The sequence below is a fragment of the Halomonas qaidamensis genome (assembly GCF_025917315.1).
Taxonomy (GTDB): Bacteria; Pseudomonadota; Gammaproteobacteria; order Pseudomonadales; family Halomonadaceae; genus Vreelandella; species Vreelandella qaidamensis.
In genome coordinates this window covers 3169024-3226694 of sequence record NZ_CP080627.1, presented here as the reverse complement: position 1 = coordinate 3226694, position 57671 = coordinate 3169024, and the positions used below count along the sequence as shown (strand labels likewise).

The following is a 57671-nucleotide window of genomic DNA, read 5'->3' as shown; positions in this document are numbered from 1 at the left end:
TATGCTACTGAGCTTTGGACTCAATATGGTACGCCCGCTGGAGAACGCGATAGTGCCAGCCTCGATTATGATTCTGGCATTTTTCATTTCCGCACGGCTATTTCGTAAAATTCCCCCTCTGATCGTGGCCATGCTCGCAGGTATTCTTTACCTGATAGCGACAGGCGTTGACCTATCAGGTATCGAAGCGACGATCCGTTTTCCGGAGTTTATTGTTCCCCACTTCACCCTAAGTGCTTTTCTCACTTATGGCCTGCCGTTGGCGATTATTCTAGTCGGTATGGAAACCCCTGCGGGCGTGGGCTTGGTGAAAGGAATGGGCTACAAAGAGGTGCCTGCCAACGGCATTACTGCCGTGGGTGGCTTTGGCACCATGGTATCGGCGTTTTTTAACCTGCACAGTACCTGCATTGCCGCACCAATGACCGGAATCTGCTCGTCCCCCGAGGCAGGTACCCATGATAAGCGCTGGGTCGCGGCAGTGGTGGCGGCGGCTATCTTTGTGGTGGCAGCGCCCTTTTACGGCTATGTCGTCAGCCTGCTGGAAGCGACACCGCGCTATTTTATCGCGATTATTGCTGGGCTTGCGCTGATGCGCGTCATTACCTCCTCAATGTCGATTGCCTTTGCTGGTAAAAAGCATGAAATAGGCGCGCTGTTCGCCTTTCTGATTGCGGCTTCTGGCCTGCAAATTCTGGGCATTGGCGCCACGTTCTGGGCGCTGGTGTTAGGTGTCATTGTTTCAGCGATTTTTGAAACAAAAGACTTTGAATTTATCTTCGCTCGCAACGTGTTGGAAAAGACAGGCTAAAACTCGGTCACTTCTTATTTGTTATTCTTTTTTAGCCCTTTTACTCGATATTCTCCTTGTCCCGTTATTGCTTTCGCAAAGCGGGATTTTTTTACACATTGGGTTTGCAGGGCGAGATTCAATCTACCTCTTTATTTAATGAGGGTTATCTAATGAGGTTTGTTTAATGAGGTTTAGTCCGTTAGGGGTAACGCCCTGAGCGACGATTGTCCACAAGCACCTTTAGAATTGCGTTTGCCTCTTCCATGATGGGTGATGGTTTGTCGCCCCGTCGACGGCTACATACCACAGGCGTCGTGATGCTCTTATCGGCAAGCGTTACGTAGGAAACACCTTCACGTTGAACCCGTTTAACTTGTTCAGGCACCAGGGTAATACCAATCCCCGAAGCCACAAGGCTCAGCGCCGTTTGCAGCTCATTGGCTTCTTGCACCACATCGATTTTTAACCGCTGACGACGAAAGATACCCAGCACCACGTCTGCCATGCTAGGGCGTGGTTTAGCAGGAAAAATAATCAGTGGGTTGCTGGCGAGCTCTTCACAAGTAGGTGACGTGCCCTCTAACGGGTGGCCTGTTGGGAGTGCTGCTATTAAAGGCTCGTTAAACAGGATCTCTTGCTCAACATCAGGATCATCAATGCGTAGCCTTCCAAAGCCAATATCAATACGCCCTGCTTTAAGTGCTTGGATTTGCTGGACCGTTGTCATCTCTGCCAGCGATAGCTCGATATTTTCCCGTTTTCTTAGGTCACGGACTAGCATCGGCAGTTGGCCATAAAAGACAGAAGGAACAAAGCCCACACCGAAGAGTGTTCTTTGGCTGCGCGCCATACGCCGAGTGGCGTCGATAGTAACTTCTACTTTTTCTAATATTTGCAGTGCATGTTGCTGGAAAAAAGTACCGGCGGGCGTTAGGCGTAAGCCCCGAGAGCTACGTTCAAACAGCACAGTGCCAACTTCTTGTTCCAACTGTTTAATTTGGCGAGATAAAGGAGGTTGCGACATATGCAGGCGTTCAGCGGCACAGGTGAGGTTCAGCTCTTCAGCAACGACGCAAAAGTAGCGTAAGTGGCGCAGTTCCATGATACCTCCTGGGTATGGGCAATAACTTAATCAATAGTCGTTTTGTTGTGGTTTGACGACCAGAATGAGCCTTAGTACCGAAACAGTGGTGGGCAAAATGGGGTGTTGCTATCTCTAGTTGAGCGATATCGGCACGCTGAAAGCAGGGGGCGTTAATGCGGTCTATTAGCCAAATATACTACCACATGATGCGTGGCTTCCCGACAGGCATTGGCTGACCGCTGCTGTTTTAAAACCTGTATCTATTTATAAAAAATAAAGGAGTGTGAGGTCATGTTTGATTCAATTCTAGTGCCGGTCGATGGCTCTGAACATGCCAAGCAAGCGGTTGACGTTGCTTGTCATTTGCTGAAAAAAGAAGGGTTGTCAAAAGTATATTTGCTGCATGTGCCTGAAGTGCTCGGCTACAAAACTACGATGGTCTGGGGATTAGGCGTGGTAAATCCTGAGTCGACCTTAGCAGAGCGCGAACAAGCAGGTGAAACACTGTTAGAAAAAGCCTCTGTCTTTGCCACTCAAGCAGGTGCGCCCCAGGTTGAACGGCTATTGGTTAGCGGTGATCCCGCCAGAGTAATTTTAGACGTAGCCAAGGCCAATAGCGTTGATGCGATCGTGATGGGCAGTCGAGGGCTTAGTGACCTAGGGAGTGTCATGATCGGCAGTGTTTCACACAAAGTTAGCCATGCCGCCAAGTGCTCAGTGATTACCGTGAGAAATTAACCGTTTGCTTGGCGCCTAAGCGCCACGCATTAATAAGAACGGCTCTGGCGACCCCCAGACTAAACGATATTGGCCTTCAGTGTGTCGCTTGTTTAGGATCAAGGATGCACCTTCATCAACTAGCGAGCCGTTCTTATGAAGCCTGAAACCATTGCTCTTCACCATGGCTATGCGCCTGATTCACAAAATGCTGTTGCTGTGCCGATCCATCAGACCACGTCATTCTCATTTGATAACGCCCAGCACGCAGCGGATCTGTTTGATCTAAAAGTGGAAGGAAATATTTACTCGCGCATTATGAACCCAACCTGCGCCGTACTGGAGCAGCGGGTGGCCGCATTGGAAGGCGGCATTGCGGGGTTGGCAGTGGCCTCTGGGATGGCTGCGATTACCTATGCGATCCAAACCATTGCTGAAGCGGGCGATAATATTGTCTCGATTAGTGAGCTGTATGGCGGCACGTACAACTTGTTTGCCCACACCTTGCCACGCCAAGGCATTCAAGTCAGGTTTGCCGATAAAGATGATATCGACGGCCTTGAAGCGCTGATTGACGAGCGTACCAAAGCAGTGTTTTGCGAGAGTATCGGTAACCCATCTGGTGGCGTGGTAGACCTGCAAAAGTTGGCTGACGCAGCCCACCGTCATGGGGTGCCGGTGATTGTGGATAACACCACCGCAACGCCGTTTCTATGTCGCCCCATCGAACACGGAGCAGATATTGTCGTTCACTCGGCCACCAAATATATTGGTGGCCACGGCACTACTGTCGGTGGTGTGATTGTCGACTCAGGTAAGTTCCCTTGGGCGGAAAATGCCAGCCGTTTCCCGCTACTAAACGAGCCGGATATCTCCTATCACGGCGTTAGCTATACTCGCGATGTGGGCGACGCCGCCTTTATTGCCCGTGCTCGCGTGGTACCGCTACGCAACATGGGCGCGGCGCTTTCGGCTCAAGCGGCCTGGAACCTGCTGCAGGGGCTGGAAACGCTGTCGCTGCGGATTGAACGCATTTGTGCCAATGCGTTAGCCGTTGCCAAGCATTTGGAAAGCCATCCGTTAGTCACCTGGGTGCACTACGCAGGTTTGGAAAACCACCCTGACCATGCATTAGCTAAGCGCTATATGAACGGCCATGCCTCGGGGATTCTTAGCTTTGGCATTGAAGGCGGCCAGGCCGCAGGTGAGCGCTTCTACGATGCTCTGGCGCTGATTCTGCGTTTGGTTAATATCGGCGACGCCAAGAGCTGCTCTTCGATTCCAGCATCTACCACCCACCGCCAATTAAACGAGCAGGAGTTAAAGGCTGCTGGCGTCACGCCGGATATGGTGCGCTTATCGATTGGCATTGAGCATATCGATGATTTGCTGGCAGACATTGACCAAGCGCTAGCGGCTTCTCAGGGCTAAGCTAATTTCTCAGGGCTAAGCTAATAGAGGTGCAGGGAAGCACCTCTACGGTTAGCGAGCGAAACGTATGGGGGAGCTAAAATGACAAAACAACAACGCTTGGGAATGAGCTCACTACTCCTGGGTGGGCTTATGTGGGGGGCCGGACACGTCGTTGCGGACGAGATCAGCGGTACGTTGGATGGCGAGCCTAAAGAGTGGCACATTGTTACTCACTCAGAAGGCTCAACAGCTAATTTTTCTGAGCTGATGCCGGGCATGGTGAATGTCACTGTCCAAGGGCATAGAGAACCGCGATTTGAAACCCAAGGCACGCTGAGCATTAGCTTTATAGTGATGAATGGTGACACGGGTGATGCCTCAGTGAGCTACTTTCCAGAAAGCGGAATGTTGCCCCACTATGGCACTGAACAAGACGTGCCTATTGAGATAGCGCTGCTGGAAATCGATGGTGACACCGGTCGGGTAAAAGGGCGTGTTGCAACGTCGCTTGCCTATGTGGCGTCGATGACAGAAGAGCATGATCACAGCAATACCATGGGTATTGATGTGTCTTTTGATGCGACGCTGGTGCGTGAAGAGTATTAGCCTTCACTCACATTATAAATGGTGTCACCGGCGGTTTTGACTCAGCCCACGTACGCGTGGGCTGAGTCACATTGGAATGCTCAATCTGTACGCCGATCACTGATTAAATAGCTCAAAGGGTGTAAGACTATCAAGGCAACAATAAAGGTTGCGATTGCGGCGCTTGTCAACGCCACCCAGTCAACCACTGTCGCGACGTAATCCAGCGTAGAGTGAGTAAACCAGGGCACCCAAACAAAGGCTGTTAGCCCGACCAGTCCGGCCAATAGTAGAGCAAGCACGCTACGGTGATGGGTGATTTGGTAGCCACGCAGATAAGCGAAAAGGTGTAGGCCAACGATAATCACAGCGGCTGCTAACATTAGCCAAATGAAGGGGGCGAGCGCGTACATTAAAATCGTAATGATGCCGGTAAGGGTCATAATGGTGCTCCTTAAGCTTGGCCTTCAAGAACGGCGTAATAAGCGGGTTGAAGCATGCGATCTTTCATTACCCAGGTAACCCAAGACTCGTCAGTAGGATCAATAAACGGGAAAGACGGCATAAAGGCGAAGTTGTCTTCATAACCAAACTCCACCAGCATAGCCTTGCCAATGCCGGTAATCATGGGGCATGAGGTGTAGCCGGTATGACGGGCGGGTAGCGGGTTTCCTTGCATGACAGCAATCAGGTTGGCTTCTACTACAGGCGCTTGGGCCTTAACGCTAGCAGCCGTTTTATTAATCGGTGCGCCGATGACATCGCCAATACCAAACACTTCGGGATAGCGGTTGTGCTGCATGGTGTAGATGTCGACATCTAACCATTCGCCTCTGAATGGGCCGTCTTGAGCGATAAGCGCACTCTGCTTGACGAAGTCGTGAGCACTCATCGGCGGCACTACGTGAATAAAATCATAGTCCGCAATCACCGTGGGTTGGTTATCGCGTCTGAACTCAGCTTCGCGAAGCTGGTGATGCGAGGTGAATTCGCTGTCAGGGCCAACAAAGGTGAACTCAGCCTGCTTGGCCTGAGGATCAATGGCGGAAAGGCGATAGTGATGCCGCCTATTGACACCTTGCTCGTCAAAGCGCTGTTTAACGAATTCATTAACCCAAGGCTGAGAAAACAGGGCGTCGCCAGGTGCCATAAAGTCTACCTCAAAGGCGTCGCGCCGCCCCGAAGCTTCCAAGCGACTTAACGTCGTAAAGGTCATTTTAAGCGGTGCGCCAGCACACTTAACCGGCGTGGGGGCCGCGGTAAAAATGCCTTTGCCCTGGCCGCTATCTAACCATGTCTGAATAGCTTGATTGGTGCGCGTAGCACCCTCAATGCTGGCGTAGACACTGCCAATTCCATGTTGACCTACTAACGATGGCGACATGCCTTCGATCAGGTGATAGTTGAGTTGAATGCCCGTAGCCACCACTAGGTATTCGTAGTCTAGTGTTGCACCATTGGCAAGGCCGACTCGTTTATTATCGGCATCAATGCTGGCTGCGTATTCGCGCACCCACTTCACTCCTCGCGGCACAAACTGAGCATTAGGGCGCATGGTTTTATCAGGCTGCCAAACGCCCGAGGCAACCAGTGTCCAGCCTGGTTGATAATGGTGTGTGCTGCGCGGTTCAACCAGTGTAATGGTTCCTCCTTCGAGCCGTGTGGCTAGTCGATTAGCCATTGCCATGCCCGCCGCGCCGCCGCCAAGAATGACGATGTGAGCCTGGGTTTGTAGGGTATTAGCAGAGACTGCGCTAAAAGGAAGAAGGCTGCTGATCCCTAGTCCAGTACCTACTTTCAGTAGCTCTCGACGGTTCAGCAATAGTGGCTTATGCATGGTTAACTCCTGAAGAGAAGTCTAATATATATTTTTTAGTTATATTGTTATTCTATATATTATGCGCTGCGCAGAAAATCGCCATTATCACTTTGGTCATTAACACTTCGTCGCAAGGCGTAACCAAAACGTTACGCCTTGCTGGGATAGTTACGCCTTGCTGGGATAGCTACGTTTTGCTCAGTAGTGGGCGGGTACTTGCAGGGGCTAAAAGGCTATTTAGACGCGGCCAGCGTATATAAAAACTCTAGCCCCAGGGTGGCTGCAGCGAGTGACGTGATATCGCCATGGTCGTAAGCGGGGTTTACTTCAACCACATCCATGCCAATTAACTCCATGCCGACCATGCCGCGGATCACTTTTAGCATTAGGTCGGTAGACATGCCGCCACATACCGGTGTCCCGGTTCCTGGCGCGTAGGCAGGGTCTAAGCCATCAATGTCCAGGCTGATATAAGCCGGATGATAGCCAACACGGGCACGGATGCGTTCCAGGACAGCGGCAGGGCCGTGTTCATTTACCCAGCCAGCATCTAGCACTTCATAAGGGTGGTTATGGCGGTCGTAGCTGGTGCGAATACCAATTTGTAGCGAGTGCTCCGGCACTACTAACCCCTCTTTTAAGGCATGGTGAAAAATAGTGCCATGGTCAAAACGCGTGCCTTGCTCATAGGTGTCGGTATGGGCATCAAAATGGATCAGTGCCAGTGGGCCATGCACCCGAGCATGAGCGCGTAGCAGGGGTAGGCTGATATAGTGGTCACCGCCCAATGTGAGCATTTTTTTACCGGCCTTTAGCCAACGCATCGCATGGGTTTCAAGGTTATCGACTAGGCTTTCCGGCTCGCCGTAGGCGTAGTCTAAGTTGCCCGCGTCGCATACCCCTAGCCGATCTTCCAAAGCGAAGTCCCAGGGCCAGCGTTTGCCCTCCCAGATCAGGTTAGCAGTGCTTTGACGAATGGCGTTTGGCCCCATGCGGGTGCCTGATCGTCCAGAGCACGCCAGATCAAAGGGCACGCCGCTAACCACTACCTCAGCATCGGTCGTTTTAGGATCGGTGGCCTTCGGCACGCCCATAAAGGTAGAAATAACATCACCAAACAGGCTTGGCATGATCTGAGATGGGGTCACCTAGCGTTTACTCCTATGGTGTGCAGTAACAATAAATCGGGGGGATTAGGCGAGAAGAAGCGCGACGATAAGGAATTTTTAGCGATGAATGAAATGAATGTTTAGAATGAAACTATTCGTTAAATAAATAGTGAGGCGCTATGCGTTCGCTTCGTCATTTTGATTTAAATCTTCTGTTGGTATTTGAAGCGCTAATGCGTGAACGCCATGTCACTCGGGCGGCGGAAAAACTGCATTTAAGCCAGCCAGCGCTTAGCCATGCGTTAAAAAGGTTGCGGGATGCGCTGGAAGATCCATTATTAATACGGACAAACACGGGGCTGCAGCCAACGCCTCGTGCGCTGGCGCTATTGCCCGTGGTGCAGCAGGCGCTGGCCATGTTGCAAGAAGGACTCACCCCGCCGACCAACTTTTTACCAGCCACCAGTGCGCGGCATTTTACCCTGGCTACCACGGATTATTTTGAAGAGGTCATGTACCCGACTTTTCTTAGCCAATTGCTGACTTACGCGCCGGATATCAGCTTTTCCATTGAGCTGATTACTCCTAACGTACTGAGTGAGGGCCTGGAGCAGCGACAAGTGGATATGGTGGTCGGGCTGGATAGCCAAAGCGCGCTGCCCAGTGGGGTCATCCAGCATGCTTGGATGGATGAGGCATTGGTTTGTTTAGCGGCAACGGATAATAACCAGGTAGGCGATGCACTGGAGCTTCACCAGTTTGCCCGTGAACCGCATGTAGCACTGACGGATATCACCGGTTTAAGGCCAAGTAATATCGATAGTTGCTTAGTGCAGCACGGCTTAACACGGCGGGTGATTTCAAAGAACTTAAATTATATTGCGGCAGCGCGGGTCGTTGCGCTCACTAATGCGATCATGACGCTGCCACGCCAAATGGCTAAGCGATTTGTCACGATGCTGCCAGTGCGTATTGTCGTGCCACCTAAAGAGTTACCTGCACTTAATATGACGCTGATTCAACACGGGCTGTATGCCAACGACCCCGCCCTCGTTTGGTTGACTCAATCGCTGATCGAATTCGCTAGCACCTTTAAGCAGAAAGGCGTCGAATAATAGCCTAACTCCGCTTGGTGGTGGGAAGTTGCTTCAAGCAAGGTGGATGACCCAGTAGAGATGACTCGGTAGTGATGACTCGGTAGTGATGACTCGGTAGTGATGACTTAGCAGGGATGACTTAGTAGAGTGTCATAAAGGACATAGTAAGCGGGATTTAGCTAAACCATAGGCAACCATAATAATGACAGCGACGTATAAATTTTTGATTGCCGACGATCATCCCCTGGTACGCGATGCGATAGCACGGGTGATCCGCGAAGCTTACCCAGATGCTGAGGTTATCGAGGTAGAAGACTTTGATACGGCCCTCGCACATGCTCAGCAAGATGCGGATATTGATTTAATACTGCTAGATTTAAATATGCCTGGCATGAATGGGTTAACGGGGCTTTTGCAGCTGCGTAATGAGCAACCGACGATTCCGGTAGTGATTGTCTCTGCGGAAGAGGATAAACAGATTATTCTGCAGGCGGTTTCCTGCGGTGCGGCGGGGTTTATTACCAAATCATTGCCCCGTGACCAGATGCGTCACGCCATTGCCCAGGTGCTGGAAGGCAATATCTTTCTACCTGCTGATGCCATGCGCGCGCCGGACAGTATTCGTAAACGTCGCCATCAGGATCAAGGCTTTACCGCAGAACAACTGCGCCTGTTGACCCGCAAGCAGCTACAAGTGTTAGAGCACATGACCCGCGGTGAATCTAACAAGATGATTGCTTATCATCTCAATATTGCGGAAACCACGGTGAAAGCCCACGTGTCGGCGATTTTACGCAAGCTGGGGGTAACCAGTCGTGTACAAGCGATTTTATCCGCCAACGATATCGATTTTTCCCAGTTCCTCAATCGCTGACTCGTTAAATTGATAGTGACCAGCGCTATCCAGCCAGTGGGTTTGCCAGCGGCCAACGTTGTTTATTTGGGTAAGTAAGTCGCCAAGCGCCTGTGAATGGAGGCTTTGCTGCCCAAGCCGATGCAGTGGTTGATTAGTACCTGCCAAGAGGCTTTGCCACTGGAGAATCAGCGCAGCCAGTGGCGTTTCAGGCGGTGTTAGCGTTGGCAGGTACGTCTGCAGAACGCCATTAGACGTTTTCCAGAGGGCATCGGTGATTGCTATTAGTCTTTCCTCTATCTGTTTCATCCCTGCCGAGCCAGCATCTTTGCTGGTTTGTACGACATAGCCAAGTGAGCAAGGCGCGCCGTCGCCCCTGCGAACTGCCGCCACATAGCCCAAGTGATGGTTGTAGCGTGCCTGCTGAAAAAAAGCCGCGCTGTGATGCTGCTCTGCAAGTGCCAATAGCAATCGCTGGCTGGAAGTGCCCGGTAGGCTCAGTGTCCGCATGATGGCGGTGCTGGATGGTAAGTCGGCGAGAGAAGCCTGCACCGTGTGTTTTTCAATGCGGCTCGCCAAATTCGCTAGTGCGTTGCAAACGACAGCGACCTCTGTGCCATGGGAAACCCATAGCGCAGGCGTGGCTGGCAGCGGCGCTAAGCGCTGAACCAATTGCTGGGCCAGCAGCCCTTCATGAGCGTTGGGGGCGGCTAATGTGGCTTTTTCTAATAGCGCCACCATAGCGTGATTGGCTTGACTACCGATCACTATTACCCAACTACCATGGGGCGAGCTCTCTTGCTTGAAGACAATGCCCTGAAGCGCCAGACTCTGAGCGGTGAGCGGGCTGGGTACAATCATTGCCCCCGGCACAAAGCAGGCCGCCCAGGCGTTATCGGCAAGTGCACCGAAATCCTCATCAACAGCGTACTGACCGCACCAACACTGCACGGTGGGTAAAGGCGTTGGGGAAGCATCAACAGCGCGAGGTGAAGCCGGTGAAGCCGGTGTAGGCGCGTTACCGATTAGCCAACGGGCGTTGCCAGCGGCGAATGGGCTTGGGGCAGCTTGATGTTCAGAGGGCGGCGTAGCGAAACGACGAGCAAGCGCTTGGCGGCGGGCGTGGGTAAACCAAGCAGGGGCTAACTGCACCGTATCAGCGGGTGGCTGCCAAATAGTGTCGTGATCGTTAGGTGTTGTCCCGGGCAGGGTTGTGAAGAAGGTTGCTAAGCGCTCACTTAGAGCAGCCGCAAGGGCTTTCACCTGCTCCTGTTTCGCAGTGCCACTTAACAGTAAGCTAAAGGCGTCTGTCGCCCCGCTAGGGGCCAGAGTTGCGCGGTAGTCGGTAATCGAATCAGGAAATTGTTCTACAAAATAGCCTTGCTGTACCGAATCAGCTAAGCCGCTAAGGGCGATAAGCTGATGACGTGCAATGGCCGATGGCAACGGCCACAGTAGCTCAACGGTATTGCCCGTACTGGCTACCTTCGCGCTGAGCTGGCGGCTCCAACGGGGCGCAATGGCAAGCGAAGGAGCGTTGGGTGGTGATGGACTAAACCGCGCGGCCATGTGTTGGGCAAGGCGCGTCATGTCTACCATCTCCCAGGGGCTGATAATGGCGATGCTAACGCGGCCGCCATGGTAATAGGCGTGATGAAGCGTGGTGAGCGCTTCAAGTAGCAGCGCCGTGTCACTGCCTAGGGTTTGCGCGTTGCCATGGCGGCAGCCTGCACCAACATGCTGTGGGTCAGCAAGTGCCGCGAGGGCATCCAGACGTTGCATTTGGGCGCTGTTCTGACGGGCGTTCCACTCGGCATCGATCGCCGCCACTTCAGCGCGAATAGTCGATAAGGGCAGCGGTGGCCTAGCGAGCTGACGGGCAACGGTGAGCGCCGCTGCTTCTAGTTTGTTTGCTGGTATCGAGAAGTGCACATCAGTGATGTAGTCATCAGTATGGGCATTCAGGCTGCCCTGGTGCTGGGCAAACCAAGTGAGCAGGCTGATGTTAGAAGAGGCTTCCAGCGGCGCTGTGGTCAGCACGTGCTCTAACAGGTGGGCCAGCCCAGGCAGAGCGGGTGGCTCATCCAAATAGCCTGCCGCAATGGCGATGCTGACATGAGCGCGGGTTAACTGGGGCGCGTAGGCTAGCACTCCCTGCACCCCATTAGGCAGGGAGATACAGGCTTGTTGGAAACTGAGCTTAGCCACTGAGCTTAGCCACTGAGCAGGCTACGCAGCAGCGCGCGCAGTTTGCCGGGGCGTACCGGCTTGTTTAACTGCGGAACGCCTGCATGACGCAGCCGCCTCTGCCAGTGGTCAGAGCGGTCGGCACTGAGAATAGCCGCTGGCAAGTGCGGGTCGTGCCAGTGCTGACGAAGTTGGCGAATAGCCTCTAGGCCAGTGACGTTATCATCTAGATGCAGGTCAACTAACAGCATATCCGGTGCCTCCTGGCAGGCTTTAGCGGTATCGACATCCAGGGCAGTATCGCAACTGATTTTCCATTCACTTAACAGCAGCGCCATGCCTTGCAAAATTGTTGGCTCATTATCCAGGATCAGCACGCGCAGCCCTTCAAACTCATCGTCAGCGGAGAGCGGCGCGCTGGGGGCTGGGGCTTGGCTAAAGGAAATGCCATTGGCACGGGGCACCGTAATAGCAAAGCAGGAGCCTTGGCCGGGTGCAGAGCGCACCGAGAGGGGGTGCTCAAGGCGTTGGCTAATTCGCTCCACAATGGCAAGCCCTAAGCCCACACCCTGGCGATCACGGGCGCGGGTGGCATTGAGTTGATGAAACTCGCGAAAAATAAGCTGGTAGTCACTTTCGGGAATACCAATACCGCTATCAACCACCTGCACGGCCAGGCTATCGTCACTATGGCGGCGGACACCTAGGCAGATCCCGCCACGCTGGGTATAGCGGCAGGCGTTAGCCAGAAAGTTGCGCACAATGCGGCTGAGTAGATAAGGGTCGCTGGTCACCGCTTGATGAGAAGGCACATAGTGCAACGTTAGCCCTTTACGTTGTGCCACCGGGGTAAATTCATCAGCCAAGTTGCTGAGGATATCGTCGAGCTTAAAGTGGCGTAGCTGAGGTTGCACCTGACCGTGGTCCAGGCGGGAGATATCAAGCAGATCGGAAAGTATCGCTTCGGCACCTTCCAGTGAGTTTTGCACACTCTCAACCAAAGCCAGATTCTCGCTATCGGTCAGCCGCTCCTGTAGCGAGGCCACCAGTAAGCGCGCAGCATTCATGGGTTGCAACAGGTCATGGCTAGCGGCGGCTAGATAGCGGTCTTTACTTTGATTAGCAAACTCTGCCGCATCACGGGCGCTTCTAAGCTCCTCGTTGAGCCGCTCAAGCGCTTGAGTGCGTTCAACGACGCGTGCCTCTAGATGGGCGTTGAGGGTTTCTAAATGCTGTCGCGCTCGCTCGCGCTCGGTAATATCCGCTACAAACCCTTCGATCAGGTCTTCATCCCCGACAAGCTCGGCGGGCTTACGTATTAGTGTAATTGCTACGGGCACCTGATGACCGGAGGCACCTTGCAGCCAGGTGGTTTGACCCGTGACGTGTCCTTGCGTGAGTAGCAGGTCGCGCAGCTGTTGCCCTGTAGACGTGTTAACAAATAGCGCATCAAAGCGCGCGCAGCGTTCGAGCGTATGCGCCACGCTACTATCATCGAGCATAGCGGCAAGCGCTGGGTTGGCGGCGCGCAGCTTGCCGGAAAGTGACGCCTGGAAAATTCCGTGTAGCGCGTTTTCAAATAGCCACTTGTAGCGGTTGCGCTCAACCTCCAGCTCTTCTAAACGCACGGAAAGCTCGCGGTAGTAGCTTTTACGCGCCGACTGCTGGCCTAGCCCGAGCAGGTCGCTGACCGAAAAGCCCGAAGGGTCGCTGGCTTTTTTCATAGTGCCTCTTCGTAGACCACTGCCACGTCACGTGAGTTGGAGCGACGAGGGTTAGTCAGAATGCAGGGATCGCCCAGCGCATGGTTGGTGAGAAATGGCACATCGCTGCGTGAGACGCCCATTACGCCAAGGGTCCCGCCCAGTCCAACCGCATGCTTTAAATCGACTAAGTACGTAAATAGCGCCTGTTTAACCTGTTGCTGTGTTAGCCCTCGGCAGTCGATGCCAACGGCGTCGGCAACTCGTTTAAAACGATCCGGAGCGGCTTCGTAGTTATAAGCCACCACATGCTCTAACAGCATGGCGTTACACAGGCCGTGGGGTAAATCTAAGAAGCCCCCCAAGCTATGGGACATCGCATGTACTGCGCCTAAAATCGCATTAGAAAACGCCAGCCCTGCTTGCATGCTGCCCAGCATTACTTGGGCACGCAGCTCGCCATCGGTTGGGTTAGCCACTAGTGCTTCGAGATGGCTGCTAATTAAGCGCATGGCCTCTAAGGCGTGGGCATCGGTGAGAGGGCCGCTGCCGGTTGAAACAAACGCTTCGATAGCATGCACCAGCGCGTCGATTCCAGTACACGCGGTGAGATAGGGCGACATGGTCATGGTGACCTCAGGATCGATCAGCGATACATCCGGCACCACGGCCTTGCTGATGATTGAGAATTTCATGCGTCGCTGCTGGTCGGAAATAATCGCAAACTGGGAAATATCCGCCGAGGTGCCCGCCGTTGAGGGAATAAAGATCAGCGGCGGAATGGGCACGCGAATCGTATCAACTCCCTCAAAATCAAGAATGTGGCCGCCGTGGGCGGTGACAATGCCAATGCCTTTGGCGCAGTCCATGGGGCTGCCGCCGCCCACGGCCACAATCGCTTTGCAGCCGGTTTCACGGTAAATCTCGGCACCGGCCATAATCTCATCGACCCGTGGATTGGGCGATACGGCGGTAAAGCGCTCAACGGCAATGTTGGCTTCCAGCAACTTGGCTTCAATATCGGCGACCCAACCCGCCAGCAGCACGCCGGGGTCGGAGACCAGTAGCACCTTTTCTGCGCCGAAGGTGGTGACATAGTTGCCTGCAGCGTGGCGTGCACCGTCGCCAAAAATAATTTCAGGAGCGACAAACTTACGTAGTTGCGTGAGCGGCGATGTCATGGGGCGGTCTCGTTTATAGTTATTAACCATTATCTTAAGCACCTTAGGGGGTTGTTGCGCTACGACCTTGGTGCTGTCGCGGGGTATAAAGCACGCTGTTGATGTACGTGCGATTAGAAATGTTGTTGAAAACGTAATTAAAAATGCTGATAAAAGGCCAGCTCGCGGGCCAGCATGGTTTGGCGAGCGCTAGGATGGCGAATGCCGTGGCGTTCGTTATCAAACAGCAGCGTTTGTGCTTCGCCACCATGCTGCTCAATATGTCGCGCCATGGCGTGTGTCTGCTCCGGTACTACTACGGCGTCTTTACCACCCTGAATAAACAGCGCCTGAATAGGTCTTGTGCACAGGCTAATCTTATAGGCAGGGCTGCGCTGAGCTAGCAGGGCGTCATCGCCGATTAGCCAGCCCAGATAGCCGGACTCAAAGCGGTGGGTTTGTGCCGCTAGGGTGAGCGCATTGGTGACCCCGTACAGGCTGGTGGCCGCAGCAAATAGCGGTGTGGCCGCTAGGGCATTGAGGGCAGTAAAGCCGCCCGCGCTTTGGCCGCGAATAAAGCAGCGCGCTGTGTCAATCGCAAAGCGTGCGCAAACGGCGTTTACCAGTGCAATCACATCCTCGGTATCGCTGACGCCCCACTGGCCGGCTAAACATTCACGGTAGCGGCGACCAAAGTTGCCGCTGCCACGGGGGTTGATATCTAAAACGTGAAAGCCCTGCTGCTGCCAATAGGCCACCAGCGGATCGTAGATGGGGTAGGTGGCGGCGGTTGGTCCGCCGTGAACGCGCACAATCAGCGGTGCAGCGGGGCTAGCTGAGGCTGAGTAGAAAAAGCCGTGAACCGTTTCGCCTTCATTACCAACCGGCGCTTCAACCCACTGGGCGGTGGCAGGTGCTTTTGCGATTACGCTACCCGTTGAGTTTGCGCTATCCACTGAGTTTGCGTTACCCACGATGTTACCCACTAAGTATCTGCGTGAGCCATTTTCGTTGAACCGTATAAGCTGGGCGCCGCTGGTGGCGCTTTGCACTATGGCGTAATCGCCGTGTTGTGCCAGCGTGATGCTTGCCACTCGGCCGGGGTCGGGTAGCAGTGCTTCCACCTGCTCGCCGGTACGGCGGTATAGCTGCGCTGCACCCTGGTGTAGTTGGCAGTAAACCTGCCGATTGTCTCGCCAAGCGTGCTGGCGCTCACCGAGCTGCCATGGCGTGGTGACGTGATCAACAGGGGCGCTGCTCAGGCAGATGGGGGAGGCCAGATTAACCTGCCAGGGTTGCCACCAGCCAGTGTGATCGCTGATGCAGATCAACGCGTTATGTGGGCCAAACTGTGGCTGACTAATCGCTGCGCCGAAGTCCCAGCTTTCAAAGGCTTGAAGCGTACCGTCGGCTGCGATGTTTGCGAAGTGCAACTGACTACGCTGCCACGGCATATAAGGCAGTGACCAGCTCACCCACGCTAGATAGTTACCATCGTCGCTTATTATCGGCGCGCCGTAGAAGTCGGCACCTTTTGCCAATACCTGCCGATCGCTATCAGTGACGGCGACCAGCCGCTGACCGTGGACATCTTCCTCAACCGCTAATACACGCTGGCGCTTAGGGTCGGCGCACAGCCCACCGTAGGCGGTTTGCGGGCGCTGTTGCCAGCAGTAGCTTGTACCGTGGCAGCCGAGCTGCATGATGGCTTGGTCGTGCTGGCGCACCCATACGACGCCCCCTAGCAGTGGCGTGTAGCTGCCACCGCCGTACTGGTTCACGCGGCTACCCACCGCTTCTTCTATTACACAGTGCGGCGGCTTATTGCTGTTAGCTCGCCACTGCCAAAGCTGCATGTCGCCCGTTTGCGGGCAGCGAGACAGCCAGTAAACCGTCTGGGCGTCGCTGTGCAGTTCGCTCAGGGTATCGCAGGGCTCGGCAGCATCTGCCAGGGTAAGCAGCATAGGCATGCTCCTTATTGTGGGGCGCCCCACATCAATCGTGCTTCATAGCGTGGGTAAAGTTGCATCACGCTGCGGGTAAACTCGTATTCGGCGAGTGCGATGGTGCTAAACGTGTCAGGTAGTTCAACAGCCAAGGCGTGATTGGCACCCAACCCTTCGCTAGCCACGTCACTGAGGCGCTGGTCTAGCCATTCAAGGTAATCAATGGTTTGGTCAATGATCGTTGCGGACGGTGCGCTGGGGCCATGGCCGGGCACGGCAATGGTGGCGTTGAGCGCGCGCAGGTCGTGTAGTTCTTCTTGCCACTGTTGAAGGCCTGGGGTGTGAGCGGTAGCGGCAGCGCGTTGGTAGAAGCCCATGTCGCCCATAAACAGCACGCCGGTGGTGTGATCCATAATCACCAAGTCTCCACCGCTATGGCCGCTCATGGCATATAGGGTGAGTGGATAGCTGCCCAGCGTTATGTCACCGGCCTCAATCACCTCGGGTAGGGCAACAGACGAGCGTTCCAAGCTGCGCCCGGTCAGCCGCTCGACGTTGTCGATCAGCGCGTCTGTGTCGCGAGTCATCAGGTCGCGGGTCGTGGCCAGAGTGAGGTGCTGCGCCTTGTCAAAGGCGGTATTGCCAAAAAAGTGGTCGGGGTGGTGGTGGGTATTCAACACCCAGCGGACGGGGTGGGAGGTGTGCTGAGCAATCAGCGTTTTTAGCGCCTCGCCAAAGTGTGGGCTACTGCCGCTGTCGATAAGGATGACGCCGTTGGACGTGGCAATAAATGCCTGGTTGCCAATATGGCCACAGTTGCTGGTAGAGAGCTCTTCTTTTACGCCTTCCACTATCCAGGTGTTTTCCGCGACCAGCTGCGCCACTAGCGGACGTTCGCAGAACATTACCGGTTCGCTAGCCAACAGCGGTGGGGCTAGCAGTGCCGCTAGGCTAATTAAGAAGGGCGCTTTCATGGCTGCAGGCCAATGGAAAAACGATTGCCGTTGTTATCCCGCGCACCAATCACATAGCCGCCCGGCGAGGGGCGCATATGCAGCCCTAAGGTGGGGTTAGCGCTTACCGAGGCGTCGATATCCAGGGCGGCCACTTGCTCGCCCTGCTGATCCAACAGTTCAAACGACTGCACATAAAAGGCCGGTTGGCTGGGAATCAAGCCGCTGTCCATAGGATGGGAAAGACGCACCCGCAGTCGCTGTTCGCCCTCATTAGCAAACAACCGCCCCTGCAGCTCGCCGAAGGTGTTTTCCCAGTCGGTGTCTGCGCTGGCAATGCCGGGGGTGGTGCAGCCGCCGCCTTCCGCTTCAATATAGGTGCCGCCCACATGCCAGGTGTCTCCCTGCTTCACCGCGACGCGCACCGCGGAGGCTTGTTCCAAGCGGATATTTAACGATAGCTTGGCTAAGCCGTGGCTCATCGGGGAGTAGCGGAACAGGCGGGGAATCGGGTTGAGATCCACCCAGGCAATAATGTCAGTGATTGGCTCGCCGCTGGCTTCTAAGGCGCTGGCGTCTAGCTCAATGGGCACTTGTCCTGAGTCTTCAGCGAACCCTGGTGCATTCACGATGACTCGCTCGTCAAACACCACGGGGGCGTCGCCTAGAAAGCGCTCGCGGTAGACAGGCCACATAAAGGAGTTCAGCGGGTCCTTTTCAGCCGTATTCTCGGTAGCCAGCGCGCTGGGAGGCAACATAACGACTAACCAACCAAGCGCAGCAAGAAACGCGGCAAACCGTTGTAACGTGATTAGGGGGGATAGGGTTGCCATGGTGCCTCCCAGCGTGAGGGTTATTGTCCGGTAGTTTCCATACTGACCGTCTCCAGCCACGTACGAATGGCCCACAATCCTTCTTGGCTAACGTAGTCAGACATACGCGGCATTAGCACACGGCCGTTGCGCTCGGCACCATTGGTGACCAGCTCTTTGAACCACTCATCGCCCCATGCGCCGTTCTCCAACTCGCGCAGGTCCGGGGCGATGCCGCCGGATTTTGCCTCTAGCCCATGGCAAGCGGCGCAGTTGCTGTTGTAAGCGCGGGCACCAATATCGATGGCTAGCTCTTGCTGGGGGTGGTCACGGTAGGGGTTCTCTTCCCGCCAATCGTCGCCCAAGCGTTCGAGGTCTTTAATGTCAACGGCTTGAGGAGTCACGCTGCCGTGAGACCAGGCCAGTGGTGACGCCAGTAGCGCCGCAAGGGCGAGAGCGCCCACTTGACTGCTGAGGCGTAAGTGCGTTTTTTTAAGGGCGGTTTTTGTAATGGTTTTTGTAATGGTCATGGGAAATGCTCCTCAGGGGATCAAAGTATCGTCACTGGAGTGAGCATAGGCAGGCAGGCTTTCCGAACCTATAGCACCTTAGGCATCGCTGGGCTCCTCCTTTGGAAGTAGTGCTAAATCAGGATGAGAACGCGACTGGAGGGGTAGGTTGGTTTGTTATCCGAGCTTCTAAGCTGAGCTTAGTCTTGCTGGCACCACGCAAGCAGCAGCTTGGCCGCTTTGCAGCCATTGCATTGTGATCATTACTCGGATGGAAAACCCATGACATACGCTATCAATAACAACACGTCAGTCCGCAAAATTTCGTGGCCCTTTCGCCTGCGTACACTCACCGCCGCCGTTGCTTACGCCTCTGCCTTAGGCGTTGGGGGTGTTGCGATGACAGCCCACGCCAGCGAGGTGACCTGGGACGATATTCTCAACGACCATAACAACACTGAAACGGTGTTGATGTATGGCATGGGCGTGAAAGCACAGCGCTATAGCCCGCTTGATCAAATTAACGCAGATAATGTCGAGATGCTGACCCCTGCGTGGTCTCACTCGTTTGGCGATGAAATGCAGCGTGGCCAAGAGTCTCAGGCCCTGATCCATGAAGGCGTTATTTATGTCACCGGCTCCTACTCACGTATTTTTGCCATAGATGCGCGTACCGGCCAGCGGCTGTGGTCTTACAATCATCGCCTGCCCAGCGATATTCGCCCCTGCTGTGACGTGGTGAACCGCGGTGCGGCCATCTATGGTGATAAAGTATTCTTCGGTACGTTGGATGCTGGCATCGTGGCGCTGAATAAAGATACCGGTGACGTGGTATGGCGCGAACGCTTTGGTGACCACCGTGCGGGCTACACCATGACCGGTGCGCCAACGATTGTAGAAGATAGCGAAACAGGTCGCGTGTTGCTGATTCATGGCTCTTCGGGGGATGAGTTTGGCATTGTGGGTAAGCTGTATGCCCGCGATCCGGAAACCGGCGAAGAGATTTGGATGCGGCCCTTTGTTGAAGGCCACATGGGACGTTTGAACGGTGAAGAGAGCACTCCGACAGGTGATGCCAACGCGCCTTCCTGGCCCGATGACCCCGATAGCGAAACCGGCAAAGTACAAGCCTGGAGCCAAGGTGGTGGCGCACCATGGCAGAGCGCCAGCTTCGACCCTGACACCAATACCATCATCATTGGCGCCGGTAACCCCGCTCCCTGGAACGGTTGGGCACGTACTTCAGAAGATGGTGACCCGTCTGACTACGACAGCCTCTATACTTCGGGTCAGCTGGGTATTGACCCTTCGACCGGCGAAGTGAAGTGGTTCTATCAGCACACGCCCAACGACACCTGGGACTTCTCGGGTAATAACGAAATCGTCTTGTTCGAGTACGAAGATGAGAATGGCCAAACGGTGAATGCAGGTGCTCACGCTGACCGTAATGGCTTCTTCTATGTCACTGATCGGACCAACGGCGAGCTTATCAACGCCTTCCCGTTTGTCGATAACATTACCTGGGCCACCCACATTGACCTGGAAACCGGCCGTCCCGTTGAGGCTGAAGGCCAGCGACCACCGCGTTTGGAAGAGGGACAAACACGCTCTGAACCAGTCGAAGTTTCACCGCCATTCTTGGGTGGTAAAAACTGGAACCCGATGGCTTATAGCGAAGATACAGGGCTGTTCTATGTGCCGGGTAACCACTGGAAAGAAGATTACTGGACTGAGGAAGTTGAGTACGTGGAAGGCGCGGCCTACTTAGGTATGGGCTTCCGCATTAAGCGCATGTACGACGACCACGTCGGTATTCTGCGCGCTGTTGATCCGGTGACTGGCGAGTACGCTTGGGAGCATAAAGAACCCATGCCGCTATGGGCAGGCGTGCTAGCGACCCACGGTGATTTGGTGTTTACCGGCACAGGTGATGGCTACTTCAAAGCCTTCCACGCTGAAACCGGTGAAGAGCTTTGGAAGTTCCAGGTAGGCACCGGCATCATTTCACCACCGGTAACTTGGGAAATGGATGGTGAACAGTACATTGGTGTTACCGCCGGTTATGGCGGCGCGGTTCCTCTCTGGGGTGGTGATATGGCTGAACTGACGCGGCCGATTGCTCAGGGTGGTTCGTTCTGGGTCTTCAAGCTGCCATCTTTCGTTCAAGATCTGGCTAATCGTTAAGTTATTGACACCTCTTGGGCGGCCTTTGCCGCCCTTTTTTGAATAACATTAACGGTAATGGAGAGAACAATAATGATAACGCGTAATGCTCTACCTATATTAAGCCGCCAAGCAACGGCGATTTTTCTCTGTCTGAGCGCGATAGGCAGTGTTGTTGCCGACGATTATGTTGAAGCGTATCAACCGCCAGTACATAACGGCTGTGAGCTGGTCCCAGGTGCTCAGTGCGCCAATATGGATTTATCGGGCGGCGACTTTTCTAACCTTGACCTACAGGGCGCTAACTTTGCGGGCAGTAACCTAGAAGGCGCTGATTTCCGCCACAGCAACCTACGCAGCGTTGATTTTGAAGGCGCATCGTTGCGCTATGCCAACCTCAATCGCGCGCGTATGCCTAGCACTCATTTACGCGGTGCTGATCTTTCCCATGCCAGTTTGGTCGGGTTGGATAGCTGGAGTATCTATGCCCAGGGCGCAACGTTTGACCATGCTGATTTGACTGGCGCTAACCTGGAGTTTGCCCGGCTTTCTGGAGCTAGCATGCAGGGAGCGACGCTGATGGGCAGCAACCTGGAAATGGCCTGGATGAATAAGGTCAACCTGAACGGAGCGGACCTGCGCGATGCTAATCTGCAAGAAGCCAAAATGAACATCGCGCGCCTCAATGATGCGGATATGACCGGTGCACGCATCCACTACGGAAACTTCCAAATGGCCCAAATGGAGGGCTGTACCGCCTGCCCGTTTGATTGGGAGTAAGGTCACCATGTTGACGCAATCTCCGGCGCACTCTGTGCGCCGCTATATGCTCTGTGTGGCGTGGGCAGCGGGTGTATTCAGTGGAGCGGCACACGCTGAAGCGCCCTCAGCGGCATTTAACCAAGAAGGCTACCGCTTGCCGCCTTTCAAAGCGCCCGTAACCGCACCGCTTCCAGGGGTGACCACGTTAGATGACCATGCTTTTCAAGCGCTGCTGGAATCGCCGCCAGTGATTCTGGTGGATGTCTATGCGCTGCCTTGGCATAACGGCCTTTTTCTGCAGGATAGTGCGCATTTAACGATCCCAGGGAGTATTTGGCTGCCTAATGTGGGCGCGGCTAGCTTGGAAGAGGAGTGGCATGATTATTTTAAGACAACGCTAGATGCACAGCGTGAGCGCGCTGAAGCCGCGCCGCTGGTGTTTTTCTGCCGTGCTGACTGCTGGCTTTCCTGGAACGCTGCACGGCGCGCCGAGGCAATGGGCTATGAAGAGCTCTATTGGTACCCAAAGGGGGTGGATGGCTGGCAAGCGAGCGGACATTCGTTAGCAGCCGTTTGCCCGCAGCTGCCCGCTCATGCTGAGCGAGCCACCTGCGAGCCTTAATAGGTTTGTAACTATTAACCAGGTTTGTTACGGATAGTTACGGATAAATAGATTTACTGCCGATAAATCAGCTCGAGTGGTTGGCGGGGCGAAGGCGCTGCCAAGCCGCTCTGACTCAAGCCACTCTGACTTTCAGCCTGACCCTGCAACTGCTTTGTTTGCAACTGCTTTGACTGGCGAGCATTGCGGGGTATCAGGGTCGCTTGATCAGAAGTGATTGTGGCATTTTCTGTGATCAGGCTCTCTAACAACCCATGCTGAGGAGAGTGCTGGCACACGGGGTCAGTGGCGTTCATATCGCCGGTTAACAAATAAGCTTGGCAGCGGCAGCCGCCATGGTCTTTATCGCGATCGTCGCACTGTTGGCAAAGCGTCGGCATCCACTGGGTGCCGCGAAAACGGTTGAAGGCATCGCTTTGGTACCAAATGTCCTGCAGTGATGTCTCTTTGACGTTGGGAAACGCCATCGGCAGCTCCCTGGCGCTATGGCAGGGCAATACGGCGCCATCTGGAGCAACGGTCATAAAAATACTGCCCCAACCACCCATGCACGCTTTAGGCGCTTGCTCAAAGTAGTCCGGCACCACAAACAGCAATGACATATCGCGGCCACGCGCCGCGAGTGTTTCACGCCAGCGGTTGGTTTCCGCTTCGGCACGTATCAGCTGTTCACGGGTGGGCATCAGCGCTTGACGGTTCAAAAACGCCCAGCCGTAATATTGGCAGTTGGCCAGTTCAACCGCATCTGCGCCTAGCTCATCGCAAAGCGCAATCAGGTCGCCAATTTGATCGATATTGTGCCGATGCAGCACCACGTTCAACACCATGGGGTAGCCTGCCGATTTGACGGCTTTGGCCATCGCCAGCTTGTTGGCGTGAGCCTTGGCAGAGCCTGCCAGTGCCTGGGCCAGTTCGGGGTCGGCGGCTTGCAGGCTAATCTGGATATGATCCAGACCTGCTTCTGCCAGGGCGTCTACCCGCTGGGCAGTCAGCCCCACGCCGGAGGTCAGCAGGTTGGTATAAAAGCCAAGCGTGCGTGCTTCGCTTACTAGCGCTTCCAGGTCTTGGCGAATCAGCGGCTCGCCGCCGGAAAACCCCAGCTGAGCCGCCCCCATGGCCCTGGCTTGGCGCAGTACGCTAAACCACGCGTCGGTATCCAACTCGTTTTGGTAGCGGGTAAAGGCCAGCGGGTTAGAGCAGTAAGCGCACTGCAGCGGGCAGCGGTAGGTGAGTTCCGCCAGCAGCCATAGTGGCGGTGAGGTCGCTTCAGCGGCTGGGTTGGCTGAATGTTGATTGAGCAAGTTTTTATTAGCCACAATGCACCTCCTTCATGGCTAGCCAGCCGTTGCTGCGGGCTTCATCGATAAACTGCACGACGTCGTCTGCTAAGGTCTCTGCGCCTGGGTAGCGTTGCTGTAGGGTGGCGATAATGTCGCCGATAGTTTGCTGGCCGTCGACCTGTTCAAGAATCGCGCCGGCAGTCGCGCTGAGCTTGACCATGCCCTCGGGGTAGAGAATAACGTGGCAGCCCTGAATGGCTTCCCACTGTAAGCGCCAGCCGCGTCGCAGCTGGTAAATATCGTGATGTGACATGGCGAGTTGTTGTGACATGGCGAGTTGCTGTGACATGGTGAATTCCCCAACGCTGGTCGATCATGGCCTAGTAATGTGAGTGCTCAAGCCCACGGTGATATACCGCTTCGCGGGTGACGGTGTGGTAAGGCGGGCGGTCTAACTGATAGGCCATAGTCATGGCATCCAGCATGCTCCACAGCACATCGAGCTTAAATTGCAGAATGTCCAGCGCGCGCTGCTGCAGCGCCACGGTCGTACATACGCCTAAGGCGATTTCCAAGCCATGCTCAACGTCTCGGCGGGCCTCGCTGAGCCGCTTGCGGAAATAGCGATAGCCCTGCTCGTTTATCCATGGGTAGTGCTGGGGCCAGGTATCCAAGCGGTTTTGGTGGGCAAGTGGCGCAAACAGTTCAGTCAGCGATGAGATCGCTGCCTCCTGCCAGGGCGCGCGGGCGACAAAGTGGCGGTAGGCATCAACTGCAAAGCGCACGCCGGGTAACACACGCTCCTGGGAAAGCAGCGTATGACGCGGTAACCCTACGGCTTCACCGAGCGCCAACCAAGCTTCAATACCGCCTTCATCTTCAGCGTGGCCGTCGTGGTCAAGCAGGCGTTGCACCCATCGCCTGCGGGTAGCGGCATCGGGGCAGTTGGCCAGCAGCGCGGCATCTTTTTGGGGAATCATCAGCTGGTAGTAAAAGCGGTTAGCCACCCAGCCCTGCAGCTGCTCTCGGGTAAGTTCGCCATTGGCCATCGCCTGCTGAAAGGGGTGGTTAAGGTGGTAGTACTGCCCTTTACTCATTAGCGCTTCACGGAACGCCTCCCGGCTGAGCGGGGTGGTAGAAGCGCAGGGCGTTATCGCTGTCAGCGCCATGATCTATCTCCTGATTGTTATTGTTAGTGCTGCTGATGTCAGTGCTCTATAAAGAAAAAGGTCGGCTACAGGGTAAGTTTCATACCGTCATAAGCGGTTTCGATGCCTGCGGCCTGCACCGTTTTCGCTGCATCGCTTGCGCTGTCCAATATCGGATTAGTGTTGTTGATATGAATCAAAATGCGCCGCGTGCTGCTGGGTAGTTCGCTCAACAGTTCACACATGCCGCCGTTGCCATTGAGCGCGAGATGACCCATTTGTTGGCCTGTAGAGGTGCCAACGCCGAGTGTCTGCATTTCATTGTCTTCCCACAGGGTGCCATCGACCATCACCACATCAGCGGCGTTTAAGAAGCGCATCGCCAGCGGTGTTGGGTTGCCAAGCCCAGGGGCATAGCAAAGCGACTTGCCGCTGCGACGGTCGACTATATACAGCCCTAAATTATCGCCACAGGAGGGTGCGCCGCGCCGTGGTGAGTAGGGCGGGGCATTGCTGTGTAGTGCAAAGGCGGTGAGTGCGATATCGGGCAGAAAGGGAATCGAAAATTCGGTAACTTCCTGCTGATTTTCCAAACCAATCGGCTGCCAATGAAGTCCGCCCCAGTGCTCCAGCATCGGGAAGAGCGGAAAGCCGGTAGATAAATCGCGATGCACATTGGGCGTGCACCATACCTCCAGCGGGCAGCCCTCTCTTAGGGAAAGTAGCCCAGTGACGTGGTCGATCTGGGCATCCACCAGCAGCACGCCGCGAACACCGCTGCCACGCAGCTCGCTTGGCCATAGTTCTGGGTTGGCATTGAGCTGGGCACGAATGTCAGGGGACGCATTGCACAGCAACCACTGCTTGCCATCCACGCTTAACGCAATCGATGATTGGGTGCGCGGTTGATGGTCAGTACTACCCTGGCGTACGTGATAACAGTTAGGGCAGTTGCAATTCCACTGGGGAAAGCCGCCGCCTGCGGCAGCCCCAAGAACTAAAACTTGCATAGGCTGGCCTCCTACGTTGGTGCTGCGGTGAAAGCCCCTGCCTAGTGAAAACATGGTGAAGACAGGGGCCGCGGCTCAGTCGCTAGAGATTAGCGGGTAGAGATATACAGCGTTACTTCAAAGCCAAGGCGCATATCTTGATAGGTCGGTTTGGTCCACATAAGAGACTCTCCTGCGTTGTTAAGCATGTTGTTGTGAGTGTTAATGCGAGTGTTAATGCGAGTGTTGATATGGGAGTTGGTGGCAGTTCATCGTGTTTGCCCTACCCACTTCTTCAGTTAATCACTGGTAGGGCAAACTGCCTGCGGTACTTTGGGAGTAGTTTTCTCGCCCTTTTGGTGGGGATTGCTGCTAATTCAAGTGCATGTTGTAGTTAAACAACGCAGTTGAATCCAAGGTTGAATAGTAACTGGCGGTCGCTGCGTTAGATCCTAGACTGCTATCTGGCGTAATCACTTGCGCTAGCAGTAAGGTTCAGCGCTCAATGGCCAGGGGTGAAAACATAAGCGTTTTGGTACTGGCGCTGGAAATGGGCTAATTAAGGGAGAAAGCGTGTGAAAATAGGCGCACCGAAAGAGACAGCTCAGGGAGAAGCGCGTGTAGCGTTGACTCCTGAGAGCGCAAAACAGCTTCAAAAGCTAGGCCATGAGTGCCTAGTAGAAGCCGGCGCGGGGGCTGCTGCGGGCTTTAATGACGACACGTATCGCGACGCAGGCGTCAGCGTTGTGGAAAGTGCGGAAGCACTGTGGCGTGATGCGGACGTGGTGATTAAAGTCCGTGAACCTTCGGAAAAAGAGGCTCACTACTTACGCGAAGGCCAAACGCTGATTGCGTTTTTCTGGCCAGCACAGAACGAAGCGCTGCTGGAAACCTGTAAAGCGCAGGGCGCAACGGTCATCGCGATGGACATGGTGCCGCGTATTTCACGGGCGCAGAAGATGGACGCGCTCTCCTCCATGGCCAATATCGCGGGCTACCGGGCGGTCATTGAGGCGGGTAACAACTTTGGTCGCTTCTTTACGGGTCAGGTCACCGCTGCCGGTAAAGTGCCGCCAGCTAAAGTGCTGGTGATCGGCGCAGGTGTCGCGGGCTTGGCGGCGATTGGTACCGCCACTAGTTTGGGTGCCGTGGTGCGTGCGTTTGATGTGCGCCCGGAAGTCTCCGAGCAGATTGAATCCATGGGCGCTGAATTCCTATTCCTCGATTTTGAGGACAGCCAGGACGGCTCGGAAAGCGGTGGCTATGCCTCGCCTTCAAGCCCCGAGTTTCGTGAAAAGCAGCTCGAATGTTTCCGCGAACAAGCGCCGGACGTCGACATTGTGATCACCACCGCGCTGATTCCTGGTCGACCCGCGCCAAAGCTGTGGCTGGAAGATATGGTCGCCGCCATGAAGCCTGGCTCAGTGATCATTGATCTAGCCGCTGAAAAAGGCGGTAACTGCGACTTAACTAAGCCAGACGAGCGTGTAGTCTCTGATAACGGCGTTGTGGTAGTGGGCTACACCGACTTCCCCTCACGCATGGCTACCCAGGCGTCGCTACTTTACGCCACCAACATCCGCCATATGCTGACCGACCTTACGCCGGAGAAAGACGGCGTCATCCATCACAACATGGAAGACGATGTCATTCGCGGCGCGACGGTCACCCACCAGGGCGACATCACCTTCCCGCCACCGCCGCCTAAAGTAAAAGCGATTGCTGCGGCGAAGCCGAAGAAAAAAGAGAAAGAACCAACGCCTGAAGAGAAGAAGGCCGCTGAGCTGGCCACCTTTAAAGCACAAACCAAGCGTCAAGTTGGTTTGCTTGCCGTGGGGGGAGCGCTCATGCTGCTGTTGGGACAAATAGCCCCCGCCTCATTTATGCAGCACTTTATTGTGTTTGTATTGGCGTGCTTTATTGGCTTCCAGGTGATTTGGAAGGTCAGTCACTCGCTGCATACGCCGCTCATGGCGGTGACCAATGCCATCTCAGGCATCATTATCTTAGGGGCAATTTTGCAAATCGGCTCAGGCAGTGGCGTCGTTATCGTGCTGGCGGCCATTTCGGTACTGATTGCATCGATTAATATCGTGGGTGGCTTCCTGGTGACACGCCGGATGCTTGCCATGTTCCAAAAATCCTAAGCGGCGGAGAAACGATATGTTAGGACAAGGGTTCGTATCTGCCGCGGCAATTGCGGCAAGTGTGCTATTTATTTTATCGCTAGGTGGCCTGAGCAATCAGGAAAAAGCCAAGCGCGCCGTATGGTACGGCATCGTGGGCATGGCCGTAGCCGTGTTCTTTACCTCCTTCGGGCCTGGTATTGGTGGCTACTGGTGGCTGATTCCGGCCATGCTGATCGGGGCTGGGATTGGTGTCTATGTGGCAGGCAAGGTCGAAATGACCGAAATGCCTCAGTTGGTAGCGGCACTACATAGCTTTGTGGGCTTGGCCGCGGTTTTTGTTGCCTGGAGTGCAGACTTAGAGCGTCGCCGAGTGCTGGCAGCACAAGCAGCCGATGGCGTGATGCAAGAGTTTTCTGCGTTTGCTGCCTTGGTGGCTACAAAAGCCCCTGACGAGCTGACCTTTTTGCAAATTGAGGTGGTGTTTGCGATTTTCATCGGTGCGGTGACCTTTACCGGCTCGGTAATTGCGTTTGGTAAGCTGGCAGGTAAAGTCGATGGCAAACCACGCCAACTGCCGGGTGGGCATATGCTCAACGCCGGTGCGGCGGCGCTTTCATTGCTACTCGCGATTCTTTACCTCAACGGCGCAGGTTTCTGGACACTGATCGTGTTGGCCGCGTTGTCGTTCTTCATTGGCTATCACCTGATTATGGGCATTGGCGGTGCCGATATGCCGGTGGTGGTGTCGATGCTGAACAGCTATTCCGGCTGGGCCGCAGCGGCGATTGGTTTCACGCTTTCCAACGACTTGTTGATTGTCACCGGCGCCCTGGTGGGGTCTTCAGGGGCGATCCTGTCTTACATTATGTGTAAGGCGATGAACCGCAACTTTATCAATGTCATCCTGGGTGGTTTTGGTGGTGCTCAAGGGCCAGCCGCTGAAATTGAAGGCGAACAGGTCGCGATTGATGCAGGCGGTGTCGCGAGCGCCTTAAACGATGCGGATAGCGTGATTATCGTGCCGGGTTACGGCATGGCGGTAGCGCAAGCACAGAGTGCCGTCAGTGACTTAGTGCGTAAGCTGCGCGCAGCCGGTAAAACCGTACGCTTTGGTATTCACCCGGTAGCAGGGCGTCTGCCTGGGCACATGAACGTGCTGCTTGCTGAAGCTAAAGTGCCCTACGATATCGTGCTGGAAATGGATGAGATCAACGACGACTTCCCAAGCACTGATGTTGTGATCGTGATCGGCTCCAACGACATCGTTAACCCAGCGGCCGAGGAAGACCCCAATAGCCCTATCGCCGGTATGCCGGTGTTGAAGGTGTGGGAAGCCAAGCAGGTGTTTGTTAGCAAACGCGGCCAGGGCACGGGCTATTCGGGCATTGAGAACCCGCTGTTCTTCAAAGAGAACACGCGTATGTTCTACGGCGATGCAAGAGATAGCTTGAACACGTTGCTGCCGTTAATCGATTAACTTTAGACAGCGATAGTCTTGTTGTCATAAGGGGCAGAGCGCAAAGCGCTCTGCCCCTTTTTATTAACTAGCTTAATTGATGTTTTCTTCGCCACTCAGTTGCCGCCAAGAGCGGCGGCCTAGATGATCATTGCTAAAGCCAATGGCGATGGAACCATCGCCGTTGGGCGAGGCGTCTGGATCATCGGGATTGCCCACAAATAGCCGCTCGATATTGCCGTCGTTCACGCTAACTAAGCGCTCGCCAGTCCCTGCTTGTAAACCGGTAATAGCCTCGCCGTTAATAGTGGCATCGCTGTCTTCTTTGCCATCCCCGTTGAAATCAAAGGTAGTGGTGCCACCGCTACCTCCTGTGTCCGCTAGAAGCGACATAAAGAAACCACTGCGCCCGCCGCCACAAGGGTCAGACTCGTCGGGCAGTAGCGTCGAAAATCGCACCCTCCGGGGCAAACTGCTTGAAATAGAAGGCCTAGCAATAACACGTTCGCCGGGAGGAAGTTCCAAACGCCAGCCACGCTGGCTACTGGTGGGGGCCTCGTTAGAACTGGCGCGTAAGTTAAAACCATCCCGTGTAGCGTTTCCGGTAATGCGCTGTAAGGCTAAGTTGGACGACGTAAAGGGAAGGCTACGGTCAACGCGGTCCTCTAAACCAATGAGCTGCTGCTTTGAACTGTCGCCAATATCGCTACTGCGGAAGTAGCTGCCGGTGCCGAATAGCACCATCAGCGTATCCGGCGAGTCGCTGCTTAGCGTCACGGCAGGCGCTGAGGTAATTGGCTGGTCGGCTTGGCCAGCATATAGCCGGTTGACGCTGCCCGTGTTGGTGAGCGGAAAGCGCCACATATTACCTGCTAAATCACCCGCGTAAGCGAACTGTGCACCTGAAAAGCGTGGCCAGGCGGTGACCGTTGGGGTTGCTAAGCCATTCGGTGCCTGTTGAGTGCCCGAATTTGTTTTTAAATGAGCGATAAGCTTACCGTCAGTAAGGCGCACTACAAATAGCGACGCCTGATAACCGGTACTGTTGTAGCCATTACCAAAAATGGCGACCCAGGTGCCATCAGTAAGCTGCGTAATAGTGGGTTCGCTAACCCCGGTGCCTAGTTCTGGGTGGCGAAATTCCCACAGCACGTCGGATGCGCCCATATTGCCGGGGTCGCTAACATCCAGTGCAAACACTGTGCGGCCGCCTGCCCCCATAGTACCTACGGCGACGGCCTCAGGGCCGCTCTGAATATTCACCTCTCGTACTGCAGGCGTGCCATCCATAAAGTAACGGTGGTTATAGTCTTCACGGGTTAGCGCGCGCAGAACGGGCGAATCGCCCTGGGTAAGTTCAGCGGGTAGGTAAGCAAACAGCTCACTGCCGTTAGAGGCGTTAAAACCATGCAACATACCGTCGTTGGCAGCCACTAGCAGTAGCGACGGGCGTGTTTCATTACCCTGCAACACGACTGGATTGGCGTTGATAACATCGCCCAAGAGTGAATTAGCACGAGGACGAAGACCCTGAACATTCAGCCCCTGTAACCAGCTGATTTCGGCACTGGTGAGACCACTATTTTCAGGAATTAACAGAGCGCCAATGCGCTCTCCTTCGTCTAAGCGTTTAGACGTTAATAGGCGACGGTTACCTACCTGCTGAGCAAGTGTGGTTTGTGCATTCCAGCGTTCGCTACGGCTACCGTCTGGCTGAATCACTGATGCCGCTAGGCGGCCAGACCAGTCGTCGCTTCGAAACCCAGCGGTAAACAGTAAATTACCGCCTTCAAGCCCAAACTCATCGCTGTTAACCGCCGCAGAGGTGTTGGACTGAGAAGCGGCAATAATATTACCTAGTACCTGCTGCATTACCTGGTTAAGCGATGCTTCGTCGTTAGCAAAATAGGCGCGTTCGGTGCCGCCTGCGCGGGCTAAATCGCCAAGCGGGTCGTCAGAAACGTTGGGCAGATTGGCAATATCGGGCGGTAGGTTAAAGCCAACCACGTAGGTTTTAACGGGGCTGGAGAGCTCTCTATTAGTATCATCGTAAAGGCGCTTAATGGCGGCCTCGGCGCTGCTGAGTGCCCTGCTAACGTTGTTGCCCAGCGAGTTGCCAAAGCGGTCTACTGAAGGTAAGCCGTCGGTCAGCCAAATATTAGCGTTAACCAAGCACTGTTGGGCATCGGGGTTATTGATATTGGGAATGGTAATGCCGGCTTGGTAGCCTTGGTTATTCTTAAAATCGCCGCCCCAGCTAGCGTTGTTCAAAAAGTAATCCCGCACGGTATACATGGTGCCTTCAATAGGCGTTAGGCCTGTCGCGATTAGCGGCCAGTTCGGGTCTGTCATGGGGTTGCCTGAGCCATTCCACTCATGTCGCTGAGAGTCCAGTTTTGTTTCGATCGCCTCCCAGTGCGCGTCGTTAACCGTCCCATCGGCGTTTAATCCACCAATCGGTACGTGTAAATAGCCTAAGCCCGGCGAAGAGGTGGTTCGCCATTCCCACTGGTTTAGTTGTATTGATGCGGTATGCGATCCCCAGTTAGGAATCCCCCGTTGGCGTAAGCTGTCGACCAGCGGTAAGGTGAAGTTAGACCTGACGGGGGAGCTATAGTAAATACCGTCGCCAATAAAGGGTGAGCCTGAAGATCCGCTAGTGAGGCTACGGTAACGCTCTGATAACTGATCAGACGTTGCTGTTGGGTTGGAAATACGCCGCCAGTACTCGGTGATGTCGTTAGTGGGAAGCCCAGTGCTGAAGTTCTCTTCAAACATATAGCCGGGTACACCAACATTAAAAAAGACGTAAATATTCAGCCCTGGCAGGCGCGCCCGATAGCGTTTCGTTGCTGCATTCCATGCGCCTTCAAAGTCAGGGTCATACCAATTTGGGTTAGCATTAGTTGAGTATCGCGGCTCAAGCGCACGCTCGGTCAGTCGCCATACGACGGTGCTACCACTAAAAGCATTATTCCGTGTTCGAGAGGCTGGGTTCTGCTGATAGGCCATCAGGCCCATATTAATATCGCCCCGATAGCGTTCAATTAGCTCACTACCTACGCGCTTCATAATGCTGGATTTGCTAAGCGGTGAGCGTGCTCCTGCAGGGCAGTTAGTGGGATTTAAACTGCTCCCCTGACAGAGAGGTGTTTCTCTATCACCAAGCTCACGTCCCACTGCCACCCGGCCATCTAAGCCTTCCTGGCCGCTTTCTGAGTTATCCAAGATCAGCAGTACGTTAGGTGGCACACGGCTAACCACGTTTAACGGCGCTGGTGAGATCCCTGTTTGCTCTTCGGGGATTTCATAGTCTTCATCAATGGGGCCGTCATCGCCTCCGCCAATGGGAGGTTCAGGCTCTGGTTCCGTAGGTGGCTCTGGATCTGGATCTGGGTCTGGGTCAGGCTCTCCAGGGGTTGGAGGTGGTTCTTCAGGCGGCGGTTCAGGTGGAAAAATGCCAGCACCTAATGAAGCTGGTGTGGTATAGCCAAGCGTTAACACGAGCGCCAACGCAGCGGTCGACAAGCGGTAGAGCGCAATTTTGATAGGCCGAGCTGTTATGGAGCTAACTGTTATGGGGCTTGTTTTCATGGCGCTTCCACTTGCTGCTGGCGAACGTAAAGTGCCTCTAAGGCAACATTAGTGTCTGCTCCAATACCAAATCCTTGCGCTTCAATACGGTAGAGCACTTCAACCAGTTCCACGCCTGCATTGTTGGTGTGTGAGCCTAGTGGCGTCATTAGTTGCACGCGATAGCGTGGATTGCGCGACAGTTCGTCTATACCCAGTTGATGAGTGCGCCAGCCATTAGTGAGTGCAATGCCGTTTTGAAGCTGACTCTCTGCGCTACCCAGGGCGGCTTCTGCCGCTTGGAAGGCAACCGTGTAATCTCGTTGGTTAGCTGCCATGCGGTCTTGGGTAATGGCCCCTTGCATAGAAGAAAGACTGAGAACCGTGATGATGACAAGAAAGATAAGGCTTAGCACAAGCGCCATACCACGCTGCTGGGAAACGCCTGAACGTTGCATATTAGCGGTTCCTCAACGAAATGGTGGTGGTGAAGGCTTGATAAAGCCGACCGTCATCGGCGGTGAAGGCGTTATCGTCGCGAAAATTCCCCGTGGCAATGGATGTCGGCGTGCGTCGCAGGTTAGCTTGATCGCTCTGTATAATTAAACTGATGCGCAGCGCGCGTACATCTTCCCATTGAGCGTCACTGAGCTGTTCGGGAGGAAGGTATTCGTCATCCATTAAGAAAGCGGTGCGCATGGCAACAACGTTGCTGGCAACTATTTCGTTGCGTGGTGTCCTCTGGCTCAGGTTTAAACGCATTAACGAAGGGGGAACATCGTTATCTGGGTCTTGGCCGATATAGTAAAGCGCGCTGTTAAGGGCGCTCAGCGAAACGTTTTGACCCACGCTGTAGAAAATACTGTCAGCGTCGTTATTGCCTAGCCATCCTGCCCCCGTCGCTTTTTGAAGCACGCTGTCGCTGTTTGAGGCGTTATAAAACACATCACAAGTTTGTAAACCTTGGAGAAGGACCAGCTGATTGCGGTACAGGCTGTCTACGTTTCGGTTAAGAGTAAAAGGGGAGTTACTACTTACGGTTAGCGAGTTGTCAGCAAAGCCAGTGCGAGTGATAAGCCCACCACGAAACACGATGCTGTGCTGGCTTTCAATAGGGTTGAGAAGTTGCGATGCAAAGTTGCTGGTGCTTGTGTCACTCCATGCCTGAATCGCGTTATGGGCATTTCCAGTATCGTCAATATTGCGTAGATGATTGGTCATCTGTGAAGGTGCACAGCCGCCGCTGAAGTCTGCTTGGCGCAGTTCTTGAGCTACCGTATCTAGTGCGAATCGGCCAGCATCCTGCATATTCGCCAGTGCGGTTTGAAACCGGTAGCTTTGCTGAGACGAGATAAAAAGCTGGGTGGCCCCGGCCATGACGAGTAAGCCAATCACCATCGCAACGAGCAGTTCTACTAAGGTAAACCCCGATTGAAGTGCAGAAGCGTGATGAACCTTAGGCGTTTCGTCCATCTTACAGCTCCGATACAAGCTGAATTTGACGCGTATTGCCAGGGGCAGAGGCGTCTGTCCAGCGTACGGTGACATTGACACGACGATTGTTGATGGCAACCCCTCCTTCACCGTCAGGCAGCGCGCTAGCAAGATCCTCGACCCACTCGGATTGGTCGTTGGCGGCTAGTCCGTTGCCAAGTACCGTACTGCCGACACTTAGTGCATAAGCAGCGGTCTGATCAGGATTGGCGCGTATGCGGTCGAGCATGTCTTGGGCCATATTGGTTGCCTGGGTTTCAAAGTAAGCGGCACGGTTGTGCATCAGCGACTGTGTTTGTAATCCCACTACCCCTAATAACCCGATGGACAGTACGAGTAGCGCGATCAGTGACTCCAGCAGAGAAACACCGCATTGTGGTTTAGGCATAAGCAGGGCTCGATGTTAGGTCAATCACAAGCTTGACGACGCGATAACACGCGAGAGATACCGCTTGGCTCTACCCGAATACAGCGGCCTAGTTCCTCTAGTGCTATTGATACGTCCTGTGAAACAAAGTCTGTTGTAGCAAGACGACCTTGGCTGTTAAAGGTGAACGATTCAGGTGCACCGTTAACTGATATATCGGGCTGGGTCTGTGACCATGTACGCAGTTGGGTTGTATCATCAGTCACCTCCCAGCCCGCACTCCAGCCGTCGGCTACTGGCTGTAAGCGAATAGATTGATTGCGTCTGACGGCTTCACTGCGCGCGTAACTTAAAGCAATTTTGTAGTCGTTGGCCGTTGTTATGACACGATTTTCCTGAATGATACGTGCGAAATTAGGGATGGCGATGGTGGCTAGTGTGGCAAACAGTGCCAGTGCAATGAGCAGCTCTAATAGCGTAAAGCCGCGGCCGGAGTGTTTTGCCGTCACCATGAATTGCTTCTCGGTTGATATCTGTTGCTTTAACGCCTGAGTAAATCCTGTGTATTTAACAAAATATCACAATTCAATTCATCGCCAATTAAAAAATAATCGTCATAAAAGAGCGCTATTTAGTCAGCCGGTATATACGAAAGAGGTCATTAACTGGTACTGATAAATACGTATGGCTATGCTCTTAAGTAGTTACCTTAAAACAAATAGCTAAAAGCTATAAGGTTGGTCGTAAAATGCAAATTGTAGCTATCGTCAATGTGCTTTAAAACAGTATTACGTTGATGACGCATTCTTGACTGTACGCAGTGTAATAATTTGCAGTGCAGTAATACTAAGAAGAGTGCCAACCGTCTATTTCCTTGGCTGGTCCAAGGCAAGAGCAAGAAGGGGAGAGAAATATGAGTGGCAAATGTCCTGTAATGCATGGTGGAAACACCTCTACTGGCACCTCCAACAAAGATTGGTGGCCAGAGGCGCTTAATCTAGACATCCTGCATCAGCATGATCGCAAAACTAACCCGATGGACCCAGATTTTGACTATCGGGAAGAGGTCAAGAAACTCGATTTTGACGCCCTAAAGCAAGATGTTCATGCCTTGATGACCGACAGCCAAGCCTGGTGGCCAGCCGACTGGGGCCATTACGGTGGCTTAATGATTCGCATGGCATGGCACTCTGCGGGCACCTACCGCATTGCTGATGGCCGTGGTGGCGGTGGTACCGGTAGCCAGCGTTTTGCGCCACTGAACTCCTGGCCGGATAACGTCAGCCTTGATAAAGCGCGCCGTTTGCTGTGGCCAATCAAGAAAAAGTACGGTAATAAAATTAGCTGGGCAGACTTGATGATCTTGGCAGGCACCGTGGCTTACGAGTCCATGGGGCTGCCTGCCTACGGTTTCTCGTTTGGCCGTGAAGATATTTGGCACCCAGAGAAAGACATTTATTGGGGCGCTGAAAAAGAGTGGTTGGCGCCTTCTGACGAGCGCTATGGTGACGTTACCAAGCCGGACACCATGGAAAACCCGCTTGCAGCGGTTCAAATGGGGCTTATTTACGTTAACCCAGAAGGGGTGAACGGTCAGCCTGATCCGCTTATGACGGCAGAGCATGTGCGTCTTACTTTCGCCCGTATGGCGATGAACGACGAAGAAACTGCCGCGCTAACTGCGGGCGGCCACACCGTGGGTAAATGCCATGGTAATGGTGATGCCGGTGCGCTAAGTGCCGAGCCGGAAGCCTCTGATGTCGAAAATCAGGGTTTTGGCTGGAACAATCCGCACATGGACGGTAAAGCGAGCAATGCCGTGACTTCCGGTATTGAAGGCGCTTGGACCACCAACCCAACCAAGTTCGATATGGGTTACTTTGACCTGCTGTTCGGCTACGAGTGGGAGTTGAAGAAAAGTCCTGCCGGTGCCCATCAGTGGGAGCCTATCGATATTAAAGAAGAAGATAAGCCGGTTGATGCAACCGACCCTTCTATTCGTCACAACCCCATCATGACCGATGCGGATATGGCGATGAAGATGGACCCGTCGTACCGTGCCATTTGCGAAAAGTTCATGGCCGATCCTGAGTACTTTAAGCAGACCTTCGCGAAAGCGTGGTTCAAACTGACTCACCGTGATATGGGACCGAAAGCGCGCTATATCGGCCCGGAAGCACCGGCGGAAGATCTGATTTGGCAAGACCCGGTGCCTGCTGGCAGCACCGATTACTGTGAAGAAGTGGTTAAACAGAAAATCGCTGAGAGTGGCCTAAGCATCAGCGACATGGTCAGCACCGCGTGGGATAGCGCGCGCACTTACCGTGGTTCTGATATGCGCGGTGGCGCCAACGGTGCCCGCATTCGCCTAGCACCACAGAAAGACTGGCAGGGCAACGAGCCTGAACGTCTTGCTGATGTGCTTAAGGTGTATGAGCAGATATCTGCTGATACCGGTGCCAGCATTGCCGATGTGATTGTGTTGGCAGGCAGCGTGGCTATCGAAAAAGCGGCTAAAGCCGCGGGCTATGAGGTACACGTACCGTTCCTCAAAGGCCGAGGTGATGCCACTGACGAAATGACCGATGTAGATTCTTTTGAACCCTTGGAGCCGCTTGCCGACGGTTTCCGTAACTGGCAGAAGAAAGACTACATCGTCAAACCTGAAGAGATGTTGCTGGATCGCGCCCAGCTGATGGGCCTGACTGCACCGGAAATGACCGTGCTGCTGGGTGGCATGCGGGTGCTGGGCACCAACTATGGCGGCACCAAGCACGGCGTGTTTACCAACCGTGAAGGCCAGTTGACCAACGATTTCTTCGTTAACCTGACCGATATGGGCAATAGCTGGAAGCCGGTGGGTAACAACGCCTACGAAATCTGCGACCGTGCCACGGGTGCCGTGAAGTGGACCGCTTCGCGTGTTGACCTAGTGTTTGGCTCTAACTCACTGCTGCGCTCTTACGCAGAAGTGTATGCTCAGGACGATAATGGCGAGAAGTTTGTTAAAGACTTCGTCGCTGCCTGGACAAAAGTGATGAACGCAGACCGCTTCGACGTGGCATAAATGTTGAAGTAACCATTACTCTAAGCAACGCCTTGCTTGTTCTAACCCGCATCGAAAAGATGCGGGTTTTTTTTGGTTCGATATAACACGTAAGTTTAACTGCAGTGTCACTTACCGTTCATAAACATTGCTGATTCTTATCTCCTGGATTTGTCGGCGTTAAGCCACAGTGGTTTTTTTAAAGGGAGAGTTCTTATGGCGCAGCGGCATTTTGTTCCAGGTAAGGTTTCAGTAGTTCTCGCAGAAGGTGACGAACCCCTTAGCAACGTCTCTAACAATGCTTATTTTGGCGATGTGCTCGAAAAGCGGTTAACTCGGCGGGGCGTGCTGAAGGGTGGCCTGGCTACGGTGATTGCCGGGTTGATGGCAACCAAACTGCCCTTTAATAATGCCTTTGCAGCACAGGAGGGTGTTTCATCGCCTAGCCTTGGGTTTAAGCCAGTACCGGTCAGCGCGGCAGATAAAGTGGTAGTGCCTGACGGTTATCGTGTACAGAGCTTTATTCCGTGGGGAACGCCGATTAGTGGCGATATGCCTGCTTTTACTCACAATGGCAGTGGCGACGATCAAGCCCAGCAGGTAGGAAGCCATCACGATGGCATGCACTTCTTCCCACTAAACGGCAGTTCCACCGATGGCCTGCTGGTGCTTAACCATGAGTACGTTGAACCGCGCTTTTTACATGCCGCGGCTGCTGGGTTGTCATTAGATCGTAATGGTTTCCCTCAGCATGCGGATGGCAGCCGCGATGCTGACCAAGTCATCAAGGAAATGAATGCCCATGGCATCACGCTGGTACGTGTTCGCCAGGCTGAGAGCGGTGAGTGGGGCGTTGTGCAGGATGCGCTAAACCGCCGTGTGACTGCACAAACGCCGATGCGACTTTCAGGGCCAGTAGCTGAGACTGACCACGTAAAAACACACTACAGCCCTGACGGCACCATGACGCGCGGCACGATTAATAACTGTGCTCATGGCGTTACCCCGTGGAACACCTATTTGGCTGCGGAAGAGAATTGGGCGGGCTACTTCGCCAATACCGATGCTGATATTGACCGCAGGCAAACCCGTTATGGGATAGAAACGCGTGAGACAGGGCGCTACCAATGGCATCGTGCTGATCGCGAAGATGATATGTTTGCCCGTTTTGATGCGAGCAGCAAAGGGGCAAGTGCGACTGACGATTACCGCAACGAGCCGCATACTTTTGGCTGGATGGTTGAAATTGACCCCATGTCGCCGGACGCTGCTCCTGTCAAGCGCACCCATCTTGGGCGCTTTGCCCACGAAGGCGTTATTTTCGCGCCTGCGGTGGAAGGGCAGCCAGTGGTTGCTTACTCAGGGGATGACGCTCGCTTTGAGTACATCTATAAATTTGTTTCTCGTCAGCCGTACCAAGCTGCAACCGCGGATGGCTCACTGTTGGATGAAGGTACCTTATACGTTGCCAAATTTAATGAAGATGGCAGCGGTGAGTGGCTAGCGCTTGCGCCTGGTCAGAACGGTTTGACGCCCGACAATGGTTTTGCAGATCTGGCGGATATCTTAGTCAATACGCGCAGCGCTGCGGATGTTGTCGGTGCCACAAAAATGGACCGCCCTGAATGGGGAGCAGTCGACCCTGTCACTGGGCAGGTATATTTTACCCTGACCAACAACACCCGCCGTGAAGAGGGCGATGAAGACGCTGCCAACCCGCGCGCCAACAATAACTTCGGGCATATTATTCGCTGGCAAGAAGAGGGCAGCCATGCTGGTGAACGCTTCCAGTGGGATCTGTTTGTACTTGGGGGAGACCAAGAAAGCAGTCGTGATCTCGCAGGTAACACCTTAAATGACGACAATATGTTCTGCTGCCCTGACGGTTTATGGATCGACCCTGACCGCCGGGTATGGATACAAACGGACGTCAGCGAGTCGGTAATGAATACCGGTATCTTTGAAGCCTTTGGCAATAACCAGATGTTGGTCGCTAACCCAGAAACAGGCGAAATAAAACGCTTTTTGACTGGGCCAATAGGCCAGGAGATCACCGGCGTAGTGACAACACCTGACCAGCGCACCATGTTTGTTAACGTCCAGCATCCAGGAGCCACGACCCCTGCGGATGACTTTGCCGCTGGCAACTTTATTAGTCACTGGCCTGAGGGGGGAAGCGCTATTCCACGCTCTGCGACGCTGGTGATTACCCGTGAAGATGGCGGTATTGTTGGCGCTTAAGAGTGAGTAACGCCACTGTTAATAAAGGCATCCCGTTGGATGCCTTTTCTATTTTAGGCAGCCTGTTTTATTGCCATACACACATCTGATTCCGATAAGCGACTTGCGCTTGGCTGGCACTGATCGGGCGCAAACGCACCTCTGTTCCTGGTAAGCATTGAGCAAGCAGGGCACAGGCCATGGGTGTAAGTGCACCTAAGCGTGGGTAGCCGCCGATGGTTTGGCGATCATTCATCAAAATAATCGGCTGGCCGTCGGGTGGGATTTGCACGGCGCCAAGTGGAATGCCTTCGGAAATAATGCCGCTCAGTGAGCTGCGCAGCGGTGCTCCAGTGAGACGAATACCCATTCTATCAGCGCGGTTATCTACCGTCCAAGGCTGGTTAAACGCGTTGTACAGACTACGTCCGGCGAAATATGAAGCCTGCGAGCCAAGCACCATGCTGAGTTGGCAGTTTTTTTCCGGCATGGCGGGTTTTGTTCCTTCAGGCATCTCACGCTTGGCGGTAACGCCGCCGTGCCAGATGAGCTGGTCACCGGTTTGCAGCGGTTTGCCATCATCTCTGAGCCCGCCAATTTGCTCGCGGGCAGTGCAAGCGCGGCTGCCCAGTACTTCTGGCACGTCTAACCCTCCCGGAAACGCGAGGTAGGCTCGCAGACCACGGCGGGGCTGGCGGAAAATGAGCGTTTGTCCAGAGCGCAGCAGAAAGCTTGTATTGGTGGCAAGTGGCTGGCCATCGACGGTAGCGCCAAGGTCGGCTCCAGACAGTGCTAGGCGCACCTCTGCATTAGCAACCAAGCTGAGATTACCACCCATCACAATTTCCAGCGCCGCGCAGTCTGGCGCGTTACCGAGTAGCCAGTTTGCCCAGCGAAACGATATCCAGTCGGCGGCACCGCCCTGGGTGACACCCAAATGGCCCACGCCGAATCGTCCGGTATCTTGAATGAGCGCTAGCGGCCCGGCTTGCTTAACGGTCAGCATTGCTTGGCTCATGACCGCTCCTCCATCGGCGTTGTATCGCCTCCTGCTGTTGCGAATTCTTGTTTACTGATTGCTTTGAAGCGCACTTTGTCGCCAGGGCGTAGTAGAGGCTCGCCCCGCTTAGCGTATTCAAACAGCGGTACGGCGGTGCGGCCTAAAATATTCCACCCCCCTGGAGAAAGGAGTGGGTAGATAGCGGTTTGTCGATCGGCAATGCCCACACTGCCTGCCGCGACTTTGCGTCGCGGTGTTTTCAAGCGTGGTGTAGCGATGCCTTCGTCTACCAAGCCCATAAAACCGTAGCCGGGGGCGAAGCCCAGCGCGAATACGCAGTAATCATGGTCGCAGTGACGTTCAATCAAAGCCTCAATGCTGATGCCAGCGCGCTTTGCCACCAGCGGCAGCTCAGGGCCAACGCTTTCGTCGTACCACACAGGTATCTCATGCAGTTGGCCGTTCTGCGACTCAGCGGGCGTTAAGTCGCGTAGGGCATTGCGAATTAGCGTCGTGACGTGGGCAAATGTGAGTTGCTGGCTGTCATAGTGCACCAGCAGCGTGGTGTAAGAGGGAATTAGGTCAATGAGTGCCCCACCCAGCGCCTTGCGTAGGGTTTGATCGGCAGCGATGATCCACGCCATATTGGATTCATCGATAGTATCAAACAAGCGTACCGTTATGGCGTCCATCGCCGCCGTTTCTAAACGCAGTTTCACGCCGACTCCAGCGCTGTAAAGGCATCGCGAATAGCCCGCACGGCAGCGACTGATTCTGGGTTGTCGCCATGCACGCACAAAGTGTCGCAGGGCAGCTGCAGTGTGCTGCCATCGCGGGCAGTCAGCGCCTCGCCTTTGGCAAGTGCTACGGCCTGCGCAACGATAGTGGCTTGATCGTGATGAACCGCACCTTCCAGGCGACGAGAGGCGAGATGGCCGGTTGCTTCATAAGCGCGGTCAGCAAAGGTTTCAAACCACAGGGTAATGCCCATTTTTTTTGCTAACTGACGATGAGGCTCGGGGTCGGCGGTAGCCATTACCATCAGCGGGAGGCTGGCATCATAAGCACGAACTGCAAGCATAACGCCTTCCAGTAGTTCAAGGTTGGCCGCCATATCGTTATACATTGCCCCGTGGGGTTTAATGTAGCTAAGTGCTGTGCCTTCTGCTTGGCAAATAGCGGCTAGCGCACCCACTTGATAGAGCACCATATCTTCCACTTCGGCGGGGGAACAGGCCATCGAGCGGCGGCCGAACCCCATTAAATCGGGGTAGCCTGGATGTGCGCCGATCCGTACCCCATGTTGTACCGCGAGCGCAACGGTGCGACGCATGACATGGGGGTCCGAGGCGTGATAGCCACAGGCAATGTTGGCACAGTCAACGTGAGGCATTACTTCAGCATCTAAGCCAATTGACCAATTACCAAAGCTTTCGCCCATGTCGCAGTTCAACAGTGGGATTGCCATAATGTCTCCTAGCCGTTTTTTTTGAATTTATTAGCTTAACGTAGTGGTTAGCTGCCTATTATTCATAGCAGCAGTAACAAAATTCTGTTTTTAATAATAGAGCGCTAATATTAAATAAGCCGTTGTAAAGTACCGATTATAAATGTCGGCCGACACCATCAGTTGTAACTAATTAGCTTGGTTAGCAGCATGGTTGCTTAAAACCAATATATGAACCTATCTTGTTAAGTTCCAATCGTTTTTACTGATACTGAGTATCGGAGCTTCCTATCATGCTGTTATTTATTGGAAAAATAGTTGACCCTGAGCTTGGTTACGATTATCAAATAAATAAAGCGACTTGATAAAAGATTATAAAAAAGCGCTCACGCCAGCTTTAGAAAATATCTGCAGCAGAAATAATAATCGGCGGTTAGTGAGACGTTTGAAGGAGTGAAACATGCAAATGCCGACCACGGAACAGTTTGTTAGCGTTCAGTGTGCCGCCATAGGTAACACCACCATGCTGGCCTTAAGATTGCATCACAAAGTAATGCGCTCGTTTCACTCAGTGATACATTGCGCTAGAGAGCGCCATAGCGCGCGACGCTACCTGCGTTGTGTGGCAACCTCTGCCGATATTACTGCAACCGTTGGTTAGGCAAATGTATGCTTGATTTCAAAGAGCTAGACGCTTTTGTATGGGCGGTAAAACTGGGCTCTTTTCGCAAGGCTGCCGTACGCCTGCATATTACCCAGCCCTCTATTTCTGAGCGTATCTCACGTTTAGAGAGCACCGTTGGGGAGCTGTTGCTTGAGCGCTCTGCGCGTCCAATTCAGCCGACTATGCGTGGCCGTGAATTCTTTCTGCATGCTGAGCGCATACTGCATCAGCGTGACGAGGCGCTAAAGCTGTTTGATAACGCTGAAACGTTTTCCGCTCCCTTGCGGCTTGGCACTATCGAAACCATTGCCCATAGTTGGTTTCCTGATTTTATTCAGCGCCTTACCGAGCGTTATCCCAAGCTAATTATTGAGCTCACTGTCGACTATTCGCCGGCCCTCAATAATCGGTTGATAGGTAATGAACTCGATATTTTACTGGCCATGAATGGCTACCTAGCCCCAGAGCAAATTGAGTGCGATAGGTTAAGCCCTTATGAAATGGGCATGTTTGTCTCACCTCGCCATGCCGCGTTGCTAAGCGAACGCCCAGACGCTTGGTGTCACGCGTTGCCGTTTATCTCCTTTGGTCGGCAGGCCCGCCCTTATGAAGAATTGGTACGTTATCTTGCTGATATGGGCGTCCAGCAGCCGCGCATCCACAGTGTCAGCACGCTAATGACTATTGCGCGGATGACTATGGAAGGGCTGGGGATTGGCGCGTTACCTGTTGCCACCGTGCTGGATGAGTGGCGCCGGGGTGATCTATACCGTTTAGCGCTCCCCGCCCCTTTGCCGCCGATGAACTATGATGTGATTTGGCGCAGTGCAAACCACCCGCGCTTTTGTCGCAGCGTGGGCCGGATCGCCCAAGAGTGTGCCGCTAACTATGCTAGAGAACGGCGCGCTGACATGGCAAATACATGTTTTACCGGGCGTTGGGTTCAACCTGGCGCGACCCTTGCCACCCCCGAAGTAACACCTCGATTAACCTGAACTCCCATTAATATGAATAAGAGGACGTCCCCATGCATAAACATATAACAACGCCATTACTGCTAGTGACCGCTTGCAGCCTTGCTGCTGCGGCGACCGTTCAGGCGGCTGAGTGGACCATGGCAACGCCTTATGGTGATGCAAGTTTCCATACCCAAAACAACAAACAGTTTGCAGAGGATGTGGCCGAAGCCACTAATGGTGATTTAACCATTACGGTGCATAGCGGTGGTTCTCTGGTTTCTCATGGTGAAATTAAACCGTCGGTGCGCCGCGGCACGATTGATGCTGGCGAAGTTTTTCTCTCCATTCTTTCAAACGATGATCCTATTTTCGAAGTCGATACGTTGCCGGGGGTAGCCGGTAGCTATGAAGATGCCTATGCCTTGTGGGAAGCCACTAAGCCGATGATTACTGAGCTATTTGCCTATGAAGGAATGGTTCCTCTCTATGCTGTCGCTTGGCCCGCCCAGGGAATTTACACTTCTGAGCCGTTAACGGACCCCGATCAGTTTGATGGCTTGCGGGTGCGTGCGCCGAATATTAATACTCAGCGTTTCGTTGATAATTTAGGTGGCAGCCCGACGGAAACTGAGGAGTCTGATATTCCTACTGCATTTAGCACCGGTCGTGTGGATGCCATGATTACGTCCAGTTCTACCGGCAACTCAATGGCTGCCTGGGACTACGTGACCGACTACACCGATGCTAACTTGTGGCTGCCTAAGAACATTGTGTTTATGAGCCAGCGCAGCTTTGACCGTTTAGATGAAGCTACCCAAGATGCCCTAATGGAAGCCGCAGCGCGTGCTGAAGAGCGTGGCTGGCAAATGAGCCGCGAGAATAATGAGGCTAGCCTGGAAACACTGAAAGAAAATGGTATTTCGGTTTCTGAGCCTAATGAAGCGGTTTCTGCTGCACTGCAAGCGGCTGGTGATGAGCTATTTGCCGACTGGGAATCTCGTGCTGACGACGATGCAAAGCAAGCCTTAGAGAGCTATCGCGAACAGCGCGATAACTGAGCCTTAGTATCTGGTCTTAGTATCTAGTCTTAATGACTGGTTTTAATGACTGGTTTTAATGACTGGTTTTAATAACTAATGCTGGCTTTAAGGGCGGCTAATTGTGTCGCCCTTTCCACCCACGCGCTCAATGAGACTGCGAACATGATGTTTAAATTCGACAAACTCTACCGCCTCGGTGCCTGGGGTGCAGCCGCGTGTATGGTGGCTATTTGTGCACTTATCGCACTGCAGGTCACGTTTCGCTTAGTAGATGCGCTGCTGGTTTTGGTTGGCCTTAGCCGACTTGGCGTGAGCATCACCGGCGTGTCTGAGATGGCTTCATATCTGTTAGTAGGCGCCACATTTCTTGGGCTGGCCTACACCTTTGTTCATCATGCCCATATTAGGGTGACGCTACTTATCTCGCGTTTACCTGCTGCAATCCGCGTCTGGTTTGAGGTGTTTGGATTGCTTGTTGCGGTAGTGATCAGCCTTTTGCTGGCCTACGGCTTAATTGGATTAGCCAGGGAAAGCCTTCAATACAACGACGTGTCGTCAGGCTTTTTATCTATTCCCTTGTGGATACCTCAATCAGTATTGATTGTTGGGGTAGGGCTGTTGGCATTGGCGCTGATGGAGGCACTGTGGATAGCGCTGCGCATTGCCATTCGCGACCCTGCGAGCTTCCGTGAAGTGACCGCCATCGACGACAACGAAGCGCATTAAGACGCTACTCGGGAGATACCCTCGTGCTATTACTCAGTTTGGTTACTATTTTTACCCTCGTGGTGCTGTTAGGTAGTGGCGTCTGGATTGCCTTTGCTCTAATTGGCACTGCCTGGGTTGCCCTTCAGTTTTTTAGTCCTTTTGACCCCGGCCCTATTCTTGCCTCGGATTTTTGGGGAGCGAGCTATGGCTGGGATTTAACGGCGTTGCCGATGTTTATCTGGATGGGTGAGATTCTGTTTCGCTCGGGTCTAGCCGACAATATGTTTCGTGGTTTGTCACCTTGGTTAAACCGCCTACCGGGTCGCCTGTTGCATACCAATATCATTGGTAGTGGCATGTTTGCCGCCGTATGTGGCTCTTCGGCAGCGACCTGTGCCACGGTGGGGAAAATGACCCTGCCGGAACTCGAGCGGCGCGGCTATGACAGCAATATGGCCATTGGCACTTTGGCTAGCGCATCGACGCTGGGACTACTCATTCCGCCTTCCATTGTGTTGATTGTATATGGTGTAGTGACTGAGCAGTCCATTACTCGGTTATTTATGGCAGGTATTGGACCAGGGCTGATGATCTTAGCCATGTTCATGACCTATCTCGTGTTGTGGGCTCTGTTGAAAGGTAATCGAAACGGGTTAACCGGTGCTGATGAGTCGGGTATGAGCTTCGTTGAGAAGCTGCGCAATACCTGGTCGCTGGTGCCAATTCTGCTGCTTATTGGCGGTATTATCGTATCGATTTATGGAGGCCTTGCATCACCAACAGAAGCTGCAGCGGTGGGCGTTGTGCTGTCGATGGTTATTGCGCATTTTAATGGCCACTTTAATCGCGACATCTTTACCAGCTCGTTATTTGCCGCCGTGCGTACTGCATGCATGATCGCCTTTATTATTGCCGGTGCGTCATTTCTCACCTCAGCAATGGGTTTTACTCAGGTGCCGATGCAATTGGCACGGGCGATTGGTGAGATGGGGTTATCGCCTACAATGCTGTTAGTAGCTTTAACGCTATTGCTACTGATTATGGGCTGTTTTCTGGATGGTATTTCGCTGATTTTATTAGTGACTGCGATTATCATGCCGGTCATTAGCGCTGCTGGTTTCGATTTGATTTGGTTCGGTATCTATCTTGTGATTGTGGTGGAAATGTCGCAAATCACCCCGCCTGTTGGATTTAATCTATTTGTAATTCAGGGGCTTACAGGAAAAGATATTGTCACTATCACGAAAGCTACGTTGCCGTTCTTTTTACTGATGCTGCTAGCAATTGCCTTTATGCACCTCTTTCCAGAGATTGCGTTATATCTACCAGAGGCAATGAACAGATAATAAAAGAATAACGGTTACTATTGGCATGGCTAATCTTGACCATAAACAGAGATGCCCCGACGGCCAGAGCGTTTGATGAAGTACATGCTTTGGTCGGCGGCATCTATTAGATCGCGTTCATTGCGGAAATTGCCATCACTTAAACACGCAATGCCCATGGAAGCTGTTATATATAGCGCTTCCTGATCTACGGTTAGCATAGGTTGCTCTTTTAAATGCAGTTCAATCCGTTCAGCTAACTGTTTAGCGGCTTGAGATGTTTCATCAGGCAAGATAATTAAAAATTCTTCGCCGCCGTAGCGCCCAGCTAAATCACCTTTTCGAATTAACGACGCCAGCGTTTTACCAAACCGCTCTAAAATCAAGTCACCGGCCTGATGACCATAGCGGTCGTTCAGCACTTTAAAGTGGTCTAAATCAATGAATATGACCGACATAGTGCGGCGTTGCTCGTTACAAAGAGCAAAGCGCTCTTCGAGCTGTTTTTCTAACCAAGCACGGTTAGCAAGCTGGGTAAGTGAGTCAATACGGCTGCGTTTTTCTAATGCAGCGTTGTGCAACTGTAATGTATTCAACTGCTGCTGTTGATCATCTAACCGTGCGGTAAGTGCTAGTGAGTGTTGATAAAGCAAATGTTTGGCTTCTGCTAGCAGTGCATGGCTGTCGATAGACGACGGTGCCGTAAGGTTAAGAATGTCCGTTAATAGGTCTATCTCTTCGGGTAGTCGGTGCAAGAGTGCTTCAATTGCATGTGTTGGCACTGTCTCCGCGATGGCTATCTGTTTTAGTAATAGCGCTAACGACACACTTGGTTCAGGGCTAAGCCAAGCATCAGCGATAGCGCCTGATAAACGTAAGCAAAGAGTCTCCATGTCATCGGTTACAAAGCCATCATGGCTTTGGTAAATAGCCCGCACGATGGGAGAAGGTAGCCCCCACTTCGCGGCTAACCAGGCGCCAATTCGCGTATGATCACTGCCAAAGCAGTGGCGCTCTGCGTTGATTAACTGTGCATGGGACGCTTGGTAATCAGCGTATAGTGTATCTGCTTCGTCAGGATAGGTGGTAATGATTGCCAATATGCCGATGTCTTGTAGTAGGGCAAGTGTGAACGCGCTGCCCACTTTCGTAGGGCAGAGTTGGTTAGCCAGTTTACCTGCCACTACCGCTGCAACAATGGCACGCCGCCATGTTTGAATAACCACGGTTTCTGTCGGCGGCCAGGGCAGTAGTGTGAAGCTCAGTACGGTAGCAAGTGTGGCATCCAGGCCCAGGCGTTGCGTCGCTTCTAAGCTGGTTTGTGCTGGGGGAGCCGAGCGTAGGTAATAGACACTATTAGCGACCGCGATTAGACGTGCTGTTAACCCAGGATCACGTTCAATGACACGCGCATACTCGCCCAGAGGGGCGTGGGGAGAGCGAGCGACTTCGAGTACCTGCAACGCAACGGCAGGTAACGAAGGTAAACTCGCCGTTTGCAGCAGTGCTTCCGTAAGAAAGGCGGGAAGCTCATTGGTGAGCGAAGCATAAAGCGTTTCATCTTCGGCTGAAGGGCCCGTCATGTTATCTCCAAACGTGCTGTCCAACACAGCGATCAGCCACAAGGGCATATTCTATGAGTACAAGCATGGAATCAGCATGCGCTGGTATTGCCATATGTAGGCATTGTAAATCAGTAAAATAGCTGTTTATGCTGTAGTTCGCTGTAATTTATTAAAACAGCGCTTTGCGGACAGCTGTTTCTAGAATGACAAAAGTGAGTGCGCCAATGCACACCAGGAACGAAGCGGCAGAGATCTTTCGCCAGTTGGCAGAAGGGCTGGGACGAAGCGGTACGCCTGATTTTTACGCAACGCTTGTCGAGCAACTTGCCGGTTTGCTTGGTGTTGATCATGCTTTAATCGCTGTTGTCGATACGCCTCATAGGGCCACAACGTTGGCCGTTTGGTCAAATGGCTGTTATCAGGACAATTTTTCTTATCCACTTGCTGGAACGCCGTGTGAAAACGTTTTAGGACGTGAGCCCTGTTTTTATGCCTGTGATGTCCAAGCGCATTTTCCTAATGATATGTTGCTTGGGCAGCTTAGTGCTGAAAGTTATATGGGGTTGCCTCTGTTTTCTGCAGATGGCCCGGTCATTGGTATTTTAGCGGTATTAAGTAATCAACCGATGCAGCCGGATGGCCTTGAAAATGAAATCTTACGCATTGTGGCTGCTCAAGCAGGCGCAGAGCTGAGCCGTTGCCAAGCCGAAGAAGCACTTCGCCACAGCGAAGGTGTCGCTCGCGAAAGTGAAAGGCGTTTAAATACGCTGCTTAACCATCTTCCGGGGATGGCCTATCGGTGCCTCAATGATCGTCATTGGACGATGCAGTTGGTGAGTCAAGGAGCCGAGGCGCTGACGGGCTATCACCCGGATGAATTACAAGATAATAGGCTCTTAAGTTTTGCCTCCCTGATACACGAGGCTGATCAAAATCGTCTATATCTAGCCGTACAGCAGGCAATTCAGCAGCGTCAGCCTTATCGCGTTGTCTACAGACTGCGCCATCGGGATGGCAGCCATCGCTGGATGTGGGAGCAAGGGCAGGCTGTCATGGGGAATGCAGGACAGGTTGCCTATCTTGAAGGTTTTATCTCTGATGTAACCGATCAACAAGAATCACAGCGCGTGCAAGAGGCGGTTGTGCAAGTCGCCTCCACTGTAACGTCACGAGTGGGGGATGATTACTTTCATCAATTGATTACAACGTTGGTCACTTTATTAGAAGCTGATGCTGGGTTTATCGCCTTGCTAGATCAACCTGTACCCCAGTACTCGGGCTCAACAGCCGCCCGTAAAAGCACGTTGCTGCCAGCGATGACAACTCACACAGTGAGCTTAGTGGCAAGTGGTAAATTAGTTGATAATCAAACATTTATGTTGTGTGGGACGCCGGCTGAGAAGGTTGTTTTTGAAGGGGAAAGTGTTGCACAAAGCGGCCAGTCTTTTATGTTGCCAGGAACTTCGCTGGGTACCCAAGCCTGGATCGGCAGACGTTTAGATAATGCCAAGGGGGATGCTATTGGCGTGATGATGGTGTTTTATCAATCACCACTCACCACCAACGCCTTTGCAACGTCTGTGCTACAAATTCTTTCAACAGGTGCTGCTGCTGAATTAGAGCGTCGCCGCGACCATCGGCATATGCACCGCCTCGCTTATACCGATGGCACCACCGGTTTACCCAACCGCGCGCGCTTCATTGAGCTATTGGCTAGTATGGGAAAAGAAGCTACCCGGCAAAATCACTCTCTCTCGTTACTGCTAATAGATATTCGGCGCTTTAAAGAGGTAAACGATTTACATGGTCATCAAGTAGGCGACCAGTTATTGGCGACCGTAGCCAAGCGGTTGCAGCAAGCCAATTTTCCCAAGTGTGCTGTTGCGCGACTGTCTGGTGATGAGTTTACGATACTCTTGCCCAGTGTAGAGGATGTTCATCTCCAAGAAATAATGCTGCAGCTATGTGAGATTATTAAACGTCCCATTCAGCTTGAGCATCGCGTTTTTAACCTTGATGTCAGTGTTGGTGTTGCCAGTTATCCTAACGATGTATCGGACGCTGGTGAGCTGTTTAACGCAGCCAGCATTGCCCTGCATCATGCAAAACGACGTGACAATAGCGTTTGCCCCTATACACAGACGATGCGGCATGCCTTAGAGCGTCGACAATGGATGACCGAGCGATTGCATCAAGCTATTCTTGGGCATCGTTTGGAGCTCTACTTCCAACCCCAGTTTAGTCTGGCAGACAAAACCCTAACCGGGGCTGAAGCGCTTTGTCGCTGGTATGACCCTGAGTGGGGATGGGTAAGCCCTGGCGAATTTATCCCTTTGGCAGAAGAGCGTGGCCTAATCCGAATGCTGGGCGATTGGGTGTTGGAGGAAGCGGCAAGCCAGCTAGGCGTTTGGCAAGCCAAACACACGCCATTGCCGGGTAAATTATCCATCAATATTTCTGCCCAACAGTTTGCCGATCCTCAATTAACCGCGCATGTGGCTAAGTTGACCACCGGTGTACCGCCGGGTGCGATTGCATTAGAGCTAACCGAAAGCGATTTTATGCGCGATCCCGATCAAGCGGTCACGATTACTCATTCGATGCGGCGGGCAGGCTATGCGCTGTTTATTGATGACTTTGGCACGGGCTACTCATCACTCTCTTATTTACGTCGTTTCGCTGCAGATGCGTTAAAGATAGATATTTCGTTTGTGCGTGACATGCTGGATAACCATCATGATCGTGCGATCGTGCAAACAATTATCGCCATGGCCGACACGCTAGATATGAAAACCCTCGCAGAAGGTGTTGAAAGCCCGGCTCAAGCCGATTTGCTAGCAAAAATGGGCTGCAGCGAAGCACAGGGCTATTGGTTTGGACATCCCCTACCTGCCGATGAATTTGCGGCAACGTGGTTAACGCCATAATTTTCACTGTCAGGCACCATGATCAGCAGTTTTTATCGGCAACTCCGATTTTCAGTCAGGGCGTCATCGTCTTGTCATCGTCGTTGGCATACGCTACGCGCCGCCGAACTCGTGAAAAAACGAACTCGTGAAAAAAGGAGTGCCTCATGCGCCTTGCCCTGTTTGACCTTGACGACACCCTCCTGGATGGAGACTGCAGTGACCGCTGGAATTTATGGATGATCGAGCAGGGCTGGATCAGCGACGCCGAAACCTTTATAGCCCGTGCCGAGCAGATGCAGCAGGCTTATCACGCCGGTAAGTTAAAGTTAGAGGAGTACTTAGCAATGACCTTGGCACCGCTGCGGGGTCGCCGGGTGGTGGATGTGCAAAAAGAAGTTGAGCGCTTTGTCGCTACTCATTTGCAGCCACGTATTTTTGATCAAGCGTGGCGCTGCTTGGAAGCACACCGTCAGTCAGGCGACACCCTGGTGCTCATTTCTGCGTCATCGCATCACTTGGTCGCACCGATTGCGACGATGTTAGGGATTGAACATGTGTTGGCGGTAGAGCTGAGTGTTGAACATGCGGCAAGTGGGGCGAACTACACCGGCCATAGCAAAGGCGTGCTCTCTTACCGCGGGGGAAAAGTGCTGCGTTTTCAACAGTGGTTAACCGAGCAAAACATTACCCCCAGTCATACCATGTTCTACTCAGATTCTCGCAATGATATCCCGCTACTGCAGTATGTCGACTGCCCAGTGGCGGTTAACCCTGACCCCGTGCTGGCGGAGGTCGCTAGTGTGGAAGGGTGGCGGCGTTTAGACTGGCGAATGGCAGCGTCGTCAGGCGCTTCATCGGCCAACGATCTATCAGGAAAATCGGCGCATGCCTGATGCTTACTATTTACAGTTAACAGAGCAACTTCGTTATTTAATCACTCAGCATGCCACGCAGTGGGAAGGCAAGTTACCCGCAGAACGAGCGTTGGCAGAGCGCTTCTCTACGACCCGCGTTACGTTGCGCCAAGCGTTGGCACAACTGGAGGGAGAAGGGCTTATTCACCGCAGCAACCGGCGCGGCTGGTTTATTTCACCGGCTAGGCTGGTGTATGACCCCACCCGGGATGCAGGTTTTAACGACTATGTGCGCGCTCAGGGGCGGCAACCACGTACAGCGGTTCTGATGCTTGAAACCCGCCCACACCTGGCGGCTGCCCGTGCCCTGGAACTGGCTGATGACCAGCCGTTCCACCATATTCGCCGTCGCCGTTACGTGGATGATCGCGCTGTACTGGTGGAGTCGCTTTGGGTAGTGCCAGAGTGTGCGCCCGAGCTATTAGATATCTACAGCGGACAGTCGCTATGGGGGCTGTTAAGAGAGCGTTGGGGGCATCACTTGGCCAATCGCTCAATACGCATGGTGTCTGAAGCGTTGTCGCCCTTAGATGCTGAAGAGTTACTTGTTGCCCCAGGCACTGCAGGGCTGAACATTTGTCGCGCTATTTTTGACGATCAACAGCGCCCCATTGAGTTTGATGAGGAGCACTGGCTGCATGACTCTCTGTGTATCAGCGTTGACCTTTCTGGTCAGCAATAGCGCGCGGCGATGATGGCGGCTATGTGATAACGCCCGTAAAGGGTCACAATACAACTTCAAAAATCGGTCAAACAAGCGTCATCGCACTGTCATTTAATGTCGGCAAACTCCTGGTCTATACCAACACGCTGGGAGCCTACCATGTCGACACTTCACCGCTTTTTCCAACCTAATCAGATGGCAACTGCTTTGCTTGCGACAGCTGCTGTTGCCTTCTCTTCTATGGCCAGCGCCACTGAGTTAACGGTGTACACCGCCGTTGAGTCAGATGACCTGCAAAAATACGCCGAACGCTTCAATGCCGCCCACCCCGATATCACTATTAACTGGGTGCGAGACTCTACGGGCGTGATTACTGCGCGTCTGCTGGCAGAAAAAGATAATCCCCAGGCAGACGTTATCTGGGGCTTAGCCGCTACCAGTCTGCTGGTGCTTGAAGAAGAGGGCATGCTTGAACGCTACGCCCCCGCTGGCGTTGAAAATCTCGATCCCAAATTTATTGATGCGGCATACCGTAACGGTGAAGACCCCGCGTGGGTAGGCATGGACGCCTGGGTAGCGGCCATTTGCTACAACACCATTGAGGGCGAGCGACAGGGTGTGCCCATGCCGACCTCCTGGGAAGACCTGACCCAGCCTGAGTTTGAAGGGCATGTGATCATGCCTAACCCCAACTCCTCCGGCACCGGCTATCTGGACGTGGTCAGCTGGATGCAGCTGTGGGGTGAAGAGCAAGGTTGGGACTACATGGACCGTCTGCATAACAACATTTCCCGTTACACCCACTCTGGCTCTGCTCCTTGCAGCCTGGCGGCCACCGGGGAAGCAGTGGTTGGCGTGTCATTTGCCTTCCGCGGGGCACGTTTGAAATCCCAAGGTGCACCGATTGAAGTGGTCTTCCCTGAAGAGGGTCTTGGCTGGGATATGGAGGCTGCCGCTATCGTTGCGGGTACCGCCAAACAGGAAGCTGCACAAACGCTGATGGATTGGGCCGTTTCCCGTGAGGCTAACGAACTCTATAACGAAGGCTACGCCGTAGTGGCCTACCCAGGTGTGGCGCAGCCGATTGAAAACTACCCCGCTGACATTGCGGATCGCATGATTGATGCCGATTTCCAGTGGGCCGCGGTTAACCGTGAGCGCGTGCTGGCAGAGTGGCAGCGCCGCTACGACGGTAAAACCGAACAGTAAGCACGAATCAGTTGCCCCGGCCAAGGCCGGGGCTTGGAGATGTTATGCAGACCACACTGACATCGCCGCTGACGGCTCACTCGGCGGCGAAACCCCACTTACCCTCTGCGCACCTAAGCATAGATGGCGTCACTAAGCGCTTCGGTAGCTTTACCGCGCTGGACAGCATTGCGCTACAGATTCAGGAAGGCGAGTTTGTCTGCTTTTTAGGGCCTTCTGGCTGTGGCAAAACAACGCTATTGCGCACCATTGCAGGCTTAACACAGCAAACATCAGGTAGCCTAATTCAGCGTGGCAAGAATATTTCCACGCTGCCCCCGCAGGCGCGGGATTTTGGCATTGTGTTCCAATCTTATGCGCTGTTTCCCAATCTGACGGTGTTCGATAACGTTGCCTACGGGTTGCGCAACCGTCGCAGTGATCGGGCGACTATTCATGCCCGCGTGGCGGAGTTACTGGCACTCGTTGATCTTAGCGGTAGCGAACATAAATACCCTGCCGCGCTTTCTGGCGGGCAGCAGCAGCGGGTTGCGTTGGCGCGGGCGCTGGCGACTGAGCCTGGCCTGTTACTGCTGGATGAACCGCTCTCAGCGCTGGATGCGAGAGTACGCGGCCATTTGCGACATCAGATCAAAGCCCTACAGGCGCGTCTTGGCGTGACCACCATTATGGTGACCCACGATCAAGAAGAGGCGCTCACCATGGCTGATCGTATCGTGGTGATGAACCACGGAGTGATCGAACAAGTGGGTACGCCTGCCGAGATCTACCACCAGCCTGCTAGCGCTTTTGTGGCGTCATTTATCGGCACGATGAACTTTCTAGAGGTGACCGCACAGGCGAATAACCACGCGTTGCTAGGCACTATTTCATGCCCTTGCTTGCCGCATGCCTACGCGAAAGACCAAGCAGCTCAATTGGCCATTCGCCCCGAAGCAGTCGCGCTTAGTGTCAGCATCTCTGAGCTGAGCGGTGATGTCATAGGCATTGAATTTTTAGGTGCATTTCAGCGGGTATCGCTGCGACTTAACGGTACCGAGCAACGGTTGCTGGCTGATGTTCCCAGCCGCGATAGCGCCACACTAGGGTTGCGACTAGGGCAAACCCTGGGGATTCACTTGCCTGCCGATGCTGCCCGTCTATACCCGGCAGGGAGCAACCAGTCATGAAGGCGAGTACATCTTTAGCGACTGCATCAACGCCTTCGCTGGAAGCATTAATACGCCTGATTGTGCTGCTAGCGGGCGTGGCGCTGTTAGTGTTCGGCCTGCTGTTTCCGCTATTTGCGATGTTGGTGAAAAGCCTGCAAGACCGCAGCGGCGACTTTATTGGGCTAGCTAACTTCGTACAGTATTTTCAAACGCCAGCATTGGTCAATTCGATTGCCAATTCATTGCGCGTTGCGTTCACCACGACGGTGGTCGTCGCTGGGCTCGCTTTTTTATGCGCCTACGGCATTACCCGTACCTGTATGCCAGGCAAACGGCTCTTTCGAATGTTGGCGATTTTGCCCATTTTGGCACCTTCGTTGCTACCCGCCATTAGCTTGGTGTATCTGTTTGGTAACCAGGGTTTTTTGAGCGACGTGCTGGCTGGTCATTCGATTTATGGACCGATTGGCATTGTAATGGGCATGAGTTTTTGGATTTTTCCCCATGCGCTAATGCTGCTTACCACTGCACTGACCAATAGCGATGCACGCCTCTATGAAGCAGCAGAAGCACTGGGCACGCCGAAGTGGCGTACGTTTTTGACGATTACCCTGCCAGGGGTGCGTTACGGGCTGATTTCATGCCTGTTCGTCGTCTTTACGCTAGCCATTACCGACTTTGGTGTGCCGAAAATTATTGGCGGCCAATTTAGCGTACTTGCCACCGATGTGTATCGCCAAGTGGTGGGGCAGCAGAACTTCCAAATGGGCGCGGTGGTTAGCGTTATTTTGCTAATGCCTGCGGTGCTATCGTTCATCGTTGACCGCTGGATACAAAAACGCCAAGTGGCTCAGCTTTCGGCTCGGGCAGTGCCATGGCAACCAACGCCTAACCCGTTGCGAGACTGGACGTTTGCGCTGCTGTGTTATTCGGTTGCGGGCGTTATTCTGCTGGTTATTGGTACCGCAGTGTATGCGTCGCTCATACAATTTTGGCCCTATAACCTGTCGTTCACGCTGCAGCATTACACCTTTCAAGGTTTAGCGGGCGGTGGCTGGGGGGCGTGGTTCAACTCCCTCAAGCTGGCATTTAGCGTCGCGTTAGTGGGTACACTGGTTATTTTCTTTAATGCATGGCTGATAGAAAAGAGTGAAGGCTATCGCCCATTGCGCCAAGGTTTGCATTTTATGGCCATGCTACCCATGGCGGTGCCGGGCATGGTGCTGGGCCTGGCTTATATCTTCTTTTTCAACCAGGCAGGAAACCCCTTTAATTGGCTGTACGGGACCATGGCGATCCTGGTGCTCAACACGCTAGTGCACTTCTATACGGTGTGTCACCTCACCTCTGTCACCGCGCTGAAACAGCTAGATCCAGAGTTTGAGGCCGTGGGGGCTTCGTTAAAAGTACCGTTCTGGACCACGTTTAGCCGCGTGACGTTGCCGGTATCGCTGCCTGCCGTGTTGGATATTTCTGTCTACCTATTCGTCAATGCGATGACGACAGTGTCTGCGGTAGTGTTCCTCTATAACAGCGATACGCGGCTTGCTTCGGTAGCGGTACTGCATTTGGATGAGGCGGGCTATTTTGCTAGCGCCGCGGCCATGGCTGTGCTGATTTTCCTGACCTCGCTGGTGGTTAAACTGCTTCACGCTGCGCTTACCCACGTTCTCTTAACCAACGCTCAGCGTTGGCGTCAGGCGGGCTAAAAAGCCCGCTATGCCAGCCGCTAATGTGTGCTTATAATCTGGTATAGACCAAAATGATGAGTAATCTAAAAGTGCCTTACCTTTTAACCCCAGGACCACTAACCACCTCCCATGCGACCAAAGCAGCCATGTTGCGTGACTGGGGCTCCTGGGATGACGATTTTAACCGTGTGACTGCAGACGTGCGTGCGCAACTGCTTACCATGGCCGAGGCGGCAAGTGACACGTATGCCTGCGTGCCGATGCAGGGCAGCGGCACTTTCGCCGTTGAAAGTGCACTGGCCTGCGCAACTGACCCTAGTGGCAAAGTGTTGGTGTTAATGAACGGTGCTTACGGCAAACGGGCTGCTCAACTGCTCGCTATGATGGGCCGCCGTTATGTGACGTTGGACAAAGGTGACTACTTACCGCCGCAACC

50 protein-coding genes (2 of these 50 only partly in view) are annotated in these 57671 nt (G+C 53.6%); 25 read left to right on the top strand and 25 right to left on the bottom strand.

Translation table 11 applies throughout. The annotated features are described in order from the left end of the window. Positions 1 to 811 carry the 3' portion of a benzoate/H(+) symporter BenE family transporter gene (locus K1Y77_RS14500; protein WP_264017546.1) on the top strand. Its footprint begins 434 nt before the window's first position, so 811 of the gene's 1245 nt are visible here — the last part of the coding sequence; its start codon lies beyond the left edge, outside the window; its stop codon occupies positions 809 to 811. Between the two features lie 181 nt (positions 812 to 992). Here K1Y77_RS14500 and K1Y77_RS14495 read toward each other — a convergent pair whose 3' ends face one another. Further along, a complete protein-coding gene (locus tag K1Y77_RS14495; protein WP_264017548.1) occupies positions 993 to 1895 on the bottom strand; it encodes a LysR family transcriptional regulator in 903 nt (300 codons plus the stop codon). Between the two features lie 273 nt (positions 1896 to 2168). Here K1Y77_RS14495 and K1Y77_RS14490 point away from each other — a divergent pair, with 273 nt between their 5' ends. The 3 genes from K1Y77_RS14490 to K1Y77_RS14480 all read left to right on the top strand — a co-directional run bounded on the left by K1Y77_RS14490 (position 2169) and on the right by K1Y77_RS14480 (position 4613). Continuing rightward, the gene (locus K1Y77_RS14490; RefSeq protein ID WP_264017549.1) at positions 2169 to 2615 is read left to right on the top strand and encodes a universal stress protein; all 447 of its coding nucleotides are present in this window, start codon (positions 2169 to 2171) and stop codon (positions 2613 to 2615) included. A 135-nt stretch (positions 2616 to 2750) separates the two neighbouring features. Further along, the gene (locus tag K1Y77_RS14485) at positions 2751 to 4025 is read left to right on the top strand and encodes an O-acetylhomoserine aminocarboxypropyltransferase/cysteine synthase family protein (protein WP_264429170.1); all 1275 of its coding nucleotides are present in this window, start codon (positions 2751 to 2753) and stop codon (positions 4023 to 4025) included. 81 nt (positions 4026 to 4106) lie between these two features. Further along, positions 4107 to 4613, top strand: coding sequence for a hypothetical protein (locus K1Y77_RS14480; RefSeq protein WP_264429168.1), 507 nt, complete (start codon positions 4107 to 4109; stop codon positions 4611 to 4613). Between the two features lie 80 nt (positions 4614 to 4693). Here the strand turns inward: K1Y77_RS14480 and K1Y77_RS14475 are convergent, their stop codons facing one another. The 3 genes from K1Y77_RS14475 to speB form a co-directional block, all read right to left on the bottom strand. Next, positions 4694 to 5035 (bottom strand): DUF5368 family protein, encoded by a 342-nt coding sequence (locus K1Y77_RS14475; RefSeq protein WP_264429166.1) that lies wholly within the window; start codon positions 5033 to 5035, stop codon positions 4694 to 4696. Between the two features lie 11 nt (positions 5036 to 5046). Beyond that, complete coding sequence (locus K1Y77_RS14470) at positions 5047 to 6429, bottom strand: NAD(P)/FAD-dependent oxidoreductase (RefSeq protein WP_264429164.1); 1383 nt, start codon at positions 6427 to 6429, stop codon at positions 5047 to 5049. Between the two features lie 215 nt (positions 6430 to 6644). After that, complete coding sequence (speB, locus tag K1Y77_RS14465; protein ID WP_264431509.1) at positions 6645 to 7541, bottom strand: agmatinase; 897 nt, start codon at positions 7539 to 7541, stop codon at positions 6645 to 6647. A 158-nt stretch (positions 7542 to 7699) separates the two neighbouring features. Between speB and K1Y77_RS14460 the strand changes: the two genes are divergently transcribed. Continuing rightward, positions 7700 to 8635 carry a LysR family transcriptional regulator gene (locus tag K1Y77_RS14460; RefSeq protein WP_264429162.1) on the top strand — a complete coding sequence of 312 codons (936 nt, stop codon included), beginning with the start codon at positions 7700 to 7702 and terminating at the stop codon, positions 8633 to 8635. A 184-nt stretch (positions 8636 to 8819) separates the two neighbouring features. Continuing rightward, a complete protein-coding gene (locus K1Y77_RS14455; protein ID WP_030070712.1) occupies positions 8820 to 9491 on the top strand; it encodes a response regulator in 672 nt (223 codons plus the stop codon). Here the strand turns inward: K1Y77_RS14455 and K1Y77_RS14450 are convergent. From K1Y77_RS14450 to pedF, 7 genes are all read right to left on the bottom strand, one after another. Continuing rightward, positions 9447 to 11678: an insulinase family protein gene (locus K1Y77_RS14450; RefSeq protein ID WP_264429160.1), complete on the bottom strand. Its 2232-nt coding sequence runs from the start codon at positions 11676 to 11678 to the stop codon at positions 9447 to 9449. The two genes, K1Y77_RS14455 and K1Y77_RS14450, sit on opposite strands and share 45 nt — an antisense overlap. Positions 11679 to 11683: 5 nt before the next feature. Beyond that, positions 11684 to 13381, bottom strand: a complete 1698-nt coding sequence (locus tag K1Y77_RS14445; protein ID WP_264429157.1) for a PAS domain-containing hybrid sensor histidine kinase/response regulator — start codon at positions 13379 to 13381, stop codon at positions 11684 to 11686. After that, the gene (ercA, locus tag K1Y77_RS14440) at positions 13378 to 14541 is read right to left on the bottom strand and encodes an alcohol dehydrogenase-like regulatory protein ErcA (RefSeq protein WP_030070705.1); all 1164 of its coding nucleotides are present in this window, start codon (positions 14539 to 14541) and stop codon (positions 13378 to 13380) included. The genes K1Y77_RS14445 and ercA overlap by 4 nt, the downstream gene beginning before the upstream one ends. A 137-nt stretch (positions 14542 to 14678) precedes the next feature. Continuing rightward, positions 14679 to 16484 (bottom strand): alpha/beta hydrolase family protein, encoded by a 1806-nt coding sequence (locus K1Y77_RS14435; protein WP_264429155.1) that lies wholly within the window; start codon positions 16482 to 16484, stop codon positions 14679 to 14681. A gap of 11 nt (positions 16485 to 16495) precedes the next feature. Further along, positions 16496 to 17440 (bottom strand): quinoprotein relay system zinc metallohydrolase 1, encoded by a 945-nt coding sequence (locus tag K1Y77_RS14430; protein ID WP_264429153.1) that lies wholly within the window; start codon positions 17438 to 17440, stop codon positions 16496 to 16498. Further along, the gene (locus K1Y77_RS14425) at positions 17437 to 18252 is read right to left on the bottom strand and encodes a quinoprotein dehydrogenase-associated SoxYZ-like carrier (protein ID WP_264429151.1); all 816 of its coding nucleotides are present in this window, start codon (positions 18250 to 18252) and stop codon (positions 17437 to 17439) included. The genes K1Y77_RS14430 and K1Y77_RS14425 overlap by 4 nt, the downstream gene beginning before the upstream one ends. 20 nt (positions 18253 to 18272) lie before the next feature. Then, positions 18273 to 18761 (bottom strand): cytochrome c-550 PedF, encoded by a 489-nt coding sequence (pedF, locus tag K1Y77_RS14420; protein ID WP_264429149.1) that lies wholly within the window; start codon positions 18759 to 18761, stop codon positions 18273 to 18275. A 378-nt stretch (positions 18762 to 19139) separates the two neighbouring features. Between pedF and K1Y77_RS14415 the strand changes: the two genes are divergently transcribed. From K1Y77_RS14415 to K1Y77_RS14405, 3 genes are all read left to right on the top strand, one after another. Next, positions 19140 to 20924: a PQQ-dependent methanol/ethanol family dehydrogenase gene (locus tag K1Y77_RS14415; protein ID WP_264431506.1), complete on the top strand. Its 1785-nt coding sequence runs from the start codon at positions 19140 to 19142 to the stop codon at positions 20922 to 20924. Positions 20925 to 20996: 72 nt separating this feature from the next. Then, positions 20997 to 21683, top strand: a complete 687-nt coding sequence (locus K1Y77_RS14410; RefSeq protein ID WP_264429147.1) for a pentapeptide repeat-containing protein — start codon at positions 20997 to 20999, stop codon at positions 21681 to 21683. 7 nt (positions 21684 to 21690) lie between these two features. Then, on the top strand, positions 21691 to 22287 hold the full coding sequence (locus tag K1Y77_RS14405; RefSeq protein WP_030070693.1) for a rhodanese-like domain-containing protein: 597 nt from the start codon (positions 21691 to 21693) through the stop codon (positions 22285 to 22287). A gap of 53 nt (positions 22288 to 22340) precedes the next feature. On the opposite strand, the gene pqqE is transcribed toward K1Y77_RS14405, so the two are convergent. From pqqE to pqqA, 5 genes are all read right to left on the bottom strand, one after another. Further along, positions 22341 to 23603, bottom strand: coding sequence for a pyrroloquinoline quinone biosynthesis protein PqqE (pqqE, locus tag K1Y77_RS14400; protein WP_030070690.1), 1263 nt, complete (start codon positions 23601 to 23603; stop codon positions 22341 to 22343). Then, the gene (gene pqqD / locus K1Y77_RS14395; RefSeq protein WP_264429145.1) at positions 23596 to 23916 is read right to left on the bottom strand and encodes a pyrroloquinoline quinone biosynthesis peptide chaperone PqqD; all 321 of its coding nucleotides are present in this window, start codon (positions 23914 to 23916) and stop codon (positions 23596 to 23598) included. Before pqqD ends, pqqE begins: the two co-directional genes overlap by 8 nt. A gap of 31 nt (positions 23917 to 23947) precedes the next feature. Next, positions 23948 to 24736 carry a pyrroloquinoline-quinone synthase PqqC gene (gene pqqC, locus K1Y77_RS14390; protein WP_264017562.1) on the bottom strand — a complete coding sequence of 263 codons (789 nt, stop codon included), beginning with the start codon at positions 24734 to 24736 and terminating at the stop codon, positions 23948 to 23950. A gap of 65 nt (positions 24737 to 24801) precedes the next feature. Next, entirely contained in the window at positions 24802 to 25725 is a 924-nt protein-coding gene (pqqB, locus tag K1Y77_RS14385; RefSeq protein WP_264017564.1) for a pyrroloquinoline quinone biosynthesis protein PqqB, read from the bottom strand. Positions 25726 to 25814: 89 nt separating this feature from the next. Beyond that, positions 25815 to 25886: a pyrroloquinoline quinone precursor peptide PqqA gene (gene pqqA, locus K1Y77_RS14380; protein WP_009722990.1), complete on the bottom strand. Its 72-nt coding sequence runs from the start codon at positions 25884 to 25886 to the stop codon at positions 25815 to 25817. 393 nt (positions 25887 to 26279) lie between these two features. On the opposite strand from pqqA, the gene K1Y77_RS14375 reads away from it, so the two are divergent. Both K1Y77_RS14375 and K1Y77_RS14370 read left to right on the top strand, forming a co-directional pair. Beyond that, positions 26280 to 27851, top strand: coding sequence for a Re/Si-specific NAD(P)(+) transhydrogenase subunit alpha (locus K1Y77_RS14375; protein ID WP_264018488.1), 1572 nt, complete (start codon positions 26280 to 26282; stop codon positions 27849 to 27851). A 16-nt stretch (positions 27852 to 27867) separates the two neighbouring features. Then, entirely contained in the window at positions 27868 to 29310 is a 1443-nt protein-coding gene (locus tag K1Y77_RS14370) for an NAD(P)(+) transhydrogenase (Re/Si-specific) subunit beta (RefSeq protein WP_030070677.1), read from the top strand. 72 nt (positions 29311 to 29382) lie between these two features. On the opposite strand, the gene K1Y77_RS14365 is transcribed toward K1Y77_RS14370, so the two are convergent. From K1Y77_RS14365 to K1Y77_RS14345, 5 genes are read right to left on the bottom strand one after another with little or no spacing between them, the layout of a single operon-like run. Then, positions 29383 to 32883 (bottom strand): pilus assembly protein, encoded by a 3501-nt coding sequence (locus K1Y77_RS14365; protein ID WP_264429143.1) that lies wholly within the window; start codon positions 32881 to 32883, stop codon positions 29383 to 29385. Further along, on the bottom strand, positions 32880 to 33320 hold the full coding sequence (locus K1Y77_RS14360) for a pilus assembly PilX family protein (protein ID WP_030070673.1): 441 nt from the start codon (positions 33318 to 33320) through the stop codon (positions 32880 to 32882). The genes K1Y77_RS14365 and K1Y77_RS14360 overlap by 4 nt, the downstream gene beginning before the upstream one ends. Position 33321: 1 nt before the next feature. After that, positions 33322 to 34335: a PilW family protein gene (locus K1Y77_RS14355; RefSeq protein WP_030070672.1), complete on the bottom strand. Its 1014-nt coding sequence runs from the start codon at positions 34333 to 34335 to the stop codon at positions 33322 to 33324. Position 34336: 1 nt separating this feature from the next. Continuing rightward, entirely contained in the window at positions 34337 to 34744 is a 408-nt protein-coding gene (gene pilV / locus K1Y77_RS14350; protein WP_264017568.1) for a type IV pilus modification protein PilV, read from the bottom strand. A gap of 20 nt (positions 34745 to 34764) precedes the next feature. Continuing rightward, positions 34765 to 35235 (bottom strand): GspH/FimT family pseudopilin, encoded by a 471-nt coding sequence (locus K1Y77_RS14345; RefSeq protein WP_264429141.1) that lies wholly within the window; start codon positions 35233 to 35235, stop codon positions 34765 to 34767. 401 nt (positions 35236 to 35636) lie between these two features. Between K1Y77_RS14345 and katG the strand changes: the two genes are divergently transcribed. Both katG and K1Y77_RS14335 read left to right on the top strand, forming a co-directional pair. Further along, entirely contained in the window at positions 35637 to 37790 is a 2154-nt protein-coding gene (katG, locus tag K1Y77_RS14340; RefSeq protein WP_264429139.1) for a catalase/peroxidase HPI, read from the top strand. Positions 37791 to 37985: 195 nt separating this feature from the next. Next, entirely contained in the window at positions 37986 to 40010 is a 2025-nt protein-coding gene (locus K1Y77_RS14335; RefSeq protein ID WP_264429137.1) for a PhoX family protein, read from the top strand. A 67-nt stretch (positions 40011 to 40077) separates the two neighbouring features. Here the strand turns inward: K1Y77_RS14335 and K1Y77_RS14330 are convergent, their stop codons facing one another. The 3 genes from K1Y77_RS14330 to K1Y77_RS14320 are packed head-to-tail and all read right to left on the bottom strand — an operon-like array spanning position 40078 to position 42457. Next, positions 40078 to 41007 carry a 5-oxoprolinase subunit C family protein gene (locus tag K1Y77_RS14330; protein WP_264429135.1) on the bottom strand — a complete coding sequence of 310 codons (930 nt, stop codon included), beginning with the start codon at positions 41005 to 41007 and terminating at the stop codon, positions 40078 to 40080. Next, positions 41004 to 41708: a 5-oxoprolinase subunit PxpB gene (gene pxpB / locus K1Y77_RS14325; RefSeq protein ID WP_030070658.1), complete on the bottom strand. Its 705-nt coding sequence runs from the start codon at positions 41706 to 41708 to the stop codon at positions 41004 to 41006. The genes K1Y77_RS14330 and pxpB overlap by 4 nt, the downstream gene beginning before the upstream one ends. Continuing rightward, positions 41705 to 42457, bottom strand: coding sequence for a 5-oxoprolinase subunit PxpA (locus K1Y77_RS14320; protein WP_264429134.1), 753 nt, complete (start codon positions 42455 to 42457; stop codon positions 41705 to 41707). The genes pxpB and K1Y77_RS14320 overlap by 4 nt, the downstream gene beginning before the upstream one ends. A gap of 439 nt (positions 42458 to 42896) precedes the next feature. Here K1Y77_RS14320 and K1Y77_RS14315 point away from each other — a divergent pair, with 439 nt between their 5' ends. The 5 genes from K1Y77_RS14315 to K1Y77_RS14295 all read left to right on the top strand — a co-directional run bounded on the left by K1Y77_RS14315 (position 42897) and on the right by K1Y77_RS14295 (position 47153). Continuing rightward, positions 42897 to 43097 carry a hypothetical protein gene (locus K1Y77_RS14315; protein ID WP_030070654.1) on the top strand — a complete coding sequence of 67 codons (201 nt, stop codon included), beginning with the start codon at positions 42897 to 42899 and terminating at the stop codon, positions 43095 to 43097. An 8-nt stretch (positions 43098 to 43105) separates the two neighbouring features. Then, positions 43106 to 44095, top strand: a complete 990-nt coding sequence (locus tag K1Y77_RS14310) for a LysR family transcriptional regulator (protein ID WP_264017575.1) — start codon at positions 43106 to 43108, stop codon at positions 44093 to 44095. Positions 44096 to 44127: 32 nt separating this feature from the next. After that, the gene (locus K1Y77_RS14305; RefSeq protein ID WP_030070651.1) at positions 44128 to 45117 is read left to right on the top strand and encodes a TRAP transporter substrate-binding protein; all 990 of its coding nucleotides are present in this window, start codon (positions 44128 to 44130) and stop codon (positions 45115 to 45117) included. Positions 45118 to 45261: 144 nt separating this feature from the next. Further along, the gene (locus K1Y77_RS14300) at positions 45262 to 45825 is read left to right on the top strand and encodes a TRAP transporter small permease (protein ID WP_264017576.1); all 564 of its coding nucleotides are present in this window, start codon (positions 45262 to 45264) and stop codon (positions 45823 to 45825) included. 23 nt (positions 45826 to 45848) lie between these two features. Then, the gene (locus K1Y77_RS14295; RefSeq protein WP_030070649.1) at positions 45849 to 47153 is read left to right on the top strand and encodes a TRAP transporter large permease; all 1305 of its coding nucleotides are present in this window, start codon (positions 45849 to 45851) and stop codon (positions 47151 to 47153) included. Positions 47154 to 47182: 29 nt separating this feature from the next. On the opposite strand, the gene K1Y77_RS14290 is transcribed toward K1Y77_RS14295, so the two are convergent. Next, positions 47183 to 48715 (bottom strand): GGDEF domain-containing protein, encoded by a 1533-nt coding sequence (locus K1Y77_RS14290; protein ID WP_030070647.1) that lies wholly within the window; start codon positions 48713 to 48715, stop codon positions 47183 to 47185. Between the two features lie 206 nt (positions 48716 to 48921). Here K1Y77_RS14290 and K1Y77_RS14285 point away from each other — a divergent pair, with 206 nt between their 5' ends. From K1Y77_RS14285 to K1Y77_RS14255, 7 genes are all read left to right on the top strand, one after another. Then, entirely contained in the window at positions 48922 to 51624 is a 2703-nt protein-coding gene (locus K1Y77_RS14285; RefSeq protein ID WP_264429129.1) for an EAL domain-containing protein, read from the top strand. A 146-nt stretch (positions 51625 to 51770) separates the two neighbouring features. Continuing rightward, on the top strand, positions 51771 to 52499 hold the full coding sequence (locus K1Y77_RS14280; protein WP_030070642.1) for an HAD family hydrolase: 729 nt from the start codon (positions 51771 to 51773) through the stop codon (positions 52497 to 52499). After that, positions 52492 to 53202 carry a UTRA domain-containing protein gene (locus tag K1Y77_RS14275; RefSeq protein ID WP_030070640.1) on the top strand — a complete coding sequence of 237 codons (711 nt, stop codon included), beginning with the start codon at positions 52492 to 52494 and terminating at the stop codon, positions 53200 to 53202. Before K1Y77_RS14280 ends, K1Y77_RS14275 begins: the two co-directional genes overlap by 8 nt. 141 nt (positions 53203 to 53343) lie before the next feature. After that, on the top strand, positions 53344 to 54393 hold the full coding sequence (locus tag K1Y77_RS14270) for a putative 2-aminoethylphosphonate ABC transporter substrate-binding protein (RefSeq protein WP_051690116.1): 1050 nt from the start codon (positions 53344 to 53346) through the stop codon (positions 54391 to 54393). Positions 54394 to 54437: 44 nt separating this feature from the next. Next, on the top strand, positions 54438 to 55562 hold the full coding sequence (locus K1Y77_RS14265; protein ID WP_264429128.1) for a putative 2-aminoethylphosphonate ABC transporter ATP-binding protein: 1125 nt from the start codon (positions 54438 to 54440) through the stop codon (positions 55560 to 55562). Next, a complete protein-coding gene (locus tag K1Y77_RS14260) occupies positions 55559 to 57253 on the top strand; it encodes a putative 2-aminoethylphosphonate ABC transporter permease subunit (RefSeq protein WP_030070634.1) in 1695 nt (564 codons plus the stop codon). Before K1Y77_RS14265 ends, K1Y77_RS14260 begins: the two co-directional genes overlap by 4 nt. 53 nt (positions 57254 to 57306) lie before the next feature. Further along, positions 57307 to 57671 carry the beginning of a 2-aminoethylphosphonate--pyruvate transaminase gene (locus K1Y77_RS14255; RefSeq protein ID WP_030070632.1) on the top strand. The gene runs 772 nt beyond the window's last position, so only the first 365 of its 1137 coding nucleotides appear in the window; it begins with the start codon at positions 57307 to 57309; the stop codon falls past the right edge of the window.

Bases quoted from the DNA above. Each gene is read 5' to 3' on its own strand.
- K1Y77_RS14485 (WP_264429170.1), top strand. From the start codon at position 2,751: ATGAAGCCTGAAACCATTGCTCTTCACCATGGCTATGCGCCTGATTCA.
- K1Y77_RS14275 (WP_030070640.1), top strand. From the start codon at position 52,492: ATGCCTGATGCTTACTATTTACAGTTAACAGAGCAACTTCGTTATTTA.
- K1Y77_RS14360 (WP_030070673.1), bottom strand. From the start codon at position 33,320: ATGCAACGTTCAGGCGTTTCCCAGCAGCGTGGTATGGCGCTTGTGCTA.
- K1Y77_RS14490 (WP_264017549.1), top strand. From the start codon at position 2,169: ATGTTTGATTCAATTCTAGTGCCGGTCGATGGCTCTGAACATGCCAAG.
- K1Y77_RS14330 (WP_264429135.1), bottom strand. From the start codon at position 41,007: ATGAGCCAAGCAATGCTGACCGTTAAGCAAGCCGGGCCGCTAGCGCTC.
- speB (WP_264431509.1), bottom strand. From the start codon at position 7,541: ATGCCAAGCCTGTTTGGTGATGTTATTTCTACCTTTATGGGCGTGCCG.
- K1Y77_RS14315 (WP_030070654.1), top strand. From the start codon at position 42,897: ATGCAAATGCCGACCACGGAACAGTTTGTTAGCGTTCAGTGTGCCGCC.
- pqqD (WP_264429145.1), bottom strand. From the start codon at position 23,916: ATGTCACAGCAACTCGCCATGTCACAACAACTCGCCATGTCACATCAC.
- K1Y77_RS14355 (WP_030070672.1), bottom strand. From the start codon at position 34,335: ATGGACGAAACGCCTAAGGTTCATCACGCTTCTGCACTTCAATCGGGG.
- pilV (WP_264017568.1), bottom strand. From the start codon at position 34,744: ATGCCTAAACCACAATGCGGTGTTTCTCTGCTGGAGTCACTGATCGCG.
- K1Y77_RS14335 (WP_264429137.1), top strand. From the start codon at position 37,986: ATGGCGCAGCGGCATTTTGTTCCAGGTAAGGTTTCAGTAGTTCTCGCA.
- K1Y77_RS14455 (WP_030070712.1), top strand. From the start codon at position 8,820: ATGACAGCGACGTATAAATTTTTGATTGCCGACGATCATCCCCTGGTA.
- K1Y77_RS14370 (WP_030070677.1), top strand. From the start codon at position 27,868: ATGTTAGGACAAGGGTTCGTATCTGCCGCGGCAATTGCGGCAAGTGTG.
- ercA (WP_030070705.1), bottom strand. From the start codon at position 14,541: ATGACATCGCCGCTCACGCAACTACGTAAGTTTGTCGCTCCTGAAATT.
- K1Y77_RS14260 (WP_030070634.1), top strand. From the start codon at position 55,559: ATGAAGGCGAGTACATCTTTAGCGACTGCATCAACGCCTTCGCTGGAA.
- K1Y77_RS14305 (WP_030070651.1), top strand. From the start codon at position 44,128: ATGCATAAACATATAACAACGCCATTACTGCTAGTGACCGCTTGCAGC.
- K1Y77_RS14470 (WP_264429164.1), bottom strand. From the start codon at position 6,429: ATGCATAAGCCACTATTGCTGAACCGTCGAGAGCTACTGAAAGTAGGT.
- K1Y77_RS14320 (WP_264429134.1), bottom strand. From the start codon at position 42,457: ATGGCAATCCCACTGTTGAACTGCGACATGGGCGAAAGCTTTGGTAAT.
- K1Y77_RS14310 (WP_264017575.1), top strand. From the start codon at position 43,106: ATGCTTGATTTCAAAGAGCTAGACGCTTTTGTATGGGCGGTAAAACTG.
- K1Y77_RS14445 (WP_264429157.1), bottom strand. From the start codon at position 13,381: ATGAAAAAAGCCAGCGACCCTTCGGGCTTTTCGGTCAGCGACCTGCTC.
- K1Y77_RS14495 (WP_264017548.1), bottom strand. From the start codon at position 1,895: ATGGAACTGCGCCACTTACGCTACTTTTGCGTCGTTGCTGAAGAGCTG.
- pedF (WP_264429149.1), bottom strand. From the start codon at position 18,761: ATGACCATTACAAAAACCATTACAAAAACCGCCCTTAAAAAAACGCAC.
- K1Y77_RS14410 (WP_264429147.1), top strand. From the start codon at position 20,997: ATGATAACGCGTAATGCTCTACCTATATTAAGCCGCCAAGCAACGGCG.
- K1Y77_RS14300 (WP_264017576.1), top strand. From the start codon at position 45,262: ATGATGTTTAAATTCGACAAACTCTACCGCCTCGGTGCCTGGGGTGCA.
- K1Y77_RS14270 (WP_051690116.1), top strand. From the start codon at position 53,344: ATGTCGACACTTCACCGCTTTTTCCAACCTAATCAGATGGCAACTGCT.
- katG (WP_264429139.1), top strand. From the start codon at position 35,637: ATGAGTGGCAAATGTCCTGTAATGCATGGTGGAAACACCTCTACTGGC.
- K1Y77_RS14425 (WP_264429151.1), bottom strand. From the start codon at position 18,252: ATGGCAACCCTATCCCCCCTAATCACGTTACAACGGTTTGCCGCGTTT.
- K1Y77_RS14265 (WP_264429128.1), top strand. From the start codon at position 54,438: ATGCAGACCACACTGACATCGCCGCTGACGGCTCACTCGGCGGCGAAA.
- pqqC (WP_264017562.1), bottom strand. From the start codon at position 24,736: ATGGCGCTGACAGCGATAACGCCCTGCGCTTCTACCACCCCGCTCAGC.
- K1Y77_RS14475 (WP_264429166.1), bottom strand. From the start codon at position 5,035: ATGACCCTTACCGGCATCATTACGATTTTAATGTACGCGCTCGCCCCC.
- K1Y77_RS14405 (WP_030070693.1), top strand. From the start codon at position 21,691: ATGTTGACGCAATCTCCGGCGCACTCTGTGCGCCGCTATATGCTCTGT.
- K1Y77_RS14365 (WP_264429143.1), bottom strand. From the start codon at position 32,883: ATGAAAACAAGCCCCATAACAGTTAGCTCCATAACAGCTCGGCCTATC.
- K1Y77_RS14345 (WP_264429141.1), bottom strand. From the start codon at position 35,235: ATGGTGACGGCAAAACACTCCGGCCGCGGCTTTACGCTATTAGAGCTG.
- pqqB (WP_264017564.1), bottom strand. From the start codon at position 25,725: ATGCAAGTTTTAGTTCTTGGGGCTGCCGCAGGCGGCGGCTTTCCCCAG.
- K1Y77_RS14435 (WP_264429155.1), bottom strand. From the start codon at position 16,484: ATGCTGCTTACCCTGGCAGATGCTGCCGAGCCCTGCGATACCCTGAGC.
- K1Y77_RS14415 (WP_264431506.1), top strand. From the start codon at position 19,140: ATGACAGCCCACGCCAGCGAGGTGACCTGGGACGATATTCTCAACGAC.
- K1Y77_RS14280 (WP_030070642.1), top strand. From the start codon at position 51,771: ATGCGCCTTGCCCTGTTTGACCTTGACGACACCCTCCTGGATGGAGAC.
- K1Y77_RS14430 (WP_264429153.1), bottom strand. From the start codon at position 17,440: ATGAAAGCGCCCTTCTTAATTAGCCTAGCGGCACTGCTAGCCCCACCG.
- K1Y77_RS14285 (WP_264429129.1), top strand. From the start codon at position 48,922: ATGCACACCAGGAACGAAGCGGCAGAGATCTTTCGCCAGTTGGCAGAA.
- K1Y77_RS14480 (WP_264429168.1), top strand. From the start codon at position 4,107: ATGACAAAACAACAACGCTTGGGAATGAGCTCACTACTCCTGGGTGGG.
- K1Y77_RS14290 (WP_030070647.1), bottom strand. From the start codon at position 48,715: ATGACGGGCCCTTCAGCCGAAGATGAAACGCTTTATGCTTCGCTCACC.
- K1Y77_RS14460 (WP_264429162.1), top strand. From the start codon at position 7,700: ATGCGTTCGCTTCGTCATTTTGATTTAAATCTTCTGTTGGTATTTGAA.